General features: G+C 34.9%; 44 protein-coding genes and 4 pseudogenes (1 of these 48 running past the window's edge). 22 read left to right on the plus strand and 26 right to left on the minus strand.

All coding sequences use genetic code 11. The annotated features are described in order from the left end of the window. Positions 1-126: pseudogene (locus B9T35_RS18295) on the minus strand (IS5/IS1182 family transposase); the annotation flags it as partial. Between the two features lie 362 nt (positions 127-488). Here B9T35_RS18295 and B9T35_RS13360 point away from each other — a divergent pair. The 6 genes from B9T35_RS13360 to B9T35_RS13385 all read left to right on the plus strand — a co-directional run bounded on the left by B9T35_RS13360 (position 489) and on the right by B9T35_RS13385 (position 7,540). Next, positions 489-800, plus strand: a complete 312-nt coding sequence (locus B9T35_RS13360) for an ArsR/SmtB family transcription factor (RefSeq protein ID WP_086191607.1) — start codon at positions 489-491, stop codon at positions 798-800. Between the two features lie 116 nt (positions 801-916). Beyond that, complete coding sequence (locus B9T35_RS13365; protein WP_086191608.1) at positions 917-2,644, plus strand: SulP family inorganic anion transporter; 1,728 nt, start codon at positions 917-919, stop codon at positions 2,642-2,644. Positions 2,645-2,828: 184 nt separating this feature from the next. Further along, complete coding sequence (gene sstT, locus B9T35_RS13370; protein ID WP_086191609.1) at positions 2,829-4,025, plus strand: serine/threonine transporter SstT; 1,197 nt, start codon at positions 2,829-2,831, stop codon at positions 4,023-4,025. A gap of 38 nt (positions 4,026-4,063) precedes the next feature. After that, positions 4,064-4,738, plus strand: coding sequence for a YoaK family protein (locus B9T35_RS13375; RefSeq protein ID WP_086191610.1), 675 nt, complete (start codon positions 4,064-4,066; stop codon positions 4,736-4,738). A 15-nt stretch (positions 4,739-4,753) separates the two neighbouring features. Continuing rightward, on the plus strand, positions 4,754-5,290 hold the full coding sequence (locus tag B9T35_RS13380; RefSeq protein WP_086191611.1) for a DUF2058 domain-containing protein: 537 nt from the start codon (positions 4,754-4,756) through the stop codon (positions 5,288-5,290). Between the two features lie 180 nt (positions 5,291-5,470). Next, complete coding sequence (locus B9T35_RS13385; RefSeq protein ID WP_086191612.1) at positions 5,471-7,540, plus strand: TonB-dependent receptor plug domain-containing protein; 2,070 nt, start codon at positions 5,471-5,473, stop codon at positions 7,538-7,540. A gap of 140 nt (positions 7,541-7,680) precedes the next feature. On the opposite strand, the gene B9T35_RS13390 is transcribed toward B9T35_RS13385, so the two are convergent. From B9T35_RS13390 to B9T35_RS13400, 3 genes are read right to left on the minus strand one after another with little or no spacing between them, the layout of a single operon-like run. Further along, positions 7,681-9,168: a sulfite reductase subunit alpha gene (locus B9T35_RS13390; protein WP_086191613.1), complete on the minus strand. Its 1,488-nt coding sequence runs from the start codon at positions 9,166-9,168 to the stop codon at positions 7,681-7,683. Positions 9,169-9,178: 10 nt separating this feature from the next. Then, on the minus strand, positions 9,179-9,769 hold the full coding sequence (locus B9T35_RS13395; RefSeq protein WP_086191614.1) for a PepSY-associated TM helix domain-containing protein: 591 nt from the start codon (positions 9,767-9,769) through the stop codon (positions 9,179-9,181). A gap of 28 nt (positions 9,770-9,797) precedes the next feature. Then, positions 9,798-11,354 carry a DUF2271 domain-containing protein gene (locus B9T35_RS13400; RefSeq protein WP_228147150.1) on the minus strand — a complete coding sequence of 519 codons (1,557 nt, stop codon included), beginning with the start codon at positions 11,352-11,354 and terminating at the stop codon, positions 9,798-9,800. 104 nt (positions 11,355-11,458) lie between these two features. Between B9T35_RS13400 and B9T35_RS13405 the strand changes: the two genes are divergently transcribed. Beyond that, on the plus strand, positions 11,459-12,355 hold the full coding sequence (locus B9T35_RS13405; protein ID WP_086191615.1) for a DUF4198 domain-containing protein: 897 nt from the start codon (positions 11,459-11,461) through the stop codon (positions 12,353-12,355). Between the two features lie 174 nt (positions 12,356-12,529). Here the strand turns inward: B9T35_RS13405 and B9T35_RS13410 are convergent, their stop codons facing one another. Both B9T35_RS13410 and B9T35_RS13415 read right to left on the minus strand, forming a co-directional pair. Further along, positions 12,530-13,186: a hypothetical protein gene (locus B9T35_RS13410; protein ID WP_228147151.1), complete on the minus strand. Its 657-nt coding sequence runs from the start codon at positions 13,184-13,186 to the stop codon at positions 12,530-12,532. 208 nt (positions 13,187-13,394) lie between these two features. Next, positions 13,395-15,548, minus strand: a complete 2,154-nt coding sequence (locus B9T35_RS13415; protein WP_322853543.1) for a TonB-dependent siderophore receptor — start codon at positions 15,546-15,548, stop codon at positions 13,395-13,397. A gap of 269 nt (positions 15,549-15,817) precedes the next feature. Between B9T35_RS13415 and B9T35_RS13420 the strand changes: the two genes are divergently transcribed. From B9T35_RS13420 to gcvH, 5 genes are all read left to right on the plus strand, one after another. Then, entirely contained in the window at positions 15,818-17,059 is a 1,242-nt protein-coding gene (locus B9T35_RS13420; protein ID WP_086191617.1) for a mechanosensitive ion channel family protein, read from the plus strand. Positions 17,060-17,082: 23 nt separating this feature from the next. Then, a complete protein-coding gene (locus B9T35_RS13425; RefSeq protein ID WP_086191618.1) occupies positions 17,083-18,936 on the plus strand; it encodes an ABC transporter ATP-binding protein in 1,854 nt (617 codons plus the stop codon). Between the two features lies 1 nt (position 18,937). After that, on the plus strand, positions 18,938-19,381 hold the full coding sequence (locus B9T35_RS13430) for a MaoC family dehydratase (RefSeq protein WP_086191619.1): 444 nt from the start codon (positions 18,938-18,940) through the stop codon (positions 19,379-19,381). Positions 19,382-19,482: 101 nt separating this feature from the next. Further along, a complete protein-coding gene (locus B9T35_RS13435; protein WP_086191620.1) occupies positions 19,483-20,511 on the plus strand; it encodes a helix-turn-helix transcriptional regulator in 1,029 nt (342 codons plus the stop codon). A 69-nt stretch (positions 20,512-20,580) separates the two neighbouring features. Further along, the gene (gcvH, locus tag B9T35_RS13440) at positions 20,581-20,955 is read left to right on the plus strand and encodes a glycine cleavage system protein GcvH (RefSeq protein ID WP_086191621.1); all 375 of its coding nucleotides are present in this window, start codon (positions 20,581-20,583) and stop codon (positions 20,953-20,955) included. Positions 20,956-21,020: 65 nt separating this feature from the next. Here the strand turns inward: gcvH and B9T35_RS13445 are convergent, their stop codons facing one another. The 5 genes from B9T35_RS13445 to B9T35_RS13465 all read right to left on the minus strand — a co-directional run bounded on the left by B9T35_RS13445 (position 21,021) and on the right by B9T35_RS13465 (position 28,430). Continuing rightward, positions 21,021-22,184 carry a PilT/PilU family type 4a pilus ATPase gene (locus tag B9T35_RS13445; protein ID WP_213033369.1) on the minus strand — a complete coding sequence of 388 codons (1,164 nt, stop codon included), beginning with the start codon at positions 22,182-22,184 and terminating at the stop codon, positions 21,021-21,023. Between the two features lie 313 nt (positions 22,185-22,497). Next, the gene (locus B9T35_RS13450; protein ID WP_086191622.1) at positions 22,498-23,553 is read right to left on the minus strand and encodes a 3-deoxy-7-phosphoheptulonate synthase; all 1,056 of its coding nucleotides are present in this window, start codon (positions 23,551-23,553) and stop codon (positions 22,498-22,500) included. 458 nt (positions 23,554-24,011) lie between these two features. Continuing rightward, positions 24,012-26,120, minus strand: coding sequence for an EAL and GGDEF domain-containing protein (locus tag B9T35_RS13455; RefSeq protein WP_086191623.1), 2,109 nt, complete (start codon positions 26,118-26,120; stop codon positions 24,012-24,014). A 414-nt stretch (positions 26,121-26,534) separates the two neighbouring features. Next, a complete protein-coding gene (locus tag B9T35_RS13460) occupies positions 26,535-27,305 on the minus strand; it encodes an alpha/beta fold hydrolase (protein ID WP_086191624.1) in 771 nt (256 codons plus the stop codon). 129 nt (positions 27,306-27,434) lie between these two features. Next, positions 27,435-28,430, minus strand: a complete 996-nt coding sequence (locus B9T35_RS13465; protein WP_086191625.1) for a DUF6607 family protein — start codon at positions 28,428-28,430, stop codon at positions 27,435-27,437. Between the two features lie 155 nt (positions 28,431-28,585). Between B9T35_RS13465 and B9T35_RS13470 the strand changes: the two genes are divergently transcribed. The 3 genes from B9T35_RS13470 (at position 28,586) to B9T35_RS13480 (ending at position 33,402) form a co-directional block, all read left to right on the plus strand. After that, positions 28,586-30,625, plus strand: a complete 2,040-nt coding sequence (locus B9T35_RS13470) for a TonB-dependent receptor plug domain-containing protein (protein ID WP_086191626.1) — start codon at positions 28,586-28,588, stop codon at positions 30,623-30,625. A gap of 26 nt (positions 30,626-30,651) precedes the next feature. After that, positions 30,652-31,893 (plus strand): HmuY family protein, encoded by a 1,242-nt coding sequence (locus tag B9T35_RS13475; protein ID WP_086191627.1) that lies wholly within the window; start codon positions 30,652-30,654, stop codon positions 31,891-31,893. Positions 31,894-32,196: 303 nt separating this feature from the next. After that, a complete protein-coding gene (locus B9T35_RS13480) occupies positions 32,197-33,402 on the plus strand; it encodes an aromatic amino acid transaminase (protein ID WP_086191628.1) in 1,206 nt (401 codons plus the stop codon). Positions 33,403-33,502: 100 nt separating this feature from the next. On the opposite strand, the gene B9T35_RS13485 is transcribed toward B9T35_RS13480, so the two are convergent. Further along, on the minus strand, positions 33,503-33,919 hold the full coding sequence (locus B9T35_RS13485; RefSeq protein ID WP_086191629.1) for a hypothetical protein: 417 nt from the start codon (positions 33,917-33,919) through the stop codon (positions 33,503-33,505). Between the two features lie 136 nt (positions 33,920-34,055). Further along, entirely contained in the window at positions 34,056-35,165 is a 1,110-nt protein-coding gene (locus tag B9T35_RS13490) for an S-(hydroxymethyl)glutathione dehydrogenase/class III alcohol dehydrogenase (RefSeq protein WP_086191630.1), read from the minus strand. 191 nt (positions 35,166-35,356) lie between these two features. On the opposite strand from B9T35_RS13490, the gene B9T35_RS13495 reads away from it, so the two are divergent. Then, on the plus strand, positions 35,357-36,835 hold the full coding sequence (locus B9T35_RS13495) for a phospholipase D family protein (RefSeq protein WP_086191706.1): 1,479 nt from the start codon (positions 35,357-35,359) through the stop codon (positions 36,833-36,835). Between the two features lie 286 nt (positions 36,836-37,121). After that, the gene (locus B9T35_RS13500; protein ID WP_086191631.1) at positions 37,122-38,612 is read left to right on the plus strand and encodes a phospholipase D family protein; all 1,491 of its coding nucleotides are present in this window, start codon (positions 37,122-37,124) and stop codon (positions 38,610-38,612) included. A gap of 125 nt (positions 38,613-38,737) precedes the next feature. On the opposite strand, the gene B9T35_RS13505 is transcribed toward B9T35_RS13500, so the two are convergent. Continuing rightward, positions 38,738-39,361: a class I SAM-dependent methyltransferase gene (locus B9T35_RS13505; RefSeq protein ID WP_086191632.1), complete on the minus strand. Its 624-nt coding sequence runs from the start codon at positions 39,359-39,361 to the stop codon at positions 38,738-38,740. 65 nt (positions 39,362-39,426) lie between these two features. Next, a complete protein-coding gene (locus B9T35_RS13510; RefSeq protein WP_086191707.1) occupies positions 39,427-40,824 on the minus strand; it encodes a PLP-dependent aminotransferase family protein in 1,398 nt (465 codons plus the stop codon). Between the two features lie 196 nt (positions 40,825-41,020). On the opposite strand from B9T35_RS13510, the gene B9T35_RS13515 reads away from it, so the two are divergent. After that, complete coding sequence (locus B9T35_RS13515) at positions 41,021-41,884, plus strand: DMT family transporter (protein ID WP_086191633.1); 864 nt, start codon at positions 41,021-41,023, stop codon at positions 41,882-41,884. Between the two features lie 84 nt (positions 41,885-41,968). On the opposite strand, the gene B9T35_RS13520 is transcribed toward B9T35_RS13515, so the two are convergent. Next, positions 41,969-42,547: a uracil-DNA glycosylase family protein gene (locus tag B9T35_RS13520; RefSeq protein WP_086191634.1), complete on the minus strand. Its 579-nt coding sequence runs from the start codon at positions 42,545-42,547 to the stop codon at positions 41,969-41,971. A gap of 348 nt (positions 42,548-42,895) precedes the next feature. On the opposite strand from B9T35_RS13520, the gene B9T35_RS13525 reads away from it, so the two are divergent. After that, positions 42,896-45,946 (plus strand): thioester reductase domain-containing protein, encoded by a 3,051-nt coding sequence (locus B9T35_RS13525; protein WP_086191635.1) that lies wholly within the window; start codon positions 42,896-42,898, stop codon positions 45,944-45,946. 61 nt (positions 45,947-46,007) lie between these two features. On the opposite strand, the gene B9T35_RS13530 is transcribed toward B9T35_RS13525, so the two are convergent. The 5 genes from B9T35_RS13530 to B9T35_RS13550 form a co-directional block, all read right to left on the minus strand. After that, positions 46,008-46,730 (minus strand): SGNH/GDSL hydrolase family protein, encoded by a 723-nt coding sequence (locus B9T35_RS13530; RefSeq protein ID WP_086191636.1) that lies wholly within the window; start codon positions 46,728-46,730, stop codon positions 46,008-46,010. Between the two features lie 187 nt (positions 46,731-46,917). After that, a complete protein-coding gene (locus B9T35_RS13535; RefSeq protein WP_086191637.1) occupies positions 46,918-47,661 on the minus strand; it encodes an SDR family oxidoreductase in 744 nt (247 codons plus the stop codon). 18 nt (positions 47,662-47,679) lie between these two features. Next, complete coding sequence (locus B9T35_RS13540; RefSeq protein ID WP_086191638.1) at positions 47,680-48,378, minus strand: histidine phosphatase family protein; 699 nt, start codon at positions 48,376-48,378, stop codon at positions 47,680-47,682. Continuing rightward, positions 48,375-49,496: a phosphotransferase family protein gene (locus tag B9T35_RS13545; RefSeq protein ID WP_086191639.1), complete on the minus strand. Its 1,122-nt coding sequence runs from the start codon at positions 49,494-49,496 to the stop codon at positions 48,375-48,377. Before B9T35_RS13545 ends, B9T35_RS13540 begins: the two co-directional genes overlap by 4 nt. 95 nt (positions 49,497-49,591) lie before the next feature. Next, on the minus strand, positions 49,592-50,830 hold the full coding sequence (locus tag B9T35_RS13550; RefSeq protein WP_086191640.1) for an acyl-CoA dehydrogenase family protein: 1,239 nt from the start codon (positions 50,828-50,830) through the stop codon (positions 49,592-49,594). Positions 50,831-50,924: 94 nt separating this feature from the next. Between B9T35_RS13550 and B9T35_RS13555 the strand changes: the two genes are divergently transcribed. Then, a complete protein-coding gene (locus B9T35_RS13555; protein ID WP_086191641.1) occupies positions 50,925-51,842 on the plus strand; it encodes a LysR family transcriptional regulator in 918 nt (305 codons plus the stop codon). A gap of 118 nt (positions 51,843-51,960) precedes the next feature. Beyond that, entirely contained in the window at positions 51,961-52,692 is a 732-nt protein-coding gene (locus B9T35_RS13560) for a DUF805 domain-containing protein (RefSeq protein ID WP_086191642.1), read from the plus strand. Between the two features lie 132 nt (positions 52,693-52,824). Here the strand turns inward: B9T35_RS13560 and B9T35_RS13565 are convergent, their stop codons facing one another. The 3 genes and pseudogenes from B9T35_RS13565 to B9T35_RS13575 form a co-directional block, all read right to left on the minus strand. Beyond that, positions 52,825-54,288 (minus strand): PLP-dependent aminotransferase family protein, encoded by a 1,464-nt coding sequence (locus B9T35_RS13565; RefSeq protein ID WP_086191643.1) that lies wholly within the window; start codon positions 54,286-54,288, stop codon positions 52,825-52,827. A 94-nt stretch (positions 54,289-54,382) separates the two neighbouring features. Continuing rightward, positions 54,383-55,177 (minus strand): hypothetical protein, encoded by a 795-nt coding sequence (locus B9T35_RS13570; RefSeq protein WP_086191644.1) that lies wholly within the window; start codon positions 55,175-55,177, stop codon positions 54,383-54,385. A 173-nt stretch (positions 55,178-55,350) separates the two neighbouring features. After that, positions 55,351-55,743, minus strand: a pseudogene (locus B9T35_RS13575) (GlxA family transcriptional regulator); the annotation flags it as partial. A gap of 12 nt (positions 55,744-55,755) precedes the next feature. Here B9T35_RS13575 and B9T35_RS13580 point away from each other — a divergent pair. Then, a pseudogene (locus B9T35_RS13580) lies at positions 55,756-56,007 on the plus strand (acyl-CoA dehydrogenase family protein); the annotation flags it as partial. On the opposite strand, the pseudogene B9T35_RS13585 reads toward B9T35_RS13580, so the two are convergent. Then, positions 56,007-56,342, minus strand: a pseudogene (locus B9T35_RS13585) (DUF4145 domain-containing protein); the annotation flags it as partial. The pseudogenes B9T35_RS13580 and B9T35_RS13585 sit on opposite strands and share 1 nt — an antisense overlap. Positions 56,343-56,477: 135 nt before the next feature. After that, a protein-coding gene (locus B9T35_RS13590; protein WP_086191646.1) for a nuclease-related domain-containing DEAD/DEAH box helicase crosses the window boundary here: on the minus strand, positions 56,478-57,671 show its 3' portion. The gene runs 687 nt beyond the window's last position; the window shows 1,194 of its 1,881 coding nt (coding positions 688-1,881); its start codon lies off the right edge, out of view — the gene reads right to left on this strand; it ends in the stop codon at positions 56,478-56,480.

The following is a 57,671-nucleotide window of genomic DNA, read 5'->3' on the forward strand; positions in this document are numbered from 1 at the left end:
TTGTGGGTGAGCATACCATTGAGTCCTAGGATCAAACCAAATCGAGATATTTCCTCGATTTATTAATGCTCGGTTATAAGAGGACCAATTGGTCGTATGATAAGTTTTCGATGCTGGCTTCTTCATATTGAAATTATATTGCTAAAGAAGCCTTTAAGAACAGCTTTGTGCAACAAAGCCCACTAATTGTGCTAATTTTTTAGTATATTGCATATTAAATTTCTACTATTTTATTAAATTTTAATAAAAAATGAATGAATTTATAATTAACTTAAGATTCTAGCAATCATGCTCTTTTTTTAAAGTTTATTTTTGTTAAAAATTAAGTTTAAATTAATTTGGATGCGTACGTTGAAAGCCCCTCTTTTATATCAACTAAATTTATAAAAATAATTCAAAAAAACAATATAAAGCTCTACAATATTTGGAGATACCTCATCTTGCTAGAGCTATACTAATCAACGTTCAAACTAGGAAAATTTTTATTAATGGATAATGCTTTTGAAATAAATGTAATGCGCGATTCAGCTGAGTCTGTGGTCACCATTTTAAAATCTTTAGCGAATACGGATCGTTTGCTTATTCTTTGTCACCTTGTGCAAGAAGAGTTAAATGTCTCCCAAATTGAAGATAAAACCAAAATTACTCAACCTACACTCTCTCAACAATTGATGATGCTTCGCAAAAGTGATGTCGTGAATACACGACGTGATGGCAAACAGATTTTTTATTCCATCAAAGATCAAAAGTTAGCGACTGTGCTCAATACCTTATATGAACTCTACTGCCCTACACCTTAATATCTTGATTAAATATTGATGTAAATCAATTCATCATCATCTATTGAATAGTCATCGCTGTATTCTTTATCTTTTTTTATGCATAATATATATGTAAATATGATAATGAAGACAGTATGGCTCTCCCAAAATTTCGACTCAGCTCTATTTTACCTGTATGGTCATGGCTTCAGGATTATAATCTACCGAAATTTAGGGCAGATTTACTGTCGGCATTTATTGTAATTGCAATGCTGGTTCCACAAGGCATGGCATATGCGATGGTGGCAGGTTTGCCCCCAATAACAGGTTTATACGCCAGCATTTTACCCATGATTATTTATGCATTGGTTGGTGGAAGCCCTACGTTATCGATTGGACCAGTCGCACTCATCTCTATGATGACTTTTGCCACTTTAGAGCCGTTGTATGAAGTGGGGTCACCTGTATACATTCAGGCAGCATGCTTACTTGCTGTTTTAGTTGGTGTTCTTTCCTTACTTTTAGGTGTGTTCCGTTTTGGCTTTCTGATTCGTTTGATTAGCCATCCTGTGATTAAAAGCTTTATTATTGCTTCAGCTGTACTTATTGCACTCAGTCAATTTAAATTTCTGGTGGATCTTCCTTTAAAATCAGGCAATATCATTGAATTTGCAATTAGTTTTTGGCAATACTTTCGTTTTATTCATATCGAAACATTCATTTTTGGTCTACTCGCTATTTTATTCTTGGTTTATGCCCCTAAAATTTTAAATTCAGATTTCATTAAAAAAATTACAACATCTGCTCATTTCCTCGTTAAAGCACTGCCCTTAATTTTAGTCTTTGTATCCATCGGATTGGTTCATTTTTTACATATCGATCAACTCGGTATTAAAACCGTAGGTGAAATTCCATCAGGCTTCCCACCAATTAATATGCCATTTTGGACTTGGGAAATGGTGATTCAATTGCTACCCGGGGCAGCAATGATTGCAATGGTCAGTTTTGTTGAATCTATTTCTATTGCGCAAGCCACTGCATTTCAACAGCGTAGTGAACTGAATAGTAATCAGGAATTAATTGCTTTAGGTTTAGCCAATATTGGTGCAGGAATAACATCAGCCTTTCCAGTGACAGGCAGTTTATCTCGTACTGTTGTGAATGCGGATGCTGGTGCAAGAACACCGATGGCAGGTGTGATTTCCTCCTTCTTTATTATATTAGTCAGTCTATATTTTACGGGGCTATTTCGGGAACTTCCTTTAGCCATTTTAGCGGCCACCATTATTGTTTCAATTTGGAAACTCGTCGATTTTAAACCGTTCATAGAATCTTGGCATTATTCTAAAGCGGATGGGATTGCAATGTGGGTTACTTTTTTGGGTGTACTCTGCATTGATATTTCCACAGGTTTAATTATTGGTATTGTTTCAACGTTTATCCTTTTATTATGGCGGATCAGTCGTCCACATATTGCTGTGATTGGTTTGGTGGAAGGTACACAACATTTTAGAAATATTTCTCGGCATTCTGTTGTAACCAGTGCCAATATTGTGTCAATTCGTATAGATGAAAACTTAACTTTTTTGAATGCCAATACGCTCAAAGAATTTATCATCTACGAAGTCAGTCAAAATAATGATTTACATCATGTTGTCATCAATTGCTCAAGTATTAGTAATATTGATTTAAGTGCTTTAGAAACATTGGAAGAAATTAATGCTGAATTGGCTAAATTAGACATCAAACTACATTTGTCTGAAGTCAAAGGGCCAGTGATGGATCGATTAAAATCATCTAAACTACTGAAACAACTCAGTGGAAATATCTATTTAACGCACTATCAAGCAATGTATGAATTAGATTTAAAAACATTTTGTTAAACAATTATTTGATAAATAGTTTAAAATTCAAGCTGAAAAATAAGTTTGAATAAGAAAAACTTACATATTTTTTAATATCTTAATTTTTATGACAAAATAGTATTTTTTTTGTTACACAGTTTAGGTATAGAATAGTAAGTCTCGTTTATTGATTTTAGGCCAGTTTAGGCATTAAGGTTCAATTATGTTCGCTGCCCTAGCACGATTAAGTTTAGTTACACGTATTTTAATTGCCATCATCCTTGGTTTCATCGTTGCTTATTTGTTTCCAAATGTAGCACCTTATGTCAGCCTTTTGGGTGACTTATTTATTAAAGCACTAAAATCAGTGGCACCTATTTTGGTGTTTGTTCTGGTTCTGGCTTCAATTACCAACTTTAGAGTCGGTCAGGGTGCAGGCAACTTAAAGCCTATTTTAGGCATGTATGTCGTTGGCATGTTATTGGCTGCCTTGAGTGCTGTTGCTGCAAGTATTTTATTCCCAAGCACATTATTATTTACCAGTGGGACAGAAGCAACGTTACAACCACCTGGTAGCATCTCAGAAGTTTTAAAGAACTTATTGCTGAGCTTTATTACAAATCCAATTACAGCTTTAAATGAAGCAAATTTCATTGGGATTTTAGCTTGGGCTGTGGGCTTAGGTGTGGCATTACGTCATAGTTCTGATACAACGAAACACGTGATTACCGACATTTCAAATGCGGTAAATTCAATGATTCGTATTGTCATTAATTTTGCACCTTTGGGTATTTTTGGTTTGGTTGTGGCAACTTTTGCGCAAGCAGGTTTAGAAACATTAGAAAATTATGCACACTTAATTATCGTGCTTGTTGCGACCATGTGTTTTGTTGCCTTGGTGATTAATCCAATTCTTGTTGCAATTGTCATGCGCAAAAACCCATATCCTTTGGTACTCAAATGCTTAAGAGAAAGTGGTATTACTGCATTCTTCACACGTAGTTCAGCAGCAAATATTCCTGTGAATTTAGACTTAGCCAAACGTTTAGGTGTCAATGAAGCAACGGCTGGAGTTTCGATTCCATTAGGCGCAACCATTAATATGGCAGGGGCTGCTGTTACAATTACCATATTAACGCTAGCGGCTGTAAATACCTTACATATTCATGTCGATTTTGTGACGATGATGATTTTATCTGTTGTTGCAGTGGTTACGGCATGCGGTGCTTCTGGTGTTGCAGGTGGATCATTATTACTAATTCCTGTTGCATGTGGTCTATTCGGTATTCCAACTGAAATCGCAATGCAAGTGGTCGCAATTGGTATGGTGATTAGTGTATTGCAAGATTCGACTGAAACTGCACTCAACTCTTCGACTGATGTCTTATTCACTGCTGCTGTAGATCTTTCAAAAAAGTAATATACTGATTCTTTTATTATTTAGTATTTGATGGACTTATGCCTTTTCAGCATTTACCTGTCTGGATTCAACTTGGTGCTTTCATGCTCGCCATTAATGCGGGCATGATTAATGTACTGGGTTTAATTACTGTTTTACATCAATCTGTATCTCATATGACAGGGAATGCTAGCCTTCTCGCTCAAGCCTTAATTTATCAACAATATGATGTCGTGGTTTATCTATTTCTGATTATCTGTAGCTATGTTTTAGGTTCAAGCTATAGTGGTTTAATTCTTGGAAATAGTCACTTTGAACTTGGACGACGTTATGGAATACCACTGAGTTTAGTTGCTCTGTTTATTTTTCTATGTTGGCTTTTCCTGCCCTATTTCCCACGTTATGCTTTGCTTTGGGCAAGTGCGGCTATGGGTATACAAAATGCGATGGTCAGTCATTATAAAGGCGCTATCATTCGTACTACCCATTTATCAGGTGTACTGACAGATTTAGGTTTAGCATTGGGTTATCGTTTTAGAGGCTTAATTGTTGAAAAACGCAAAGTCATCTTACATTTATTAATATTGATTGGTTTTATTTTAGGTGGAGTAATTGCAACTCTTGCCTATCCTTATTTACAATTACATGCTTTCCTTATACCCGCAGGACTCAGTTTGATTCTCTGCGTTGTTTATTGGTTAATTTATTTACAGTATTCTTTTGCTCAAAAGTAATGGTTGGTATTTGATATGGTTAAAAATGCGTTGCAAGCACAGCTTTTAAAAGCAGGCTTGGTGGATAATAAAAAGGCAAAAAAATTGTCTAAACAGGCGCAACATGAGCATCGTACAGGTCAAAGCCTTGAAGCTGAAATGAAAGCAAAGATTGAACTAGACAAGCAAGAAAAAATTGCGAAAGATCAGTCTTTGAATATGGAAAAACAACGACTTTTAGAAGAAAAAGCGTTAAAAGCATCCATCATTCAAATGATCACGCAACATAAAATTAAAGATACGAATGGCGATGTTGTTTATCAATTTATTGATGACTCTAAAATCAAAAAAATGTATATCAATCAACAAATCTATAATGCCCTCGTTTCTGGGAGTTTAGTCGTTGCAAAAGATCATGAATCTTATGCTTTTTTACCAAAAGCATTGGCTGATCGTATTGATGAAAAACAACAAGGCTTTATTATTGTGAATAATTCTGAAAAGAATAATGAAACAACAGATGAAGAAGATCCATACGCAGCCTATGTGATTCCTGATGATTTGATGTGGTAAATATTTTTTATAAAAACCAGTGCTTGTCACTGGTTTTTTTATGGCTTACATTTGAAAAGTAAAAGTAACAATAAAAATCTAGAGAATACACAATATTTTTCTAAAAATGCTATTTCCTCAAAATTTCTACATAATTGTCAGTTATTCTTGCGAAAAATTACACAAATGGATTTGCGTCACATGAATCGCACCCGACCTTATTTAAAATTAAGCACCTTAAGTTTTGCAGTATTATGTGCATCATTTTCCGTATGTGCAGAAGAAAATAATAATGTTGCTGTAACACCACAGGGGGCAGATCCTGCTGTAAAAAATTTATCTACCCTAACCTTTCAGGCTCAGGCAGAAGCACCTAAAGATCCTGATATTAGCGCTGTTGCGAAAACGATTGTGACACGAGAGGAAATGCTTCAATTCGGTGACCAATCCGTCAATGATGCATTACGTCGTGCTGCTGGTTTTCAAATACCAACACCAGGTCAAGGTCCACGTGGCGGAGGTGGTGCATCAGGTATGCGCTTCCGTGGTGGCGGTGCACCTATTTTCTTAATCAATGGTGAACCCGTTCAAGGGGGTCCTCGTGGTGGTATGTCCATTGTAGATACATTAACACCCGATATGATTGAAAAAATTGAAATTACCAAACAACCCAGCGTGGCACAGGCTTCAGTTTCTTCATCGGCTGTGATTAATATTATCCTTAAAGTACCTTTAGATGATAAACGTTTAGGTGGCACAATTCGCGCGGGTTATGGTGTCGCTCAATCTGAGCGTAAAGAAGAAGAGCGCAAAAATCTAAGTGTCCAAATGGATGGTCGTGATAAAGCATGGTTATACAGCCTTTCTGCAAATCAAATGTGGAATGACACGACCTCCGTCACTAAAACACAGACAGCAAATCAAACCAGAGAACAAAAACGTGTTACTGAGCGTAATTCATTTATGTTTTCACCTCGCCTTGAATACGAATTAGATGATCAGCAAAAATTGGTGGGTGAAATCTTCTATCGTAATAATAAAAGTGATGGTTTAACTGGGGATCAAGTTCAAAAAGATAAAAATGACAGTATTCGTTTAAACACCCGTTATGAACGTAAAGATAAAGGTGACTCCGATAAAATTCGTTTATCTGTAGAAAAACAGAATGAAACTGAATCAACACGTTCAAGTCAGTTAAATACTTATACTGATGAAACGGTGAATGAGTATGGATTCGCGTATGATGGGGTTCGTAAGTTTGGTGAAACCAAGCAAATTAAGTTTGGGGTTGATACTCGTGCTAGTGAATTAGAAAGTAATATTACAGATACTTTAGATGAACAACGTTATGCGCTATATAGTGAAGGTAGTTTACGTTTTACCAAACGCCAAACAGTCACTCTTGGTGTGCGCCAAGAATGGGTTCAGCGATCTGGATTAGTCGATTATAGTGATCAGCACCTAAGTCCAGTTTTAGCACATCGTTTTGATTTTACTCAGAACTGGTCATTGCAAACTAATTTAAGTCAGGCATTCAAAAGCCCAAACAGCAATAGTCTTTCACCTACGATTTCAGTATCTACTGACTCAGATGCAGGTTCTCTAAATAATCCTGATCGTGGTGGTAATCCTAATCTTCGTCCTGAAAAAATATCTGCAATTGAATCAACACTTGGCTATAACACGGCTTCAGGCGGTGTAAATGTCACGGCTTTCCATCGTAAAATTGATGATTATATTGAAAAAGTGATTCAGCTTGAGGGTGATCGCTTTGTAGAGCGTCCACATAATCAAGATAATGCAACAACCTATGGGGTCGAAGTTTCAGGTCGTTATGCTTTAAAACAAACAGAGCATGGTCATTCATTTATGCTCAATGGACAACTTTCAACAGTCCGAGCTAAGGTTGAAGATGAAAATCATCAAGAACGCTTAGCCAGTGATGTTGCACCCTACACAGCAAGTGCAGGCGTCTCTTATAATTATCAACCATGGCAACTTGCAACCAGTATCAATGTGAGTTATGTACCAGAGTTCACTCGTGATTTAGATAATCAACCTTATACACGGACAATAAACGAACGTTTCAACGTTGATATTAGTATGACCAAACGCTTTAAACAAGGTTGGGCAACCACTCTCAGTGCACGTAATATTTTAAGCACAGACTACAAAGAACGTTTAAATAATCAAACCGATGGCAGTTTGTATCAAGCACGGATCAATGAAGCCATTCCGAGTGTTTTATTGAGTTTAGAGAAGAAATTTTAAGTTTAAAACTCGCTGACTTTAATAGTGTTTTGAATAGTTTTCTTGTATGAATCCTTCATCGTTTTTATACAGAATATTTATTGATAAAAAAACCGATGATCAATCATCGGTTTTTTAATTAAAATGAAGAAGAAAAGCTCTTAATAAACATCTCGTAAATAGCGATTTTGATCCATCAATTCCGAAACTTTATCTATACCTAAAATCTGAATCAATGCTTGATCAACACCTTGTGCCATGCCTTTTAAGCTACCGCAGACATAAATTGTCGCACCTCTTGCTATCCATTGCTTTAATTGCTCAGATTTTTCAATTAAACAATCTTGTACGTATCTTTTATGATTCAGTTGATTAACTGATTGATCTCGCGAAAAAGCATAGTCAACATCAGCCAATACACCTTGAGTTTGCCACAGTTGAATTTGTTCAGCGTATAAATAATCAAACTGCTGTTGGCGTTCCCCAAAAATCAGCCAATTTTGTGTATAACCCCATTCTACACGTTGCTGTAAATGTGACAATAAGCCTGCGATACCAGAACCATTCCCAATCAGGATAATTGGCTGATTATTTTTACTTAAATGGAAGGAAGCATTTGTGCGAATTCTCGCTTTAATTATTTCACCAAGCTTTAGACCTTGGGTCAGCCATCCTGAACTTAATCCTAAACCATATTTACTGATTTCTTGACGTACAACAAGTTCTAAATAACCTTGTTTAGGAATACTGGCAATTGAATAATCTCGAGGATTTAAATCCTCAAGTTGCATAGTCCAATCTGAAAAATATTGATGATTCTCTCGAACTGATTGCTGAGCCTGACGGAGGTTTTTATATTTCAAACTTTCAATGTTCGCATCAGAAATCATTTGCTGATGTTCAGATAAAAAAGCATGGATTCTATTGGTAGCATTTGCACAGTGAACTTCTAAAATATCACCAGATTCCCATGCTATTGCTTCACTATAATCAAGTCGGATACGATAAATTGGATGACCTTGACTCCCTTCATTCAATAAATCACGCTGTTTAATCTTAAAATCAATCCAACGCTGATCTTTCAGGGGAATAAGTGTCTTTTGAGTTATTTTCTCAAGCTGTTTTTTCCATATCGATAAATCATCAGCTTTCAACTGGTCAACACAGACCAAATCAAAATAAGCCTGTGCATTTTGTCTTTGTAGCCATTGATTTAAATTCTGACCAAACTGACAAAAGTAATGATAATAGCGATCACCCAAAGCCAAAACTGCATAATGTTGATGTGATAAATCAATAGATTGACTCATCACTTCTTTAATGAATTGACGTGCAGTATCTGGTGCATCACCTTCACCATAAGTACTGACAATCCAAAGTGTCTTTTGGGCTTGTTTTAAATGCTCAACTTTTATATTTTGAATATTGAAAACGTCGACAGAAGATCCAATATTTTGCAATTGCAGTGCCGTTTGTCGTGCTAAGTTTTCAGCATTTCCAGATTGGCTTGCATAAACAATTAAATAATCAGTATTTTTTTTCTGAATTGGCTTTGATTTCTTACACCAAATCAATATCACAAGAATGATGATATTCAATAAAAGAAGCAAAGCAAGTGCAATTAGAATGGTTATTACCGCATGTGTCATGACTCTGCCCTTAAACTGCTGACCAAATCAGAAACATCAGTACAATTAAACTGGTTGCGGTTAAAACTAGATGTGTTACTAGACGAGTTTTAATACTTAAAAATAAAATAAAACCTGCCAAAGATAAGGCAACGATTAAAATCGCGCTGATATCAATGAGTAAACTCCAAGCTGTACCTGAGTTTTTACCACGATGTAAGTCATTGATTAAAGAAATTGTAGATGCAGGTTTTTGCGTAATTTCAGCTTGACCATTATCTAAAGTAACCCAAATATCAGTTGCACCTGCTGGGCTTTCTAAATGAATCATGACTTCATTATCAATCACTTCACTACTTTGATAGCGCCCAACAACAGACTGATTTTGACGAACATAATCTAAAATCGTATTGCTTGGGTTTTCTTGCTGTTTAATGCTTTCTAGTATAGGAGTAGGCAAAGTAATTTTAGTACTTTCTTCTGTTTTAGCAGGTTCAAACCAATTAGGATGGTTGAGAAATAATCCTGTAATTGAAAAGAAAATAAGAACTAAAAAAGCAAATGCAGATAACCAGCCATGCACATAACGTGCATGGCGGTAAAAGTCTCGACGTTGATACACGATTTAAATCTCGATCTGTGAATAGTGCTTAATTCACTTTTTGGAAGTTAAGTTTAAGTGTACCAATTTCCTTTTGTGCAGCTAAAGTCTGATTTGCAGCCTTTGCTTTTACATCCAAATCAAATGTCTGATAAGAATGGTCGCCGTGTTCACGTGATGTTTCAACATGAATTTGATATTGCCCAGCTGCAACCGCTTTTCCTGCATCATCTTTACCATCCCAAGCCAATTTATATTGACCTGGTTGACGTGAAGGTTTTGCCACAGCATCTAAGTTCGGCATTTGGCGACCATAACGTCTCCACCACACATAGTTAGAATTAATCCATTTTTCATCTTGTCCCCACACAGCTAAAGTACGGACAATTTTTTTATCACTATCCGTGACCCAAACCGAAACGTAAGGCGCACGATATTTTTCAACACTTATCTTTGGGATATTCACATCTAAAATGGCTTGATAACCCGCTGGCCATTTTGCGGAAGCTGTACTAGCAACAGTCAACATTTCTGCATTTTGTGGCGTTTGGATTAAATTATTCCAACCACTACTTTGATACATTTGTCCATTACTCATGGTCATTTGAGCTTCATAGCCAACCAATGCTTCAATGAGTTCAATGCCTTCCGATGGTGTCATCGCAGTTAAAGCCGTTGCTAAGGCATCTGAATCAGCAGCACACGTACCGACAACCACACATTGCTCAACTTGATTTAAAGGCAGCCCTGTTTTTGGATTCAATAAATGAGTTTGACCTGCTAAATTTCGATAACCTTTACCACTAAAGGCAACAGCTTGATCATTTAAATTAAGAACTTGCTGTGGAGTTGCATTATCAAAGTGATTGAACGCATCTTGTACACCAATCGCCCAACCTGATTTCTGTGGCGCATTGCCCCACACACGCATATCACCACCAATATCAATCAATAAACCTTGAATAGAAGGAACTTGTTGACGTGCAACAGCTAAAGCTTTATCAATAATATAGCCTTTTGCATAAGCATCGGGTGCGAATTGAACCGATGAATCAATACTAATTTTCTGATTGTTATGATCTAAAACAACGCTATTGTCTTTTAGTTGCTTCAATACCTGTTGACGAGTCGTTTGATCTAACTCGACTACACCTTGTGATTTTTCCCAAAGTGCAATTAATTGACCTAAGCGTGCATCAAAAGCACCACAGGTTTGACCACGCATATTTTCGCAAGCTGCAATGACTTCAAAAAGCTCAGGTGAAGCTTGAATGCTTTTATTTTGATTCAGTGTGCTAATTTCACTGTCATCACGCCATGTTGATAAAGCTTGATCCAAATGTGCTATTTCTTTTTCAATAATTGATATTGCACGAGTTGCCTCTTGCTTCGATGTACCTGTAATCACGACATCTAATGATGTTCCTAGGACATGGTCACGGTGGAATCTGTGGCTCTGTAAGCTGGCTTGATCTAGTTGTTCTAAGGTTTGACCCGTATTTTCTGCATGAACACTTAGAGGAGAAATCAGTGCGATTGCCATAACCAGAGGGGTGAGTTTAAAAGCAGCGCGGATAGGATAAAAATTTCTTACAGATGTAGACACACTGATACTCCGAAATATTTTTACAAATAATATTGATAATGATATTTGTTATCAAGTACATTATTGCAAATTATTTAAAATATTCTCGAGTAGGTGGTTTTATTATGAATAAATGGTTGAAAATAGCTTTCCTTTCATCACTTCCTGTGATGAGTTCTGCACATACAATTAGTCCTTTTGTACTTCCTGAAGTATTTGATACAAAGGCAGCTCAGAATATTAGTTTCCAAAGTGCATTAACGATTGAGAAGTTTTTTGTACCAGGTATTAATTTTAAGACCAATTATGTCATTACAGAACCTGATGGCAAACAAACCACTATTAGCCCAGCAGCAACGCTGAAGCGCTTTAATGTTGCTGAATTTGATTTACCTAAAGATGGTACTTATCGTATTCGTACTCAAGATGCTTTAGGTAACAGTGGTAAATATGCTTTGGTTGATGGTCGTTGGTTACGTGTCCGCCCTGTTCGCCCACAAATGCAGAATGCAGAGCAAAAAGTTGAACCTAAACCAGTACAAGCTGAAAACACAAAGCCAGCAACTGCGAATCAACCACCCCGTATGATTTCAGCGGATCAAGTTCCTGCAAATGCTCCAACTTTAGAAGTTAAAAATAATATTATTGCAGAAAGCTTTGTGACAAAAGGCAAACCAAGCCCGTTGCCTGCTGTAAACAACAAAGGTTTTGAGTTTAAATTGCTGACACATCCAAACGAATTGTTTGCTGGTGAATCATTAAAAGCACAAGTTTTGAATAATGGTAAACCTGTTCCAAACCTTGAAATTGACGTTTTTAAAGGTGCTGGAAGCTATGAGACCAGTGCTCAACGTGAATTACCGCATGTAAAAACCAATGCAAAGGGTGAAGTTGAAATTAAATTGGAAAAAGCAGGCATTTATTTAATTTCTACAGCCTATCCAGAAGCAAATCCTGATAATACCAAGAAACCTGAAAGTGATATTTATAGCTATGGTTTAACAGTAGAAGTCACTGAATAACAGACACCTTGCAGAACTATTCACAACATTTTTATGTTTCTTCTCTACGAATGAAAAAGATTGTTTCATAGGGAAGTAAGCTGTAATTCGTTTAGTAAAATGTATAAAAATGGAGGATAAAATATCCTCCATTTTCATTTCACATTAAGTCAAAAGCTTTTTCAATAAATCCTTTTATTGCAGAAGCATCCATTCAATGGCTTGATCGAATAACTTAAGACCATCTGAATTCAAATTGGTAAAAGTATCATTATTCATAAAAAACATCATACGCTTTGCAGGAGCAAGTGTTTCATAATCCATTGTTGCGCCCTTCTCATAAGCCCAAATTGCAGGTTTTTCTGGTTGCCCATACACTGTCGCAATGATTGTCGCCCCTAAACCAGGTTTACCCCAACTCATAGGTGCCTGAGCTTGATAGACATTCAACGTACCCGCAGCTAAACCTGCTGATAAAGGATGTGGTGCATTCACCATCCATAAATATCGATCTTTTTCGACTTCACCAAAATCAATATCTGAACGCTTTCCCGTCATGGCTAAATCATCTAAATAATCATTTTCCCAAGTGAGCAAAGGAATAGCCAACTCTCGCCACCCTTTTTGCAAATTTTTTGAAGCAACCGTTGAGGAAAGAATAACAAGATCTATTTTTTGAATATCAGTAGGTTGCTGAATCTGATCTACTACTTGAACATGATAGCCTGAGCTTTGTAGATGCTTTTGAATTGCAAGATCAGTAACTGCTGATGAACTGTTGATTTGAGAAACAAGCATAATATTCAATGGTTTTGCAAATGTGGCGTTTGCAAGTAACAGAAAGATACTCATTACGACACTATGCATAAGAGTCTTTGATTTTAAAAATAATTTTATCAACATCAATACCTTTTAAGAGAGTAATCACAATTTGGTGATTACTCCGATCTCACGAATATAGATTTCTTTCACAAAGCCTTGTCATTTTTCTTTAAATAATAAATATAAAAAGCTTTTTAAATTACTTATGCAAGAAATCTATATTTCCATATTAAAGCCCTTAGAATTTTACAGTTGCACGTAACACAGCTTGACGAGAATCACCTTGTGAAACCGTAAGGTTATTCACACTGGCTGTGTAGTAAGTTGTATCGAACATATTATTTAAGTTCAGTTTGAAATTTACATCTTGCTTCGCAATTTTAGTGTCATAACTTACAAATGCATTGGCAACAGCATAATCAGGTAAATCAAATTTATTTTCTGTATCTCCTGCACGTTTGCCAACATAGTTTCCGCTTAAACCTAGACGTAACTGACCATTTAAGAAATCACCATAATTATAAGCAAATGCTAAAGAAGCCGTATTCTTTGCGACATTACCTAGACGATTATTGACTAAATTTTTATCATCATCTTCAGTAATTTTTGCATCTGTATAAGCATAAGTGAGTGTCGCATCTAATTGATCCGTTATACGTCCTGTTAGGTCAAATTCAGCACCTTTTGAGCGAACGCCACCTGCAGTATGTAATTGAGTTTCACCATTGACGGTAATGGTGTCTAAAACATTACGTTTTTTAATATCATAAAGCGCAAAATTAGCTTGTATACGGTCATTTAACTCGTATTTGGCACCGAATTCATAAGACTTAGATTGTTCAGGTTCAATATTAGAATCAATCACCGTACCATTCATTGGCGCAATAGATGATGAAGGCTTTAATGACTCGGTATAACTTGTATAAAGTGAAAGTTGGTCATTCCATTTATAAACTAAACCGACATGAGGTAGCCATGCACTATCATCTGTATTGGTATTTAAACCAAAAGGTCTCCCTCGGCCTGCTTTTTGTTGATATGCAATATAGCGTCCACCTAAGATCGCAATCCATTGATCATTTAAATGTAGTGCATCTTGTAAATAAAAACCGTAAGTGTGTAATTTATCGGTTTGATCACTATCTGATGCAACAATATTTTTTGAAGGTTCAACCTGACCAAAACTTGGATTTAAATAATCTAGAGTCGATGTATTACCACGTACCATATCGGGTCTAAAGTATTTGCGATATTCAATATCAGTCCCCAATTGAATATCATTTTTAAAGCCAAAAAGATTTAAATTACCATTGATGTAAGCTTGCGCATTACTATCAACACTTTCAGCATTGAGCGTTGCATCAGTTCGACGCGTCACTGTGTGTTTAACTGTATCGAGTTTGGTTATACGTAATTGGTTTGCATCATAGGTTTCATAGTTATAGCTATAACCTAAATGTGCGCTCCAATCATCATTAATTTTATGATCAACAGAAAGTTGCGCTAAATGGTCTTCACCTTGCATTTGATTAAATGCTTCGTCTAAACGTGTATATTTTGAAATGGGTAGCGCTTTACCTGTAGCTAAATCAAAAATGGTGCTTCGATCAAATGGCACATCAAAGTCACGATATTGATAACTTAAATTCACTTGAGTTTGACCATTATCCCAAGCAATAGATGGTGCAATTAAAGTTTGTTTGCTATTTCCAAAATTACGCCAATAGTCGGCATCTGAATGGTCGACAATCAATCGATAAGCAAAATTACTATTCTCTATCGCACCAGTGGTATCAAAACTTGCACCATAGCCATTTTTGCCTGCTTCATAGCTTGAACCATAAAGTGATACTTCTGTACTTTGTTCTTTTAATGGTTTCTTGGTAACAACATTAACAACACCACCAGGGTCCATAATTCCATATAACAATGATGCGGGACCTTTTAATACTTCCACTTGTTCAACGGCTGCATTCATGACTCGACCTTGAACAATCGGCATGCCGTTGACCATAATTGAGCCATCACGGTTATCACCAAAACCGCGTTTCATTACAGTATCTTGTGTCCCACCCAAGGTATTACCTTGAGTAACGCCACTCACTTGTGTTAATGCATTATCTAAATTAGCGGGATCATAATCTTGGATATATTGTTTAGATACAACATTTACCGTTTGTGAAGTTTCTAAATTTTTCGTATTTCCTCTTAAAGTACTTGCTGATTTCTGAGCCAGATAATGCTGTGATGAATCATTTTCAGCTGTTACTTGAATTGTTTCTAGCTGATTAATATTCGGTTGTGCATCAACGGCATGAGAGATGCTTGGTGTGATGAAACCAATTCCCAATAATAATTTTATACTGACACTTAAAGAATTTAATGTACGCACGAATATCTCAATCTGAACAAAGGGAGAGTAAATAAAGTGCACATTGTAATTCACATAAAAGATAATGAGAATTGTTTTTAACTTTATTTCTTCTAATTATTGAAGTCTATTTACCGTGTAAAACCTCAAAAAAGGTTGATATTCATTAAATTAAGTTAATAAGTTGCTCAGAATGCTTCATTTTTTAATGTAGTCAAAATGTTAAACTAAACGCATATTATTGATATTCATTCATAATGTATCATTTTAAATGATAAGAGACTGTTTCTTTGTATAAATTTGCTTTCCTTCAAGAAATTCAAGACTGGTCAGATCAATATCCATGGTTAGAAATGTTAAGTGCTTTAGCAGTGCTCCTCTTTTTTGCATTGGTGGCAAATCTAATTGCAAAAAAAATCATTGTAAAAGGTATCCGAAAACTTATTTCAAAAATGAAATTTGCCAATAACGAGATCTTTGCTCAGCATAGTGTTATTCGACGTATTTCTAATATTGTTCCCGCAATTGTTATTTTAAATGGAATCAAAACTGTTCCCTATCTGACAGAAAAAATTATTGTTTTGGTTCAGATGATGGCGCAAGCCTTTATTTTTCTGACGATCGCCTTGGCCATTAGTGAATTCTTAAATATTTTTAATTTAATCTATCAACGTAATCCAAAATCGCACAACAAACCAATTAAGGGTTATATACAACTGGTTAAGCTGATTTTATATATTGTCTGCGGATTAATGATTTTAGGTACTTTTTTAAATAAAGATATCTTTACTCTCATGGCAGGCTTTGGTGCTATGGCTGCCGTATTGATGCTGGTTTTTCAAAATACAATTTTATCTCTGGTCGCTTCTGTACAAATTTCATCTTATGATATGGTACGAATTGGTGATTGGATTGAAATGCCTTCACTGAATGCCGATGGTGATGTCATTGATATGTCATTACATACCATTACTGTTCAAAATTTTGATAAAACGTTAACCACCATTCCAACCAATCGCTTAGTCACAGACACCTTTAAAAACTGGCGAGGTATGCAGCAATTAGGTGCACGCCGTATTAAACGCTCCATTTTTATTGATCAAACAAGTATTCATTTTATGAGTGATCCCGAGCTAGAAAAGCTCAAAGCTTTCTTATTATTAAACCAATACTTAGATCATAAGCAAGCTGAGCTGACTGACTTTAATCAACAATTGGGAAATCAATCAGTATATAATTGTAGACGTCTAACGAATGTTGGTACATTTAGGGCATATGTCGAGTTGTATCTTAAACAACATAGCGATATTTCTCAAAATTTGTCGTTAATCGTACGCCAATTACAACCGACCAGTGAAGGTTTACCTTTAGAGATATATGCTTTTACCACCACCACTGTTTGGAATAGTTATGAAAAAATTCAATCGGATATATTCGATCATTTAATCGCAATTATTCCTGAATTTGGATTAAGTATTTATCAAGCGCCTTCAGGTGCAGATCTTCGGGCACTTTCTAGAAATAGTTTATAACATCAAACCAATAAGAGAATTTTATGCTGCAATGGTTCGAAAAATTAGTTGACCCCTATCCATCAAAAGGTTTAAACGAACCATTGCCAAAAACCTTCTTTCCCTTTGTATGGCAAGCTGCAAATGGAGTGAAACGCTATTTATTGGTACTTATTTTACTGACAGCAGCTACAGCAAGCTTTGAAGCCATTTTCTTCTCTCAGATCGGACATTTGGTTGATTGGCTAACTCAATCTAAACCCGAAGATTTCTTAAAAAATCATAAATCTAACCTCATCGTACTCAGTTTCTTTTTGTTTGGTAATATTATATTTGCCAGTATGCAATCGGTAGTACGTCATCAAATTTTATATAGTAGTTTTCCAATGCGCTTGCGTTGGAGGTTTCATAACTTATTACTATTACAAGGTTTTGATTTTTTTCACAATGATTTCGCAGGACGACTTTCTGCAAAAGTGATGCAAACCTCACTCGCGGTTCGTGAGTTTTGGGTTATTTTGGGCGATATGCTGACCTACGTCATAATTTACTTTATTACGATTAGTATCGTATTTGGCTCAATTTCTCCTATTCTGTTATTACCTTTATTTTTATGGCTAATTCTATTTGTAAGTTCTGCCTGTTTCTTCATTCCTAAATTAGGGAAAATTTCAAAAGAACAAGCAGATGCGCGCGCCGTAATGACAGGTCGTGTCACAGATGCTTATACCAATATTCAAACAGTTAAACTTTTTGCACATGCGGGTCGTGAAAGCCAATATGCCAAAGAATCTATGCAAGAATTCATGCGTACTGTGTTTAAGCAAATGCGTTTGGGTACACTTTATGAAATCAGTACTAATCTTTTGACTGCTGTTTTATTCTTTGGTGTTTTGGGAACTGCTGTTTGGTTGTGGATGCAAGGCCAAGCTGCGATTGGGGTGATTGCAGCAACCACTGCAATGATTCTTAAATTGAATAGTATGGCGACATTTATGATGTGGCAAACCTCTGCCCTATTTGAAAATGTTGGAACAATTCAAGATGGTATGATGACCTTAGGTAAACCGATTCATATTGAAGACAAAAAAGATGCTCAACCGCTAAAAATTATTGCAGGTGAAATTAAATTTGAAGATGTTACTTTTGCCTATAATGATAAGAATGTAATCGATCATTTTAATTTACATATTAAGCCAGGTGAAAAAATCGGTATTGTTGGACGCTCAGGTGCGGGTAAATCTACGCTGATTCAATTATTACTGCACTTTTACAGGCTCAACCAAGGTCGTATTTCTATTGACAACCAAAATATAGAAGATATCACCCAAGATAGTTTGCATAAAAATATTGCTTTGGTTACTCAAGATACTTCTTTATTGCATCGCTCAGTGTCCGAAAATATTAAATATGGACGACCTGAAGCCAGTGATGAAGAAATGTTTGCTGCTGTACGTAAAGCCAAAGCAGATGAGTTTATTCCTCATTTGACCGACTTACGTGGCAAAAAAGGTTACGAAGCTTATGTTGGTGAGCGTGGCGTAAAATTATCAGGTGGTCAACGTCAACGTATTGCAATCGCTCGTGTTTTCTTAAAAGATGCACCTATTCTTATTTTAGATGAAGCCACCAGTGCTTTAGATTCTGAAGTTGAAGCAGCCATTCAATCAAGTTTAGATGATCTTATGGCAGGAAAAACGGTGATTGCAATCGCACATCGTCTATCCACAATTGCACAAATGGATCGTTTAATTGTATTGGACCAAGGTAAAATTGTTGAGCAAGGAACACATGAAGAGCTGATTGCGCAACATGGCATATATGCACAATTATGGCAACGCCAAACAGGTGGATTTTTAATAGAACAACAACACGTGAAAAACAGGGAACAAGAGTAAGATGTTGTATTTAGAAGATTTAAAAATAGGTGATCATTTTCAAAGCCGTGAGTATGAAATGACTTTGGATGAGGTTTTAGAGTTCGCACAAAAGTATGATCCTCAGGTTTTTCATACTGATGCAGAGAAAGCAAAAGAACATCCTATTTTTCAAGGTCTTGCTGCGAGTGGTTGGCATACTTCAGCTGTTACCATGCGTTTATGGACAGAATGTTTTCCCATTGCAAAAGGTTTGATTGGTTCAGAATCTAGCCTTCGTTGGCCAAAACCGACTCGAGTTGGCGATAAAATACATGTTGATGTTGAAATTGTAGCTATTACACCTTCTAGAACCAAAGCGGATCGTGCAATTGTGACCTATATTACCCAAGCTAAAAATCAATCTGATGATGTTTTACTAATTTCTACGACTAAAATTGTTGTATTTAAAAGAGAGTTTCAATAAAGTCATGGGATGTCTGTCAGACAATTTTAATATCACATATTTAAATTTCATGACAATATGCAGTTAAGCCAACACTAATATGTGAGAGCAGCGGTTTGCAAATGAAAACAATGTCAGCTCGTCAAGATCAGGGGATTCCTGGCGTTTATGGTCTTTTGTTATTAGATGTCGTTTCGCGTTGGGGATATAGTGCTGAAACATTATTTGCACCTTTTCATTTTACCAGTGAAGAGCTTGCAGATCCTGAGTTTAGAATTCCGACACCCGTTGCAAATGAGTTAATTAAACACGCGCTAAGAATGACGGGTGAAAGTACACTCGGCTATCATATTGGTACGCAAATGCGGATATCCATTCATGGATTTATTGGCTATGCGATTATGACTGCGCACGATATAACAGATGCTTTAGTACTCGCCAATCGTTTCATTCAGCTACGTATGCCCTTTTTACAATTGTATTTTTCTACCTTTGGTGAAAAAGCGACCTTACAATTGCAATGTGATATCTCGATTGAACCATTACGCACAGAAATTGTGACCAGCTTAACCTTTGGCATTATGACAATGGCAAAAGCAATCACAGGGATTGATGAACTCGAAGCAGAGATTGATTTTGATTTTGCCAAGCCTGAAGGTTTTGATAAATATTTAGCTAAGCTTTCAACATATAATTTTAGATTTGAACAGCCTCATTTATTATCCAGTTTTGATAAGAAATACTTGGGCTTAAAAATGGTGAATGCTGACCCAATTGCAAGTCAGATTGCCATTAATCAATGTGAATCTGAACTATCAGCATTAGGTGAGCGTCGTCGTTTAGCAATGCGTGTACGTGATATTTTAACCCATTCAGAACAGCATTATTTAAGTATTGAAAACGTTGCTGAACGTTTGCATATGTCTGATCGAACATTGAAACGTCAACTTGCAGCGGAAGGTACCTCTTTCTCTACACTGGTAGATGAGGTTCGATATCGTCATGCAACATCATTATTATCACGCACAGATTATACACTTGAACAAATTGCAGATGAATTAGGTTATTCGGATGTGGCAAACTTTAGTCGTGCATTTAAGCGCTGGAGTGGGCGTAGTCCAAGCAGTTGGCGTAAAGATCCCTATTTATAATATTTGATATGCTTGATTAAAAAGCGTATATAACTTTAGTAAAAAATGGACAGCATTTAAGGAGTCATTATGAATCATCCTTCAGATTTGAAGTATGCCGCTACCCATGAGTGGGTTAAAATTGAAGGTGATCTCGTGATTACTGGTATTTCTGACCATGCTCAAGATGCTTTAGGCGACTTGGTGTATGTAGAAGCGCCAGAAGTAGGTCGTCATCTTACTGCAGGTGAACAAGCTGGTGTTGTTGAATCTGTGAAAACTGCATCTGATATTCATGCACCGATTTCAGGTGAAGTTGTCGAAGTGAATAGCGAATTAGAAGATGATCCAGATTTTGTGAATGATGCACCATATGGTAAAGGTTGGATTTACAAAATCAAACCTGACAATATGGCAGATGTAGAAAAACTGTTAAGTAATACTGAATACGAAGCAGGTCTATAAAAGACCGGATACAATAAAAAATCAGCTAAATAGCTGATTTTTTATTGGGTGTTCATAGCTAACTTTTAAACATCAGCTGCCTCAGCTTCTGCCATACCAAAGGATGATGGACGAGCCTCTTCATTTCGCTGACGTGAACTTTTTAATTTAATCTGCAAGCGTATTTCATTAATAGAATCTGCGTTACGCAGGGCTTCATCATAACCAATCGAACCATCATTATATAAATCAAAAAGTGCTTGGTCGAAAGTTTGCATGCCTAATTCACGGGATCTTGTCATGACTTCTTTAAGTTCATGAAAATTACCTTTTAAAATAATGTCTGAAACTAATGGTGTATTCAGCATAATTTCTACTGCAGCACGACGACCTTTGCCATCCTCAGTACGAATTAAGCGTTGTGAGATAATGGCTTTCATATTGGATGATAAATCCATGAGTAACTGATTTCGTCGTTCTTCTGGGAAAAAGTTAATAATACGATCTAAAGTTTGGTTGGCATTATTGGAATGTAGTGTTCCTAAACACAGATGACCCGTCTCAGCAAATGCAATTGCATGTTCCATCGTTTCAGTATCACGGATTTCACCAATTAAAATAACATCTGGAGCCTGACGCAAGGTGTTTTTTAAAGCATTATGCCAAGAGTGACAATCAACACCGACTTCACGATGGGTAATCATTGATTTTTTATGTTTATGCACATACTCAACAGGATCTTCCACTGTAATAATATGCCCTGCTGAATGTTCATTTCGATGATCAATCATGGCAGCCAATGAGGTCGATTTACCAGAACCAGTTCCACCCACCACTAAAATTAGACCACGCTTTTCCATAATCACATCTTTTAGTGACTCTGGTAATTTTAATTTTTCAAAATTTGGAATTTCAGCTGTAATCGCACGAATGACCATCCCAACTTGTAATTGTTGTTGGAAAACATTGACTCGGAAACGGGATACATTAGGCACTTGAATCGCAAAGTTACATTCTAATTCTGACTCGAACTCAGATCTTTGCTTTTGATTCATTAAACCATAAGCAAATAGTTTGGTTTTTTCAGCATCTAATACTTGTTGTCCAATCGGTTTCATCAAACCTTGATGCTTAATACTGGGCGGAAAATCTGCTGAAATAAATAAATCTGAACCTCCATATTCCACTACTTTAGTCAGCATATGGAACATAAATTTTCGAGCTTCATCTAATAATTCTTCGCTATACATTGTGCATCATTCCCTTTCATTCAAAAAATATTGAGTATCAATTTAGTTTTTAAAATGCATGGTTTAACAGTGATTTAACACTTGTTTTATCATTCGTTTTATCTGTTGCATATAATGAATAAACCTCAATATAAGCTCAAATTTATAAAATCAACTTTTTAAAAGAATTCAAGGAAAGTGTGTGCAATATCTTATTATTTTAGATGGATATTTAATCACTTGAATTAAATGCTCATTTATTTTATTTAAGCAAAAATATAGCCCCTTTAAAGGAGCTCTATTCTGAAATATGACATCATTTATGATGCTTAAATTAGGCACTGCGTTTTAAAGTATTTAACTGCAAATTTTTAGCAACATTCAATAAAAGCTGTTGTGTCTTATCCCATCCTAAACAACCATCTGTCACCGATTGTCCATAAGTCATATCACATGAAATCTTTTGCTGACCATCGACCAAATGGCTTTCCAACATTACACCACGAACGTTAGTGAAATGACGTTCAGCAATAATTTGCTCTAAAACTTCAGGTTGTAATAAAGGATTTTTTGAACTATTACCATGACTACAATCAATCACTAAAGCAGGCAATTGAATATTATATTTTTCCTGAATTTTTTGAATCGAATGTAAATCGTAATTTGAGCCTGTATTTGAACCACGTAAAATTAAATGTGCACATGGATTACCTTGGCTTTGTAATAAGCTTGGGAAACCAGATTGGCTCATGCCTAAGAATTGGTGCTCATTCGACGCAGATTGGATCGCATCCAAAGCAATTTGAATTGATCCATCTGTACCATTTTTAAAGCCAATACTGAATGGCATATGACTGGCAATTTCACGATGAATTTGTGATTCACTGGTGCGTGCGCCAATTGCGCCCCAAGCCAATAGATCATCAAAATAAGCTGTCGCCATTGGACTCAAAATTTCACTGGCAATGGGTAAACCTAATTCAATAATTTCAAGATATAACCCACGAGACTTTTCTAGCCCCATTTGTAAATTTGATGACCCATCTAACTGAGGATCATACATATAACCTTTCCAACCCACTGTTGTACGTGGTTTTTCAATATAAGCACGCATGACAAAGAAAATCTGATCTGAAACTTGTTGTTGTAATTGTATTAATTTATCAGCATATTCTCGGACAGCAATAGAATCATGAATTGAACAAGGACCTGTGATCACCAATAAACGAGGATCTTGTCCTGATAAAATATTTTGGATGGTTTGTCTCTGTTCAGCAATTTGTTTTGCTAAAGTGACATTGAGTGGATACTCAGCCTTTAATTGATGGGGCAAACTTAATTCTATTTCTTTTTTAATATTACTGTTCAGTGCATGGTTTAGCGCATTCATGGGTCTTTCCTTTGGACTTTATATTTCAGTCCGATCTTTTATTTGAGCTTCTGGGATCTATTCGATTGCAAGGCTTGAGTCATCACTTGACTAAAGTAAAACCAATAAGAGTTGCTAAAATATGAAAAGTTAAAGTTGTACATAATATTCTCCAAAAATGTTAAAAATAAAGCATAAAAAAACCTGACCGGTGTTGCCGATCAGGTATAAACTTTGATGGGCAACTTATATTTGCCCAAACATATTCGAGCAACTATCTAAAGAATTGCCAAAAATAATATGCGTTTGTAATCAAAGGTTGTTTTAACATCTTTATTTCAATATCTAAAATCTGTATATAAAACTACAATACGCGTAGTTATAGCCTTTGACAAGTACTTTTAACGAAAAAATTTTAATAAATCACATAACAAAATATAATCAATACGCTTTGATTTATTTGATTAAAAACTGAATATTCAACTTAACATTTTTAAAGCATGTTCAGCGCTAATTGCCTTACTAAATAAGAAACCTTGACCTAAATTACAGCCCACAGCTCTTAAACTTTCAAGTTGCTGATCCGTTTCAATCCCTTCTGCAATAATATCTAAGGAGAGAATTGGACCCAACTTAGCAATTCCTTCAACAATGGCATTGATTGACTTCTCTTCATTCATTCGATTCACAAAACCATAATCAATCTTTAAACAATCAACGGGATAATCACGTAAACGCGTTAAAGAAGAATGACCTGTACCAAAATCATCTAAAGCAATCCGTACACCGACATCCTTTAACTTTTTCAAAGCACGGATGACATATTCAGAGCCACGCTCTGCCAAAATATGTTCTGTAATTTCAATTTCAATCAAATGGTGCGGAATTTTAAAGCTGGTTAATCGTTTTAATAAAAGTTCTGCATAGTTATCACGCATAAATTCTACAGGTGATGCATTAATTGAAATTGGAACAACATTTATTCCTTGTGCGATCCAACTTGCCATATCTGTAAAAATTTTAGTTTGCATGGTTGTGCTAATTTTACTGGCCAACTCATAATCATTAAATGCTTCAACAATGGTAGCTGGTAAATGTATTTCATTGTTTTCATCACGCCAACGCAATAAAGCTTCAAAACCAATCAGCGATCGATCATCCAATTTCACTTTCGGTTGATAGAATGGCTCTATGGCATTATTTCTTAAAATTTGACGTGCTGTATCAAGTTGCAATGCTTTTTGTTCAGCCAATTCATACATCTCTTGGCCAAATACTCGTGCACCGCCACGTCCTCTTTCTTTTAAATCATTTAATGCCGTATCTGCACATTTCATTAAACCGACAACATCTTTAGCATCATCAGGATACATCGCACAGCCAATACTCATTCCACCATTGATTAATTTACCTGCATAGGTAATTGGTGCATCTAATTGTTTTAAGGCTTCTTGAGCAACAAGAGTCATTTCAGCAACACTATGGATTTGGTTGACGATGATTGCAAACTCATCTCCACCTAAGCGCGAAATATAGGCATTTGAATCCAAGCAGCCAGCTAAACGCTTCGATAAAACTTTCAGTAAATGATCACCTGCAGAATGACCAAGCGTATCATTAATATGTTTAAAGTGATCTAAATCAATCAACATCATACCAACATGGGTACGATTTTCTTTCGAACGAATTAAGGATTGTTTTAAGTGTCGTTTAAATGCGCGACGGTTCATTAAGCCTGTCAGTTCATCAAACTCACTTGAAACTCTTAACTTATCTTCCGCTTTTTTTTGTAATGTAACATCACGAGATACACATAGAATACTGGTGGTTTGACCTTCATCATTTACGACAGGTGTTAAAATATTATCCCAATATTGTCGACCTGCACCTAAACCACTCATTCCTGCAAAACGAGCATTTTTGCCTTTTATTGCATCATTAATCGCCTTTTGACCTTTATGACGAACTTCGGGTGGCAATAAATCTAGCCATTTCATACCAAAGTTTTTTTCACGTTCTTTACCCAATAAGGCAATACAACCTGATCGGTTCATGTGTGAAACATTGCCGTTTGGTCTGACAATTTTGATGCAATCTACACTGACATCGAGCATATCTGTATGTGCACGTAACATGTCAGTAGTTTCGCGAAGTAAAATGGCGCGCTCATGAATATTGGTACAACTAATGGTCCAATTATAAATGTTATTTTTTAAGGGCTTACTTTGTGCAATTAATAAAAACCATTGGTAATCACCTACTGAATTACGAATGCGACATTCTTTTTCAAATTTCTGCCCTGTTTTTTGTGCATTCGTCCATAAATTATAAATATGTTCGGCATCTTCAGAATGTATAAATTTAATCCAATCAGTATCACAGATATTATTAGTTTCAACACCGATGTATGTTTTTAAAGCAGTATTACAATAACCGATATTAGACTGAGTGATCCAAATCAAATGGGGTAATAAATCTAATGCGAATTTAATTTCATCACTTAATTGCACTGTTTTTATAGGAGTAGAATTTACAGATGCATCTGTCTGACTCAAATTTGAATCACTTTGTACATTAATGCGAGCCATAAATTATCCTTTTTAATATCAGCACAGTATTTAATATAAACCAAAAAAACAAATTGTATAGTTTTTCATCATTAATTTATTGAAATAACTAAATAAATTTTTAAAATAAGATAAATATTAAGATCTAATTAATATAAATACGACTTAAATCACACTTATCTGTATTTATGAAGAATTATATCTGTTTTAATTTTAAAAGTAATGATGCTTTGCATCCAACAGTATAAATTTTATGCTAAATCTTTATATTTAGATGTACGTCAATATGGATATATAGTTAAGTTTAATTAAATGAAGAAACATTTGAATTAAATAATTTAAAGGATATTTTAAATAAGCCTTTTAAAATAAAAATAAGCCATTGATGTATTTAAAATCATGGCTTAAATACTACACTTTGGTTAAAAATCATTCTTAAATTGAATGTAAATAAGCTTTAATCAGTGTAATGACTTGCTCTGGTTGTTCTGCATGTAACCAATGTCCTGCATTTTCCACGATTTGTATTTCAACATTGGAAAATTGCTGATGTATGGCTTCCAATTTATCAGGCTGAGCGACATAAGGTGAGTTTTCACCACGAATAAACAAGGTGGACTTACTCCATACTTGAAGATTATCCCAAGATAAAATATCTGCGTAATGTTGATACAAAGCATCCACATTAAAAAGCCACTGCCCCTTGTTAAAAGATTTGAGTAAGAATTGAATCACCATATTTTCTTGTAAATATTGCGCCATAATTTCAGTCGCTTGTTTACGACTTTCAATATTGGCACTTTTAACTGCAAATAATGCTTTAAAAATTTGATCATGATGATTTTCTTGGTAGGCAAAGGGTGCCATATCCAAAATGACAAGTTGTTGTAAGCGTGATGGAGCGACTTCTGTTAACTTCATCGCCAACTTTCCACCCATGGAATGCCCAATTGCAGAAAATTGCTCAATGTTCAGATAATCTAGAGTTTCCATGACATCTTGCGCCATGACTGCATAATTCATCTCATTTGTATGCGCTGATAGACCATGATTTCTGACATCAATTTGTACGATATCATATTGATCATTCAAAGCTCGAGCAAGAATGCCTAAATTAGACAAACTTCCAAATAAACCATGAATCAAGACAATTGGAATATTTTGATTGGGTTCAGTAGCAGGATGATATTGAAAATTGAGTAACATGAGAATATCCAAATTGAATTTCATACTTTATCAATCAGTATCATCTCAGGATCATGCTTATTGAACAATATTGAATTGATAAAAAAGGCATAATCAGAATTATGCCTTTTTAATAAAGTTCAATTGTCTTTATTTCATATGACCCGTTGTTAATTCTTCATTTAACAAGGTCTTGGTCGCTTCATTCAATTGCTTTTCAGGTACATTTTTACCTGCAAATTTTTCAGCCTGTTTCATGAAATGCATATAATGTGCATCTTTATCACTGTCTTTTTGGCGAGTAAAACGCAAACCTAAGACCTCATTTTCTTGAAATGCTTTATCCCAAGCTAAACGTACGGAACCCCAATAGGCTTTATTCTTCTCCCAATAGGTATAAGCAGGTTTGAAGTCGGTTTTGGTGACACGTACATAGGTATTGATACCTAATTCACGTGTTAAAGCAGATTTAGTTTTACTGTCATATTTAATATTGTCTTGTTCATGCACCCAACCTTCTGAGGTAATCGCTTGACGATTAGTTCCTGAAATCACGTCATAATCATCACGTGTAGTTAATTCACGACGTGGTAATGGGCGATAAGTGGCTTGAGATGACCAAGATTCAATACCATGGTCTTTAACCCAAACACCTAAACCTGCATAACGTGGTGAATCATCTACTTGCCAAACAGTTTGCAGCCATTTTCCTTTGCTTTGTTCAGGCGTTAATTGAACTTTTTTCCATTCATAATTACCAATGTATGACCACTTTGTGGTTGGCTCATAAGTCCAATCTTGACGCCAATGTTTGACAACATGCTCACCCACCATCAATAAATGTTGTAGTGAAATTTTATTTGGCGTGTTTTCTAAAACGATAACTGTTTCAAAGCCTTTAGAAATATCTGGTGGGTTAATATCGTAACCATTTTTTGCTGGGTAGATTTCTTCAAAACGGAAAGTGACTTGATATTCGCCTGCCATTTTTAAAATCGCTTGGCGTGCTTGTTCTGGGGTTAAATTTTCATGCAAAGATTGCTGTTGTGATGCATCAGTTAGACGGACTGATTTTTGTTCTGCATGCACTGCTGTTACCCCTAAAGCTAACATCGTTACTAAAATATAAGAAAGCTTAAATTTCATATTTACATTCCAAGATTGTATTAAAGCTGTGATTCATTCCGATTACATAGCAGAAGTGTTCGCTATTTGTTGTCTTATGAAATAAATCTAAAGGGTATTGTAAATTATTATGATAATGATTACCATTTACAGAAGTTAAATATTTCTATTTGTGAATGGTTGTTGTGAATAAACAGTCCCCGATTAAAGCTAAATTTAAGTCTAAGCCGAGTTTTTTATTATTCTCTCTCATTGCCTGTGGGCTTTTCTCAGTTCAACAGACATTTGCTGAACAAGTCGAAATTCAGAAATTACAAACTATTGTCGTGACAGGAACTCGTTCAGAAAAGATATTATTGGACAGCCCTATTCGTACAGAAATTATTAATGAAGATGAATTAAAACGAACCAATGCCACAACATTAAAAGATGCTTTAGAAAACGTTCCCGGCATTTTACTAAGAGAAATTCATGGTAAATCTGGTTATGAAATTTCCCTTCAAGGTCTAACCAGTGATCAAGTTCTGATTTTAATTGATGGTCTGCCCCTCGCTGCGAGCACAGGGTCAGTGGTTGATTTAAACCAGTATTTAGTTGCTGGAATTGACCATATTGAGGTGATTAAAGGTGCTGCATCTGCTCAGTACGGTTCCTCTGCAATGGGTGGTGTGATTAATATCATTACCAAGAAAGTACAAGAAGGCATTTCCGTTTCAGGGCAAGTTGATATTGGAAGCTATGGCAAACAGAATGCCAATGGAAAATCAGCATCTGTTAATAATCACCATGAAAAAATTAATATTGAAGCTTCACAAGGTGCATTTAAGGGCAGAATTACAGCAGACCAATTCAACAGTGATGGCTTTGCAGTTAATCCAGATCAATATCCTTTACAAGGTGATGAGCAAAATCGTCAGCAATATTCAATTTATGGTGCATGGCAACAGAGTGATCAATTTTCTATTTGGGCTGACTTCAATGACTATCAAGAAAAAGATCATCAGCGTAGTTTAATTTTTATTTCTCCATCTAATCGTGAAGAATACAAAGTTGAAGACATTGAACGCCAACGAATCAGTGCAGGTTCAAAATTTACGTTATTGAGCAATATCAATGTTGATGTAAAAGGTGTGCATGAAACTTATGACACAACGTCTACTCAAATGACGGATCATTATTTATCAGCTTCTCGGGTTTCAAATCAGGAAAATAATCATTTCAGTTCACAAGTTTCATTACCGACTTGGTACAAGCAAAATTGGCAATTTGGCTATGATTGGCATGAAGAAAAGCTAGAACAAAGCAATAACGGTAAATTTGAATTGCAAGGCGGATCGGTCTCTCGTGATCGCCATGAAGTATATGTACAAAATGATGCACAACTGACATCTAAATTAGATGCGGTATTCGGTTGGCGTTTTCAAAATGATGATGATTTTGGTGATCATAATGCCTTTAAACTCAGCACTAAATATCGTTTTCTTGAACAAAATGATCTATTGGCTGATTTAAGATTCAGTTATGGACAAGGTTATCGTGTTCCAAATTTAAAAGAACGCTTCTACTCTTTTGATCATAGTCATTTGGGCTATATCGTGATTGGTAATCCCAATTTAAAACCTGAATCATCTGACAGTTATCAACTGGGTATCAGTCTGGTTAACAATAATATTTGGAATGCTGATATCAATTTATTCTGGAATGATATCAAAGACCTCATCCAAACTGATTATGACAGTGCTGTGGTTATCAATGGTATTACTCAATATTCATACAGCAACGTTGCTGAAGCATCAACCAAAGGAGTTGAAACTACAGCTCAGTGGAATGTTAATCCTTATTTAACCCTTTCAGGTGGCTATACCTATACCGAAGCCAAAGACAAAACCACAGACAAATGGCTGACACGTAGACCGAAGCACATCGCACGATTAGGTGCAGATTATGCCTTAAATGATCAACTCGATTTCACGGTACGTGCTCGCTATCAAAGTGATGAATATGGTGATAGTGCCAATTTACATCAATCACCCGACTGGTTCAGCTTCGATACGCAAATCGATTATCAAATTTCACCTTACATCAGTGCCTTTGTGGGTATTGACAATATCTTTAACGAACAACGTGACTTTAATGCCTCGTTTGATTATCGCCCGATTGAAGGACGTTATACCTATACAGGGCTTCGTTTTAATTGGAATAAAAACCTTAAATAACTTTTTGAATTTCTTGGATGAATAACATGCTCAATACTCAATCAAACTTTGCAAAGCTATTTGCTTTATCGTCACTAAGTTTACTTTTAGCTGCCTGCGGTGGTGGCGGTGGAAGCGATAATTCAACAAGTGGTGGTACCACGACTCCTCCTGTCACCAATACTGATTTATTTACAGTCAAAGCCAAAGAATGGAAAATTGAACCTACTGTTAATACTTCATATTGCTATGATATTGATACTCAAACCGCAATTTCATGCGAAGGCTCAGATTGGGATGTAAAATTTGCAATGGGTACAAGAACTCCAGCACTATTTACCAATAGTGGCGTGAGCGGTTCAGGCACGGGTGGTGCTTTATATTCACCATTTAATGCAACATGGGAAAATCTGATTAAAGAAAAAGATGCAACGCAAGGTGGAAGTTTACCTGCTGCTGTTTGGATTGCCGATTCATATAGTAATGCCTTTATGGACAGTCAGAATGGCTTTAATAGCTTCTTTGAATATGATTTATTTGGTGATCACCGTATGTCACCTAACTTTAAAACGTTCTTAGTGACAACCGATACCACAAAAACAGCAACTATCGGAACAGCGGAAAAACCTATATTTGCCTTACAAATTTCAGACTACTATAAAGGTACAGCTTCTGGAAATATCACTGTTCGTTATATCAATACTTTAACTCCAGATGCTGATGCAAAAGTACTTTCAGTAGATGCAACGCAAGGTTGGGCGTATGTTGATTTAAAAACAGGCACAGTGAGCAATAGTAAAGATAGTAATTGGCAAATTGCATTTAATCGTTATAGCGTTCAATTAAACACAGGAATTGGCTCGCAAGTTGCTTCACAACCTGCTGGATTCTACACAACTGAAGGAAAAGCAATTGTTGAAAAATTTAAAGATGTCAATGCTGTAACAGCAACACTTGCAGATCTAAAAACGGCATCATCTGCAAAAGTCACCAAATGGGGCTCAAATACGATTACCTCAGTATTAAATCCTGTTTATCAAGGGGCATATCCAAATAAATTGTCTTATGGATGGTATAGCTATTATCCAACCATTGAATCTGCACAAGCAGATGGTTTACAAGCGGCCCATTCACTTGGGGCAAATCAAAATGCAGCAACGATGCTTCGTGGTAATAAAGGCAATAGCTATGCACGTATGCATTTAAAAACCATTGCTTATGCTGATCCAAGTAATTCTGGAAGTGCGACGAATTGGACATTTGAATTTGATGTTCAACCTGCTCAATAATAAATCATTGGCATAGAACCTTTTCAATTATTTCTTTTACAAGAAAATGAACAGATTCAGTTTATGCAAAATGATCCTTAAATTCCATCGTATTAGACGGAGCACTTGCTCCGTTTTTTATTGATAAAGCATCTTTAAATTAAAAACTAAGATTTTAAAACGATGATTTAAGAAAAGCCGATTGTATATAATCTAAAGTCGAAGCAATAATTAGAAATAATCCCTCATCAACTGTTGAGTCTGCCTTACTATTGGCTATATGATCTAGTTCAAATATTTTCGTTTAATTTAGGACTTTGAGCCATGTTTCAACATGTAGATCCTTATGCAGGTGACCCGATTCTTTCTCTTATGGAAGAGTTTAGTAAGGATGAACGGACACAGAAAGTCAATTTGAGTATTGGTCTATATTATAATGAGGACAATGTTGTTCCTCAGTTAGAAGCGGTGAAAGCGGCTTTTAAAAATATTGAACCAACCAATGATAAAGTTAAACTTTATTTACCAATGGATGGGTCTAAATCTTATAATCAAGCGACTCAAACCTTGGTTTTAGGAAAAGACAGTCAAGCACGTAAAGACGGACGTGCTGTCACTATCCAAACGCTTGGTGGTTCAGGTGCATTAAAAGTAGGCGCAGATTTCCTTAAAAAATACTTCCCAGAATCTGACGTTTGGGTCAGCCAACCGACATGGGAAAATCACATCGCGATTTTTAATGGTGCTGGTATTCAGTCACATTTTTATCCGTATTTCGATGCTGAAACCAATGGTGTCAACGTAGCTGCTATGCTTGCAGAGCTGAATAAGCTTTCTGCAAAAAGCATCGTATTGCTTCACCCATGTTGCCATAACCCAACAGGTGCAGACTTAACCCCTGCTGAATGGGATCAAGTGATTGAAGTTCTTAAAGCAAAAGACCTCATTCCTTTCTTAGACATTGCTTATCAAGGCTTTGGTCAAGGTTTAGAAGAAGATGCTTATGCAATTCGTGCTTTAGACCAATCTGGTATGAGCTTTATCGTCAGTAATTCATTCTCTAAAATATTTTCACTCTATGGTGAACGTGTGGGTGGCTTAACATTTATTTGTGATGATGCTGCAACTGCACAAAAAGTATTGGGGCAATTAAAAGCAACAGTACGCCGTATTTATTCAAGCCCACCAACAACAGGTGCGTTATTGGTTGATAATGTATTGAACAGTGCTGAATTAACTGCTCAGTGGCAAGTTGAACTACAAGAAATGCGCGAACGTATTATTCAAATGCGTGTATTACTACAGTCTAAACTTAATGCTGCTCTGCCTGATCGTGACTTTAGCTACTTAGTGAAACAACAAGGTATGTTTAGCTACACAGGCTTAACTGCGCAACAAGTTGATATTTTAAAAGATACATACGGTATTTATCTGCTTCGTAGTGGTCGTATGTGTGCTGCTGGTTTAAATTTGAATAACATTGATTATGTTTCAAATTCAATTGTAGATGTTTTAAAAGCAACAGCTTAATTTAAGCATTAAACTTTTTTCACCAATATTCAAAAAAAATCTAATAAAAAACGGGCGCATTGTCCGTTTTTTATTTTTGAACTAAAACCAGTTAATTTACTCATTCATAATTCGCATGTTCATAAGTGACTTTAAATGGATTACGCTTCACATTGACATAAAAAATCTTTTGGCTCACTGAATCTACAAATGCATAACTCGATTTATCATTGGTTTGGGCTAGATCCGTAAAAAATCGTTTTGCATACGCCACATTCGGCGGATAAGTTAAATCATATTGCGTCACGCCAATAAAGATGGGATAGGTATCCTTATTACACAATTGAATTTGTTGAACTTTAAACTGATTTTTCTCAAGAAGCTCTTTGTTTGGATGGCTCCACTTCGTAATATCAACCGTTTTGCACCCCTTCGCCACTTTTTGATAAAGCTTAGTTGATGATGGCGGTAATTTTGCATATATATTGCTACATATCAGTAGCATAGAAAGTAATCCAAGATATTTTATAGTTTTCATCATTCTTCCTTTTTTATCTTCACTTATGAATAACTATTTTTGTTTTTAAAAATATAAAGCGTTGTTAATTTATCATTATTTTGTGACTAGTTATACACTAATATATAACCAGTCTGTATTAATTTTAATTTTCTGGCTAAAAATTAATCACCGTTCGAATAGATTTACCTTCATGCATTAAATCAAAAGCTTCATTGATTTTATCTAATGTCATGGTATGTGTAACAAATGGCGCAAGTTGAATGTCGCCTTTCATTGCATCTTCAACCATACCAGGTAGTTGTGAACGACCTTTTACACCACCAAAGGCAGTTCCTCTCCAACTACGACCTGTCACCAATTGGAATGGACGCGTTGAAATTTCTTGACCTGCGCCTGCAACACCAATAATGATGGATTGTCCCCATCCACGATGTGCACATTCCAGTGCAGAACGCATCACATTAGTATTGCCAATACATTCAAATGAATGATCCACACCCCAACCTGTCATTTCAACAATTACTTGTTGAATCGGCTGATCATAATCTTTTGGATTTAAAAAGTCTGTCGCACCAAACTCTTTAGCAAGTTCAAACTTATCGGGATTGGTATCAATCACGATAATACGACCCGCTTTCGCTTGATGTGCACCTTGTACAACCGCAAGTCCAATTCCACCTAAGCCAAAGACTGCAACACTGTCACCTTCCTGAACTTTTGCCGTATTGTGTACAGCACCAATTCCTGTAGTAACACCACAGCCTAGTAAACAAACTTGCTCTGGGTTTGCTTCAGGATTGATTTTAGCGAGAGAGACTTCAGCAACGACAGTATATTCACTAAAAGTTGAACAACCCATATAGTGGTAAATCGGCTCACCCTTATAAGAAAAACGTGTTGTACCATCAGGCATTACGCCTTTGCCTTGTGTTGCACGTACAGCAACGCAAAGATTGGTTTTATCCGATTTACAGAAGAGGCATTCACCGCACTCAGCGGTATAAAGTGGAATAACGTGATCACCGACTTGAACGGAGGTTACGCCCTCGCCGACTTCAACTACAATTCCTGCGCCTTCATGTCCTAAAACGGCAGGAAAAACACCTTCTGGATCATCGCCTGAAAGTGTGAAAGCATCGGTATGACATACACCCGTATGGGTAATTTTAACCAGAACTTCACCTTTTTGTGGTGGAGCAACATCAATTTCAACAATTTCTAAAGGCTTACCTGGACCAAATGCAACAGCTGCACGTGATTTCATTTCACTTTCATCCTTTTCGGTTCAGTACTTGAATAGATGAGCTACAGTAACCTTTTTCACTTTACAGATTCAAGCAGTAACTCATATTATGCTTGGGTGAAGATTGAGTTTTTAAACTATAAATGAAATATCAACCAGCTACGATAGCCATCTTACTTTCTGTTTTTACTATTACGGGATGTTCTTTGCCGATGAATCAATCAAAACAAGAAAATGCCATTATTGCGCACCCTGAACATTGGATTAACAATTCAGAAACTGCATCAAAGCTACAACAAGGTCTGACCGCTTATTTGGCAATGAATGATGCTTTTCAAAGCATTGCAGCACGGGTTCATCTGATTAGAGAAGCTAAATATAGCCTTGATTTGCAATATTATATTTGGGCTGATGATTTTATTGGCAGATTGATGTTGCATGAGCTATTAAAAGCGGCTGATCGTGGTGTGAAAATTCGCTTATTACTGGATGATCAAAATGGAACGAAAATAGACCCACAATTAAAAGCCTTGTCTGTACATCCTAATATTTCAATTAAAATTTATAATCCTTATAAATACCGAAAGTTTAGAATCATGGATTATTTATTAAGAACCATGAAAATTAATTATCGAATGCATAATAAACTGATTATTGCGGACGGCATTATTGCAGTAACAGGTGGTCGAAATATCAGTAGTGAATATTTTGATGCCAGTGATTCTTTCCAATTTACAGATATGGATATTTTATTTTTTGGTACTGCCGTTAAACATGCCAATGAAGTCTTTCATGATTTTTGGAATTTTGAATTAAGCTATCCAGTTCAACAGTTGATTGCTCAAGGAAATCAAGATGATCTTAAAAAATTACGTGTTGAATATCAAAAATTAGAACGTAATGATGTTCCGACGGATGAAAAAGTCAATGAAGAGCAAAAAGAACTTGCCAATGAATTGAATCAAAATCGTATCAATTGGGCACATGCTGACTTTTTAGCAGATTCGCCGAAAAAAACCTTGGGTCATGCGCAAGGCAATGAACTTATTTCCCATCAAATTAGAAACCACATGGGCGACCCCAAACAGGAAATGGATTTAATTGCAGCTTATTTTGTTCCAACGCAAAGTGGTACAAACTACCTTACTCAATTTCCAGCGAAAAATGTCAAAGTTAGAGTACTTACCAATTCATTTGTCGCAAATGATGTTGCGCTCGTACATGCTTTTTATCAGAAATATCGTGTGGATTTACTCAAAGGTGGGGTTAAACTGTATGAGTTTAAACCCTATATTGAACGTAAACGTCGTACATGGTATGAAGTTGTAACAGGTAACGTGATTCCTAAAAAGGGAAAAAATACTTCTAGTTTGCATGCCAAATTTATTGATATTGATGACAAAGTTTTTATTGGCTCATTTAATTTAGACCCACGCTCATTCAATTTAAATACTGAAGTCGGTTTAGTGGTTAAATCTGATCTATTACAAGAACAAGTATCCAGTTTATTAGATCGTACTTTACTGACTGTTTCCTATGAACTTAAGCTAAACAATAAAGGTGAAATCATTTGGCTTGATCATCAACAAGATGGTAAAACCATTGAATATACAACAGATCCTAAAACCTCAAAATTTCAAAGATTTGTGATGCATTCAGTCTCATATCTACCGATTGAATGGTTAATGTGATCGATCATTAAAGTATATCTATACGAAATACATCCATCTTTAAGTTTTGAGTAGCTATATAAACTAAAAATGTATTTAACAGTTTTACTACATATTGATGTTTTTTAAATAGCGTACTCAACCTCTCAACTGTTAAGCTAAAACGAGAATAATGATCGATTTTTTACGCATTATATAAAATCATGAGCTTTCCTAGTCTCTTTTAAAAAGCTTTAGATCAAAAGTTTATTCATGATTTTTATCTTTATAATTTAAGAAAATACAAAAAATAGGATGGTAGACATTTATGAATCAAGACCAACAAAATCAAATAAATTCGAAGCATAAAAATATTTTAGAAAATGGACAGTGGATTAATGATCCGCAAATTAGGGAAAAATTAGCACAAAATTTAACGGCTTATTTGGCAATGAATGAAGCTTTTCAAAGTATTGCAGCACGTGTACATCTTATTCGAAATGCCCAGAATACTCTTGATTTGAAATACTATATTTGGAGTAATGATTTCATTGGGAATTTATTACTGGATGAATTATTACAAGCGGCTGATCGCGGAATTAAAATTAGATTATTGATTGATGATCAAAATGGCGTATCACTGGATGAACATTTAAAGCACATCAGTGGCCATCCCAATATTCAAATCAAAATTTATAATCCTTACAAATTTAGAAATTTTAGAGCCATTGATTATGTGATTCGGGGTAAACAAATTAACCATCGTATGCACAATAAATTGACCATTGCTGATGATGTCATTGCAGTTACAGGCGGACGGAATATTGGCAGTGAGTACTTTGAAGCAAGTGATCATTTCCAATTTACAGATATGGATATTTTGTTTTTTGGTCATGTGGTACGTGATGCGAAAGCTGCGTATTTACAATTTTGGGAACATCCATTAAGCGTCCCTGTGATTGATATTATGGGCACGGGTACAGCTGAACAATTACAACAGTTAAGAGACGAATATATTGAACTAGCAAAGAAGAATATCCAGATCGATTATAAGGTCGATACTGAGCAAAAAAAGCTAGAAAATCTTTTACAAAAAACGATTTTGAATTGGGCCCCTGCCTTTTTTCTTGCGGATTCTCCTAAAAAGACCTTGGGACAAGCCAAAGGTCATGAGTTGATTTATGAGCAAATCATGCAAGAAATGGGCACCCCAAAACATCAATTGGATTTAATTTCAGCTTACTTTGTGCCTACCAAAGAAATTGATTATTTATCAAAACTTCCTGCTCAAAATGTCAAAGTTCGTGTATTGACCAATTCTTTTCTTGCCAATAATGTGGCTATGGTTCATGCCTTTTATCAAAAATATCGTCATCGACTATTAAAAAGTGGCGTAAAACTTTATGAGTTTAAATCCTTGATTGAACGTGAAGATTTAACTTGGTATGAGCGTATGACAGGCAATATTATTCCGAAAAAAGGCAAAGATCGCTCTTGCTTACATGCCAAATTCATTCATGTCGATAACAAAGTTTTTATTGGTTCTTTTAATTTTGATCCGCGTTCTTTTGAACTGAATACTGAAGTGGGTTTACTGATTGAATCGGAACAATTGAAAAAGCAAATTACAGATTTACTCGATCAACATCTGCATAAAATTGCCTATGAATTAAAACTGAATCAACAAGGTAAAATCATTTGGCTTGAGCATACAGATAACGGGGAAATTAAAGAGTTTAACAAAGACCCTAAAACTTCAAGATTCCAAAGATTTATGATGAAATCGACTTCATTACTTCCTATTGAATGGATGATGTAATGACATTCACCATATATTTAAGCTGATTCTTAAAATTTTAAGTGCTATAGACCTCTTGCATAAACATTTTTATTTCCCATTCGAAGAGTAAAATAAATAGCCTTTGAAGATTTATGCAAGATGTCTTATACAGCAGATTCAAACAAACATAGCCCACTCTTTTGCATCACGACTTTTACCTGACTAAAACTAGCTTGGTTTAATGCAACTAAATGTTCTTGCTGTGACATATATAATTGATTATTTTGCATCGCATTTTCAGCAAATAAATGGTCACAGACTAAATAGATAGCATTGGGTTTAAGTAACATTTTAACTTTTTGATGAAATTTTTCTGCATATGCTTTATGACGTAATTCGTGTAAAGCCTGATGAATAATCACAACATCATACTGCCCTACATCTTGGTTCCAATGTTCTGTTTTAAAATCACCTAAGTAAAATTTTGACCTATCTAGATCATCAGAAAGTAGCTTACTTTTAGATAGTTTATGCATAGCATCTGAAAAATCAAAAGCGCTATATTCAATCTTTTGGCAATGGCTGAGCAAATGCTTGGCTAAAAAGCCAGGACCAGAACCAAGTTCCAAAACTTCAACTTTAGATTGCTTTAAATTTTGAATGCGTTGTACATAACGATCAAAAAATTCATAACGCCAAGGGCGTTTGGTATTGGCTTCACTCGCCCATTTTTCTGCATCTTTTTCATTGCGCAAATCAATTGGGCTTGGAACTTCTCTTATATTCATTGTTCTCTCTTTGACCGGTAGGAATGGAATGTTTTATACAATTCTTAAATCTATATGTTTCATAATTACTCAAATTTATTATTGTTTACCATGTCATCCATAACAAGTTTTAATACATCAAATACTCGTTTATCAATACATTGAGCCACATTAAATCGCATAAAACGGTGCGCATCTTGTGACTGGCTAAAGGAATTTCCCGGAGCTAAAATAACACCTTGGTTTAGACATAATTTGGATAATATTGAAGCATCGATATGTTCAGGTAATTTACACCACAAAAAAATTCCTGCTTTAGGAACCATCCATGGATGAATATCTAAAAGCGCTAATTTTTTAATGGTTTCATTCATTTGCTTAATTAGCGTTTTTCTTAACCAATCTAAATGTTTAGGATAGCTACTATCCATTAAAGCTTGATAAATAATTTCAGTATTTAAATTACCACCACTAAAATGTGTTGCAATGTTTAAATCAATCAGTTGATCTATTCGGTTTAAATTTGAAATAATGTAACCACAACGAATTGACGCTGAAAGGGTTTTAGAAAAACTTCCGATTTGAATCACATGTTCAAACCCTGAAAGTGAGGCATATCTTGGCGCAGGTATAAACTCAAAATCAGCAAAAATATCATCTTCAACAATAAGTAAATTTTCTTTTTCAGCGAGTTTAGCAACTTGGTATGCCGTTTGGATTGAAAGACTTGCTCCTGTCGGATTATGAATACCCGAATTGGTTAAATAAATTTTAGGTTTTAAATTTAAAGTGCGTTCAAAATATTCAATATCAGGACCTTTCTCTGTAAAAGGAATTGCAACTGCTTGTAATTTATGTGCTTTGATTAAAGCTTGAAAATTAAAATAGCAAGGATCATCAATTAAAATGACATCCCCAGCTTGTAGTAATAATCTAAAAATCAAATCGATAGATTGTGTGGCTGAATCAGTAATTAAAATTTGTGATGTATTAATTTTTAAATCATAACGCTCTTTTTTCCTTGCAATATACTGCCTTAAACCTAAATGTCCATTAGGTTCAGCGTAGTCTAAAAGTACTGTCGCATTTGAACGTGATACAACTTTTAATGCTTTTCGAATACTTTGCTCAGGCATCCATTCTGTGGGTAACCATCCACACCCAGATTTTAAAACCTCTGGTTTTGCTTCCAAAGACTGCCTTGAAATCCATAATGGATCGACTTCGCGATCCAATTTCATCGGAGCTTCATGAAATTGAGTGAATGATGATTTTCCTAGTACGAAATAGCCTGCACCAAGTCTTGGCTCAATAATTCCTTCCGCCACTAAGCGAGAATAGGCTTCTACGACAGTAGATACAGAACAATTTAATTGTTTCGAAAACTGACGTACTGATGGTAAACGAGTACCTGCAATCAAACTTTTGTTGGCGATTTGATCTTGGATGAATTGTATCGTCTGATCAATCTTGGTTTTTTTCATCATAATTTCATCATCTGAATTTAACAGACATCTCAAAATAATTAAATTGTACTGGTTAAATAAGCATTACAGTTTGTTTTAATCGTACTGTATTGTGCATATTCATTTTTATCTTATCGCAGTTTAATCATCCTATTCAACGCATAAATGCAATGTGCTTTTTTTTAGATAAATGATTTAAGATGAGTAATACCGAATGGATAAAATAAATCAGGGTTGGTTAAATGGTTTAATCGGGGTCATAATTTTTGCAGGATCAATGCCTGCGACACGAATTGCTGTGACAGGTTTTAATCCTGAGTTTTTAACGGGAATTCGTGCGGTGATTGCAGGCGTACTTGGGCTGATTTGTCTTATAGCCTTACATCAAACTAAACCTAATAAACCACAAACCCACTCATTGATCATTGTCGCAGTTGGTGTGGTTATTGGCTTTCCATTATTTACAGCTTTAGCATTACAAACCATTAGTTCTGCTCGCGCACTGGTATTTGTAGGATTACTCCCTCTTTCTACGGCTATTTTTAGTGTATTACGTACAGGTGAGAGACCTAATTTAAAATTTTGGTTCTTTGCCATTTTAGGCAGTAGTTTTGTTATAGGTTTTATGTTGCTTCATGGTCAAGATCAAATATTGGCGATAGGTGATCTGTATATGCTCGCTTCGATTATTCTCTGCGGATTAGGCTATGCGGAAGGTGGTAAACTTTCTCGTGAATTGGGTGGATGGCAAGTGATTTGTTGGGCATTGGTGATTGCTTTGCCTTTTATGATTTTATTCAGTTTATATTCTTTGCCTGAAAATTTTGACCAAGTCACCAGCTCATCTTTCATGGGGCTATTATATGTCTCTACTTTCAGTATGTTGATTGGATTTTTCTTTTGGTACAAAGGTTTAGCTTTAGGTGGCATTGCTAAAGTTGGACAAATTCAATTGGTTCAACCATTTATAGGACTGATACTCTCTGCATTTTTATTGGGAGAACATGTCAGTTTATCAATGATCTTGGTCTCTTGTGCAGTTGTGCTTTGTGTCGCATTGGCAAAGAAGTTTGCTTAACCTTTATAGATTTTTATTTCACTTATAGGGTAAAAAAGAAAGTAATTTTAAGTATTTATAGAAAATGTCTTTTTTATAATTCAGTTAAATTAAGCCTATTTCTAAAAATAACTCTCGGTATACATCTGCCTTCTTCTCTAAAGCCAAAGGATAAGCTCTGGATGAAGATGGCATTCGGTACAATGTTATTTCACGCTTAGCAAAATAAACCTGTGAAGATTCGCCAATCATTGGTTTTACAGACCCTTCGGGCATAGATAACATCAAAGTATCTGTGGCTTTATCGCCAGTCGTCATCATGTTGTGACACAAAGGAATTTGAGCTAACAGTTTATTCAAATCAGTGGGTGTTTCAATTTGTAGGAACTTATCAGCAGCATTGGCTTTTAAACGAATCACTTGATAAGCCGTGTCAAAGATCGCAATCCCCTTTTCGGTTAGAAAATTTCGAATCAAATCTTCTTTAAAATTTTTATTGAATAAATCTAAAAAATAATCTTTATCTTGAAAAAATATAATACCAAATATTCGCCACATATCATTTTGATAATTCGGATAATAGAAATCCATTTTCCAACGTGTTTGAGGTGGTGGAAAACTTCCAAGCATGAGTAACTTGGCATTTATCGGTAAAAAAGGTTTAAGCGGATGGGTTTCAATCATGTAATTAACTTAATCAATTAAAACTAATATTTATAATTTATTTACTATAATAAGTATACTAAAATAGTATGAATAATAAAATTTGTATCAATATATTTATTAAAAATTAAAAAAGTTATAAAAAACAACATTAAAAAATTTTGCATAACGTTTATTAAAATTCTTAATTTTGTAAAAATAAGTCACAAATATTTATTAAATTGCATATTTATTAAAATAAGAATTGTTAAAAAAATCACAATAATTAAATAAAATAATAAAAATAACTATAAATCTTATTATCTTAAAAGTAATGATAAAAATATAATTACTGATATTATTATTTCGCCATTATCAGGATAATTAGAAATGAATATAAATGTGAATTTAGAAAAATTAAGCGTACTACTTGGGGAAAGTTTAAAATTTGATTTAGATGATCTAAATAAAATACTTAATATTAATTTTGATAAGTATAGTCATAAAAAAGCGATAATATTTGGTTTGCAAGAAATTAATTATCTTGATTTAAAAAATAAGGTTTTAAGTCTTTCTAAAAAACTACTTAAATTTGAATTAAGTATTGAAGAGCCCATCGCTATTTTATTAGAACCATCTATAGAAAATATTATTGCTCAGCTTGCTATATTAAATATAGGCGCAACTTGCGTGCCATTGGATATTAATCAGCCTAATTTAAGATTAGGAAAAATGATAGAAAGTTTAGATATTAAAGTAATTATCAAAAAAGAAAATTGTAAAAATAAACTAGTGGCTGAAAATCATGTCTATATTGACAATGTTGATGAATTTGTAGGAATTAATAATGGACTAGTAGAACTTAAGTCAGATCACCGTACACATATATTACATACTTCAGGAACAACTGGAACACCTAAAGCAGTGCAAATACAAGCCAATGGTCTATTAAGACTGGCTTTTAATACTGAGTTTTCACCTATCTATGAATCAGATGTAGTCGCACATATTAGTAATACTACCTTTGATGCATCATTATTTGAAATCTATGGTGCATTGCTAAATGGTGCAACATTATGCATATTACCAAAACAAATAATATTAGACAGTTATTCATTTAAAGACTCCATACAAAAATATAAAATTGATGTAATGGCTATTACAACAGCGTTATTTAATCTAATTGGTACGGCAGACCCAGCGACATTTACTGGATTAAGAACTGTTATTGTCGGCGGAGAAGCTGCAAATGCTTATATTATGCGTGATGTTCTTCTTCATTCAGGGATATTAAATTTAAGAAATGGATATGGACCTACTGAGTGTACAACTTATGCATCTTCACGCCATGTAACACTAGAATATTTAGATAACAAGTCAATTGTTGATATTGGCTCCCCAATTAGTAATACACATATTTATATTTTAAATGAACATCAACAGGTCGTTCCTGTAGGTGAAACAGGTGAAATATATATTTCAGGAAATGGTGTAGCTCGATCATATTTTAACAATGATGAGGAAAATTTTAAAAAATTTATAACAATCGATATTTTTGGTCATCAAATTAATATGTATAGAACAGGTGATATTGGTTATATCACGCAAGACCAACATGTAGAATATCTAGGTAGAAAGGATAATCAAATTAAAATACGAGGACATCGTATTAATTTAGAAGAAATTGAAAACGAAATTTTAAATACCCAATTAATAAAATCAGTTGTTATTGATTTTATTAAACCTGAAGATATAAATAAAGAAGCCTACTTAAAAGCTTTTATTGTTCCAAGTAATGAAAATTTCAATATGGATCAATTTAAAAATAATTTAGAGCAGATTCTTCCTATATATATGCTACCACGTATATCTATCGTACCCTATATTCCACTAAACCCTAATGGTAAGGCAGATAAAAAACAACTGCATGAATTTGAAAAAATTAATAATATATTTCAAGATCAAAACGAATCTGAAATATTAGTGAGTTTAAAAGGAATATGGAAAGATCTGTTAGATTACAATCATATTAAAAATGAAGATAATTTCTTTGACTTAGGTGGTAGTTCTCTACAGGTTGCCACACTTGTCATGGAAATAGAAAAAAAATATCAGATTAAATTACCTATAATCACACTTTATGATTATGCAACAGTTGCTCAATTAGCAAAATTGATAGAAGGAAAACAAGCAAAAATTGATAGCCAATACATTGATAATACTATTGATATTCTAAAAAAAGATAGTGAAATAGAACTGCCTTCTTTCGATCAAAATTTTAAAAAAATTGATTGGCTATCATCAGATGAAGGTCAAGTATTTGTTACAGGCGTTACAGGCTTTTTAGGTGCTTTTTTTCTTGCAGATTTATGTGAACTAGAACATGTTAAAAAAGTATATTGCCTCGTTCGTGCAAAAAATCATGATGATGGATTTCAAAGAATTCGAGAAAACTTAGTTAAATACGATATGTGGCATGAAAATTATATTGATAAAATTGTCGTGCTTACAGGCTACTTAGATCAAGTTAAATTTGGATTAACAGATTCTATCTATCAAAATTTATGTACGCATATTAGTGTTATTTTTCATTTAGGTGCGCACGTAAACTACATTCAACCTTATTCTATTCATAAACCAGCTAATGTCATTGGTACATTGAATATTCTTCAATTTTCTATTGAAGGACGAGTGAAACCATTGCATTACATATCAAGTATTGCTGCATATGGACCGACTGGCTTCTTTAATGGAACAAAGATCCTTTTAGAAAATGATGACTTAGACTTACATTTAAATTGTTTGAAATATGATACTGGTTATTCTCAGAGCCAATGGGTCGCAGAAAAAATCATTACTCGTGCCCAAAACTTAGGTCTGCCTATAAATATTTTTAGACCTGGATTTATTATGGGCGATAGTCATAAAGGCATAGGTAATGAAAAAGACTTTGTTGCTCGATTTATAAAAGGTTGTTTATTGATATCTGCATTTCCTAAATTAGAAAATCAGAAAAAAGAATTTATTGCTGTTGATTATGTAAGTTCTACTTTGTTAAATATTTCAAGTCAAATGAATCACTATGGGGAAGCTTATAATTTAGTTCCATTAGATCATCAGTCTTCTATTTCATTAATTGATTTATATCATTATCTTGATGATTTAGATTATCCACTTGATCTATTGGATTATTCTTCATGGATTAATAAATTGGAAACGTCTGAAAATTTAGACAGTAATCCTTTATTACCTCTTTTACCCATGTTAAAAGAATCTGTATATGGTTCTTTATCGCGTTGGGAGGTTTATGAAAATATGCCTATTTATAGTACAGATAACGTTAAAGCTAAACTAGGTCAAGATATTGAATCGCCGACTTTAAATAAGAGTATTTTAGATAAATATTTATCTTATTGGAAAGCAAGTGGTTTTTTATCCTAAATTCTTATATTTAATTAATTATTAATTAATTAATAGTTATCCTAAGTTAAACCTCTTTAGCTTAGGATGCTTTATTTAAATTGTATTTAATTAAACTTGCCACTTCTTTCGCCCAAATTTGATAAATTTCCTTACTAGGATGAAAGCCATCTTCTGCCATTTCGAGATTTAAAGCTTGAAACTTCTTTAAGTCATATTTAATCAACTCATAATTCGATTTTTTCTCTACAAATTGAATTAAAGCTTGATTCATTTTTTTCGTATATTGTCCAAAGAGCCAAGCCAATGGATTGGGTAATGCAGGAAACATATTCATGGGTGGAACGCCTGAGACTAAAACTAAATTTGGACTAAAGCGCTGTTCAATTTCACAATAAAGCTGAGTTTGTTGTTTGATCCATTTTTGTGGCGAAGTTAGTTTTGTTACATCATTTACACCCACAGAACTAATCACAACATCAAAATGCTGAGGTATTAATTGCTTGGCATTTTGAATGACTTGAAGTGTTGTATCACCCGTCTTGGCTTGCAAATGATAGCTAATTTCAAACTGATTTTTCAATTCAGATAATACACAACCAAGTAAAGCATGTTCTTGCGATTGAACCCCAACACCCGCTGCTGCGGAGTCACCTAGAATTAAAATTGATAAACTTTTACCCTGCCCAATTACACCACAGCGCTCACCCTCTGGTTCAAGTAAACGAGGTGTATTTTTCTTTACTTGATAGCCTTGAATAATCAGTGCTGGAATCAATACAAATGTAAAAGCTTTAAGTAGCATAAAAGTTAAATATGGTGACAAACAATCAATGTATTTTATCTGTATTCTTTGGTCAATATCGGCTTATCTAATTCTTTATTGATCTAGATTACATGATATAAGCTTATTACATAAAGCCTTTTATAGAAAAAACCCTAAACTAAGAAATTGAGCAAAACTTTTAAGAGCTTTGCTCAATAAATGGATATTAACCTAACTTATTTACAATTCTCAAAGGTAATACTTTCATTGCTAAACCGAGAGGTAACCACGGCCATTGTGGCACATAGGCTTTTACGGGTTCTTTCTCTATCGCTTTCACCAATAAATGTGAACCTGTTTTTTCATCCACTTCAAAAGGTAGTTTTTTAGCACCTTCATTAATTTCTGTACGAATATAACCAGGGAAAATAGTGGATACTTTAATTTTTGTATCAATCAATTCTGCACGTATACCTTCAGCTAAATGCGCAACGGCTGCTTTACTTGCACCATAAGCGGTTAAATGTTTTGGCATGCCACGAATCGCACTCATTGATGAAATCATCACTAAATGACCAAATTTCTGTTCACGGAATATTTCTACAGCCGCTTCTGCTTGTGCTAAGGCTGAAATAAAATTGGTTTCTACCGTAGTACGGTTTATTTCAAATTTACCATTTCCAATACGACGACCATCACCCACACCAGCATTCACAATAACACGGTCTATTGTGCCAAACTCCGCTTTAAACTCACGAAAGACTTGGAAAACTTGATCATAATTGGTCACATCTAAAACTTTAGCGATCACTTTAACGCCATATTTACTTTCTAACTCTTTCTTTAAAGTTTCAAGCCGTTCTAAACGACGTGCGCAAACTGCAAGGTTATAGCCTTTTTGAGCAAATTCACGTGCCATGCCTGCGCCAATACCTGAACTTGCACCTGTAATCAAAATTGTTTTAGCCATATTTATTGTCCTTTTTCTTTAAATCCAAGTCAGTAATTGTGAGTTTTCAGCTTTTATAAAGTGATGTTCATTTAAACTCAGTAATTGTGGTTCATTCCCAACCAATCGCAAAGTGGTCATACTCGCATTAGCAATTGCCCAATTCAGCGCAAATGTTTTATTTGGGCTCAATTCTAAAAGCTTTCCTGCTGCCACGGAAATCACACCGCCCGAAGTAAACACCACTGCATAACGAGGTTGAGTTTTTGCCAGTTCATCACATAAATTTTGCAATGCTGTTTCCACTCTTAATTTAAACACTGGCCAAGATTCATCATATTCATGGTGAAATTCACCGCCTGTCCAACGACCAATTGCACTTTCAAAAATTTTAGCTAAATAAGCACGTGGATTACTTTCTTTAGATACATCTTCTTTGAGTAAATGCGGCTCATTAAAGCGAGGTTCGTACTGTGCAAAGACTTGCTGATGATTAAATTCATTCCAAGCAGAATTTGTATGTACGTGAGCATTAGGAAAACATTCAGCTAAAGCAATATTGGTGGTCTGTTGATGTCGTTGCATTGAACCAGAAACAACATAAGGTTCTTCTTTCAAAATTTTCTTAAAATATTGACCCAATATTTGAGCTTGTAATTCACCATTGGCTGAAAGCTTGTCATAACTTTCAGCACCAAATGAAGCTTGCCCATGACGAATTAAATAAATTGTGGTCATTTTCCTAAAATTTCCTTCATTTTTTCCATATACTTTTGTGCAAGTTCATTTGCTTCTAATTTTTGCAAACCAATCAATTTTAATGCACGGATATGCAACGCATGAATGACAATCCAAAAATCCTTAAATGCAGGATTATCAGTTTGCTTGTGGTAATAACGATAGTAAATTTGCTGTGCAATAACAGCTAAACGAAAAATACCAAATACTTCGTAAAATGCCCAGTTTTCAGGTTTTAATCCTGTTTTTTCTAAATAATAGTCAACCACTTCTTTTCGAGTAAACATGCCTTTTAAATGTGTAGGTTGACGACGCGTGGCTTTAAAAATTTGACTATCAGTATCTTCAACCCAATAGGCCAAAGCAGAACCTAAATCCATCAAAGGATCACCAATGGTTGCCATTTCCCAATCCAAGACACCAATCACTTCAGTCGGATTTTTAGGATCTAAAATCACATTATCAAAACGCCAATCATTATGAATGACACAACTTTTCGAATCTGCTGGAATATGATCATTTAACCATTTTCGTACGAATTTGAATGACGGTACATTAATGGTATGGGCTTTTTCGTAACGTGCATCCCAACCTTCAACTTGGCGACGACAATATCCGTCGCCTTTACCTAGTGTTTCAAGTTTAGTGCCTAAATATGGTACTTGGTGTAACTCAATGAATTTGTCTAAAACATTGGTACAAAGTTGATGAACTTGTTCTTCATTGAACTGTAATTCTGCTGGTAATTTCGCACGCGGGATAATACCTTCAATTCGTTTCATGACATAGAAGTCGCAACCAATGACAGATTCATCCTGACATAAAGCCACCATTTCTGGGACAACAGGATAAAAATCAGCAAGATATCTTTGTACATTATATTCACGTACCATGTCATGTGCAGACTTGGCTTTAGTACCTTTCGGTGGACGACGTAAAATTAAATCGGCATTGTTATATTTTAAGCGATATGTCCAATTCGATGCTCCACCTGAATATTGAGTAACTTCAACAGGCCCTTCAATTTCACTACCATTTTCAACAAGCCAGTTACTCACTGCGCGAGTATCAAGTTCTTCGCCTTCCCGAATATTTCCGCCAAGATCAATCACCGACATTTTTTATTCCCTAATCCATCATCTTTAAAATTCAAAAGAGGTTTCACCACAGCGATGAAACCTGATTTAAACTATTTTATTCATTCAAAATAGTATTACTTTTTACTTGAACCATAACCACGTTTTTTAAGTTCTAATTTTGCAATCATCCCTTTATGTACTTCATCTGGACCATCAGCTAAACGAAGGCTTCGTGCCTGCGCAAAAAATCCAGTTAAAGGTGTATCACGAGAAACGCCCATACCACCATGAATTTGAATGGCCATATCCACGACTTTTTCAAGTACATTCGGTGCGACCACTTTAATCGCTGAAATTTCAGTTAACGCAGCCATATTCCCTAAAGTATCCATTTTATAAGCAGCATACAAGGTTAAAAGTCGAGCTTGGTCAATGGCCACTCGCGCTTCAGCAATTCGTTCTAAATTTCCACCTAATTTTAAAATTTCTTTACCAAATGCTTTACGGCTCATACCTCGGTCTATCATCAATTCCAATGATTTTTCAGCAGCACCAATACAACGCATACAATGGTGAATCCGACCAGGGCCTAAACGACCTTGTGCAATTTCAAAACCTTGTCCTGCGCCACCAATAAAGTTTGCAACGGGAACACGTACATTTTCAAAGCTAATTTCGCCGTGACCATGTGGTGCATCATAATCACCAAACACAGGTAGCATTCGTTCAATTTTGACGCCTGCTGTATCTACAGGAACCAAAACCATAGAATGTTGATGATGACGATCTTTGCTTTCATCTGGCGTATGTGCCATAAAAATAATGATCTTTGCATTTGGATCACCTAAACCTGAAGACCACCATTTACGACCGTTTAATACAATTTCATCACCAACGACCACCGCAGTCGCTTGCATATTGGTCGCATCACTTGAGGCAACCGCAGGTTCAGTCATACAAAAGACTGAACGAATTTTTCCTTCTAATAATGGCGTTAACCATTGTTCTTTTTGTGCTGTACTGCCATAACGCCAAATCACTTCCATATTGCCAGAATCAGGTGCATTACAATTAAAAACTGTCGGTGCGATTAAACTGCGTCCAGACAATTCCGCAATATGCGCATATTCTTGTACAGAAAGCCCTTGCCCTAAAATTGGATCAGGCAAGAACATATTCCACAGTCCTGCTTGTTTGGCTTTATTTTTGAGTAGTTCTAGTTGTTCTGGCCATTGCCATTTGGTCCAATCACCACCTTGATTCAGCTCATGAACTTCATTCCAAAATGCTGTTTCAATTGGTTCAATTTCATTCTTAATAAAGGCTTTGGTGCGTTCAACATAGTCTTGTGCACGTGCTGATAATTCAAACATGGCAACTTCCTTCTAAATATTATCATCATTGATCTTTACAACAACATAACCTGAAAACTATTATGAACAAAATGATTTAATTCAATACTAATTTATGAATACTATACATAGTAAACCCATTATTGATCTGGCCGTTTTTCACCGTATTGATATAAATTTATATCCGCTTTTTATTGCGATTTATGAGCAAAATAGTATTTCTAAAGCGGCTCAAATTTTATCGATTACACAATCTGCTGCAAGTCATGCCTTACAACGACTAAGACAACAACTACAAGATGATTTATTTGTTCGTGCAGGCAGTAAAATGTTACCAACACCCTTTGCTGAACAAATTTATCAACCTATTCAAAATGCCTTATATGCCATACAAAATATTGCCATTCAAAAACAGCAATTTGACCCTACTTTGGTGAAAAGCTTAAAAATTGCGATACATGATGAAATTGAACCGATTATTTTCCCTAAACTGATTCAGCACTTTCAAAAGCTGAATTTAGAGATTGAATTTTTAAGCAGTAAATTAGACCGTAAAAATGTTGTAGCTGATCTTGCTGCACAACAAATTGATTTTATTATTGATCTTGAACAAAGTTATGGAGATAAAGTGCAATATAAAAACTTAGTCCAAGATCATTTTGTGGTGTGTTCTCAGCAAAAAAAAATTGAGTTAGATGATTATTTTTCAGCACCACATATAGGTGTTTCATCACGACGTACAGGGGTTTTATTAGAGGATATTTATCTGAATAAGAAAAAATTGACACGTCATATTTTTTTACGTTGCCAGCATTATTCCACAGCTTTACAAATTCTTGAACAATATCCTACTGTTATGCTAACAATCCCTCGTGGAATTTTATCGCATTTAAAAATCTCAAATTCGATTCAAATTTTTAAATCGCCTGTTGATTTACCGATTGTGAATATTGGAATGTATTGGCATAAGGATCTAGAGCAAAATTTGAGATATGTGTTTTTAAGAAATGAAATATTAAAAATTTTTGCTTAGGCTATTTTAGTTGTATTTAATTGAATGAATTTTTATAAAAACATTGTTCGTTTGATTTTTAATCGTTTAGAATATATAGGCTTTATTCTGCACAAAAAAAATTAAATGAGATATAAACATGACTTTTGAAAACCCATTAGCTCAACAAAATACACCACTACCTTTTAAGCAAGATAATCCATTTTCACCAAAAGGTCGTTTTGGTCGTTTATCCTATATTGCGTGGCTATTCATCACGAGTATGCTGTATTCGTGCGCTCTCTTTATTGTTTTTGGGGTTGCTGCTGTTGCATTATTAAAATCAGGTGCTGGCTTTGACCCAACCTTGTTGATGACAACTGGCTTAGGCATCTTTACAATTATTTTATTTATTGCCGTTATCATCATTTTTACAGTGGTTTCAGTTTGCCTCTGTATTCGTCGTTTACACGATTTGAATAAAAGTGGTTGGTTGTGGTTACTCTTCCTCATCCCTATTGTGAATATTATTTTTGGTATTTATATTTTTGTTGCTAAAGGTACAGATGGTCCAAATAATTATGGCCCTAAACGACCAACAGAACAAACTGAAAAATTACTCGGTATTGTTTATAGCGTATTTTTAGCCATTTTTATTGTGGCGTACGGCGGTATAATTGCATGGGCTTATTCAATGCAAGGACAACTTCCTTATAGTCAAATGCAAAGCTATGAGCATGATATGGAAGAAATGAGCGAAGCTTCTCCTGTACAAAGTGAGGAAATTCCTGCTGAAGCAAATACAGAAGAAACAACTCAAGAAGAGCATGCCACTGAAGAGTCACATGATACGGTAGAAATAAATACTGAAAGACCTGCAACAGCGCAATAAAATTATGTTTTAGACTCTTTTTCTTATTAAAAACGGCTTTTAGGGCACAGTGTATATGTGCCCTTTTTAATTTTGATTTTTTGATCTTATTTTATTATTTTGAATTGTCATAAAAATTTAAATCTGCTTAGGCTATTTTATAATTCTTGCTAATTCACTCTGAATCAATTGTCTGAGCTGAGTCATACATAGTTTAATTTCTGTATCATTGAGTGAGGAAAAGCCAAGTACAAAGCCATATTCGAGATCAAAGTCATAGAACTGGCTTAAACGAGTGATATAAATCTTTTGAACTTCCGCAGCTTTGACCAAAGCATCTTCAAGTGAGCTTGGAATTATTTTTTTGAAATAACAAGCAATCTGCATCGACGGATGATGTTCTTTAATAAAACAAAAATCACTTAGGTATATTTCAAAATATTGTTTAAATGCTAAATAACGCGTTAGGTAAATCTTTTGCATCTCTGCTAAATATTCAGCGTAATAGCCTTTTTGCATAAAGCTCGCCAGAATCGCTTGATAATATTGAGACGGCGCACTACCCTCAATATAATTCCGATAACGTTTAAAAGGTTCAATCAGTTGATTGGGTAAAATAAGATAAGAAAGCTTTAGACTAGGTAAAATATACTTGCTGAAAGATCCTAAATAAATTGTTCGCTGATAGGGATCAAGACCTAAAATTGCTGAATTTTCAGCCTTATTCAGCATAAAAGCATCATAGTCATCTTCAATAATATAGGCCTCATGTTTTTGAGCATAATCAATCACCTGCTTTTTCCTTGCTAGGCTCATTTGAATCCCACTCGGATATTGATTTGCAGGTGTTATATACATTGCTTTAACACATTCAAGCTGTTCGCACTGCTCTATTTGTAGGCCTTGTTCATCTAAGACAATGCATTGGACATCTAAATTCATCATTTTAAATAAGTGATAGGCATTTGAGTAATAAGGATTTTCTAAAATAATACGATCATTTTCTTGAAATAACACTCGACCACATAAATATAAAGCCTGTTGTGTACTATTTACGATCAGTACATTTTCTGCATTAATATGGCAATCTCGATTTAAATTAACCAAATGTGCAATTTCATGGCGGAGTTGCTCATTCCCAGCACTATTATCTTTCAGGAAAATTGATAATCCATTTTGGGTCAGCACATCCTTTTCAGTGTCATACCATTTACGAAAGGGAAAGTTTCGAATTTCAGGCATACCATCTGCGAAAAAATTTAAATTTTGATCAAAAAAAAGGGCTTCAAGTCGTTCACTATTTTCAGGTAAAGAGTAATGTGTGTTCTGTTGATCTATGACTGTTTTTGTAGGGGTTGCCTTTGCAAAACTTCCTTTACCTTTAATACGATAAAGCATACCTTCTTGTTCTAATTGATCATACGTCTTTTCAACGGTATCGCGTGATACACCAATGGTTTCAGATAAAAATCGACTTGAAGGACATTTAAAATCTTGTTGTAATTGCAATTGAATCAAACTTTCTTTAATCGCCAAATAGACCTTTGTTTTTAATTTTTTCTGCTTAGAATTTGATAAATTCCCCTGAAGTATCTGAATAAACTCATTCTGTTTCATTTCATATCCAATTTGAAATTAATAAGTGTTTACTTGAACCTGCACTCAATTTACATCTCACATAATGATCTTAAAATTGATTAAGAAAATATTGCTATTTGGCATCTGTGTGATGTTTAAAAATCGTTTCTGTAAACTCACCAAAAACTGATAATTTTTCAAAAATATGTTCGCCATAGAGTAAATCATCAATTAGATGTTGTGCTTTATCAAGCTGAATATTAAATTGCTGGCTCACCAATGGCGCATTGGCTTTTGCTATTCCTCGGCACACATCCGCGATATCATCTGATTTTTTCTTCCAAAAAAGTTTTTTTAAATCAATTTTATGAAAATCAAAGCTATCTTCTATAGGTGCTATTTCAGTGAATGAAATATGGGTAATCTGTGTAAATGCTTCCCTTTTAATACCTTCTAAGCCAGCATCTCCAACTAGCATAATATGCTGACAATGGGAATCTAGTAATGCACGACATAATGCATAAATAAGGAATTCTTTCGCATCTAATTCATCAGCGACGAGATCTAAACTTAAGTGCATTTCTTGCATAGATCGTTGCTTTTCTAAATGAACCGCATCTAATGTAAAGTAATGTGGATAGACCTCTTCAAGCGTACTTTCTTTTTGAGCAATATAAACGGTCGTTTGATTTAAAACGGCACCAATAAAGGGTGAAAATAAATAGCTTAGGCTATTTCCTATAGAAGATGCTTGAAGAATATATTGATGTGAATTTGTTTCATGTTGTCGGAGAATTAAACTTTGTTGAAGTGATTGATTTAATTGCTCGATCGAATGAAAACCTAATAATTGCAAGAGCTTATGAATATCGAATTCAAGAACATCAAATAAATTTAAAATATATTGTAAATCTAAGCTTTGTTGCATAACGCTCTCATTTGAAATCCGATCTCTGTCCAAATACTATATTTTATATTCATTACTAAATGGGTCTGAAACACAACAACAAAGTGGTCTGAAATAATCAGACCACTTTAACAGATTCATTTAATGACTGAGGACATTAAACTAAATATCTTAAAAACTAAGATACATTTAACTTACAGCCGTCGACTAAAACGGCGACGATATTCTAATGGGGTCAGCCCTGTTTTCTTTCGGAATAATCGTCTAAATGAACTCGGATCTTGATAACCCACTGCCTGCATAATCACATCAATTGAATGTTCTGTTTCTTCTAAGCGCTTTTGTGCTGCTTCTATACGTATCGCTTGAAGATAACGATTTGGTGGTAAATTCAAAGCCGAATTAAAATGTCGAATCAATGTTCTGAGTGTCACATTAAACTGTTGTGCCAAATCTTCTATGCTAAATTGTTCATGAAAATGCAGTTCTAACCATTTTTGGACTTTTTGTACCAATTCATCTTGATGAGGTTTCGCAATTCGCATTAAAGAATAAGACAATTGGCTATCACGGCGATAATCAATAATGACGAATGATAAGGTTCTTTAGCTCTGTGTTTATTTGCAGCACGTTTAATTGATGAGCACAAAGCCAATGCAGATGAAGACAGTGCAATTCTGCTCGACTTAATTACACCTGTGGTTAAATCATTCCCATCGGCTTATGGACCTAAAGCCAATGACCTTGCCATTCAAGTGCTTGGTGGTGCCGGTTATACCCGTGAATATCCTGTTGAGCAGTATTACCGAGATAACCGCCTCAACCCTATTCATGAAGGAACCGATGGCATGCTGATGTGTTTGACGGTTTCTTCTGTGGTGAGTTGTTTGAACTTCTTCCCATGTACGGCACTGTTGCCGACCATGCGGATGTTGTCCATTTTGTCCCCAATATAGGGCGGTATCAGGTCTTTGAATTTGTTATCGTTGAGTAAGTTTTGCAGTTTTGCATCGTAGGGTTGGGTGAGTTTTTTATCATATTGATACAGCCACAGCACTAGGTTTTCGAGTGAGGTACGAGCTGCAGCAAGGGAAAATTGTGGAGAAATATACACAAGCTTTTCGGATTCTTTAGCAATCGCGGCCAAACTTGAAAAATCAGGTTCTAGAAACTGAAAGTTGCTCATTATTCCCTCAAAATATATTTTTAAATCTTCATTATTTACATACTATATCTCAATTAAGTTATTGAATTAAGGTCTAATTATCTAAAGTCTAAATAAATTTAATTAGCTTCATATCTAGAAAAAATTATTTCAAATTTACACAATATTTTTCCATAGCTTACTGTATTCAATAAGAGATGGCTCTGTATTTGCTACATATAGAATACTACTTTTCCCAGATTTTAAGCGGGTAATAGCGGTATACAATAATGCATACTCTTTATGTAAATGCATTTTGTCCCAAACCACTAGCAGTGCTTTAGCTTCCCAACCTTTAAAACTGTGTACTGTGCAAACTTTTATTTTTGTATCGCCCTTAAAAAACCACATTTTTTTTTGTCTAGATTCGGCAGGATCATTTGAAAAAATATCAATATGTTTCAAATTGAGACTATCTAAAGCTTGGCAAACATTCATGCCTATTTCATGAGTTTGAACTAAAATTGTGATATCAGAATTACTTAACTGCAGTTTTGTAATTTCATTTCTAAATTTTTTAAAAATATCAAAAAAAGAAGAAGAGTCTAGAAATTTAAGGTTTTCCCAAATCAATGTTGATTCTTCAATAATTCCAAAGTCAAATGAGTCTTGATGTGTATTTTTAGACTCAGACTTTATAACCTTTTCTTGTGGTAAAAACATTTCAGCAAACTTGTTTGCTAAAGGAATTAAGTTATCTGGTAATCTATACGTTTGCTTTAGTTCAGCCCAAGCCCCCTTAAACCCAGCATTTTTCATAACATCATCAGTCCATAAATCTGCAGATGAATAAATATCTTGTGTTGTGTCTGCGCATAGTAGCATTTCACCACCATCAGCTAATAATTTTTTTAAGATATCCCACCACTTCGGATTAAAATCTTGTCCTTCATCTACTAATATTGCATCATATTTTTCAGGCTCACTTATTTCTATCGCCTGATTAATTAAAGAACAAAATTTATCATTTTCAGGAAAGGAGAGACCTTGCTTTTTGGCAGTATGAAAAAGATCTGCATATTCTTTATCCAAACTGGCGTCATAGCATAATCTTCTGCATTGGTAATGAAAATTAAGCCATCTCGCATCAGTTCTTATTTTTGAGTATTCTCTTACAGCTAGATCTTGTAAGTAATTCAATAGTGTAATGTTAAATGTAACGATCAATACAGATTTTTGTTCTCTTAATAAAGTTGCTGCACGGCCTGCAATAACAACAGATTTACCTGACCCAGCAGGTCCTTTTAAACGACGAAAACCTGATTCTGTACGTTCTTTTATAAGTTTTTGCTGTTGAGGGTTGTATTTTAT

The organism is Acinetobacter sp. ANC 3832, from assembly GCF_002135415.1.
Classification (GTDB): domain Bacteria; phylum Pseudomonadota; class Gammaproteobacteria; order Pseudomonadales; family Moraxellaceae; genus Acinetobacter.

What these genes read in the sequence shown, in the direction of transcription:
- B9T35_RS13360 (WP_086191607.1), top strand. Translation starts at nt 489, where the DNA reads ATGGATAATGCTTTTGAAATAAATGTAATGCGCGATTCAGCTGAGTCT.
- B9T35_RS13365 (WP_086191608.1), top strand. Translation starts at nt 917, where the DNA reads ATGGCTCTCCCAAAATTTCGACTCAGCTCTATTTTACCTGTATGGTCA.
- sstT (WP_086191609.1), top strand. Translation starts at nt 2,829, where the DNA reads ATGTTCGCTGCCCTAGCACGATTAAGTTTAGTTACACGTATTTTAATT.
- B9T35_RS13375 (WP_086191610.1), top strand. Translation starts at nt 4,064, where the DNA reads ATGCCTTTTCAGCATTTACCTGTCTGGATTCAACTTGGTGCTTTCATG.
- B9T35_RS13380 (WP_086191611.1), top strand. Translation starts at nt 4,754, where the DNA reads ATGGTTAAAAATGCGTTGCAAGCACAGCTTTTAAAAGCAGGCTTGGTG.
- B9T35_RS13385 (WP_086191612.1), top strand. Translation starts at nt 5,471, where the DNA reads ATGAATCGCACCCGACCTTATTTAAAATTAAGCACCTTAAGTTTTGCA.
- B9T35_RS13390 (WP_086191613.1), bottom strand. Translation starts at nt 9,168, where the DNA reads ATGACACATGCGGTAATAACCATTCTAATTGCACTTGCTTTGCTTCTT.
- B9T35_RS13405 (WP_086191615.1), top strand. Translation starts at nt 11,459, where the DNA reads ATGAATAAATGGTTGAAAATAGCTTTCCTTTCATCACTTCCTGTGATG.
- B9T35_RS13410 (WP_228147151.1), bottom strand. Translation starts at nt 13,186, where the DNA reads ATGAGTATCTTTCTGTTACTTGCAAACGCCACATTTGCAAAACCATTG.
- B9T35_RS13425 (WP_086191618.1), top strand. Translation starts at nt 17,083, where the DNA reads ATGCTGCAATGGTTCGAAAAATTAGTTGACCCCTATCCATCAAAAGGT.
- B9T35_RS13430 (WP_086191619.1), top strand. Translation starts at nt 18,938, where the DNA reads ATGTTGTATTTAGAAGATTTAAAAATAGGTGATCATTTTCAAAGCCGT.
- B9T35_RS13435 (WP_086191620.1), top strand. Translation starts at nt 19,483, where the DNA reads ATGAAAACAATGTCAGCTCGTCAAGATCAGGGGATTCCTGGCGTTTAT.
- gcvH (WP_086191621.1), top strand. Translation starts at nt 20,581, where the DNA reads ATGAATCATCCTTCAGATTTGAAGTATGCCGCTACCCATGAGTGGGTT.
- B9T35_RS13445 (WP_213033369.1), bottom strand. Translation starts at nt 22,184, where the DNA reads ATGTATAGCGAAGAATTATTAGATGAAGCTCGAAAATTTATGTTCCAT.
- B9T35_RS13450 (WP_086191622.1), bottom strand. Translation starts at nt 23,553, where the DNA reads ATGAATGCGCTAAACCATGCACTGAACAGTAATATTAAAAAAGAAATA.
- B9T35_RS13455 (WP_086191623.1), bottom strand. Translation starts at nt 26,120, where the DNA reads ATGGCTCGCATTAATGTACAAAGTGATTCAAATTTGAGTCAGACAGAT.
- B9T35_RS13460 (WP_086191624.1), bottom strand. Translation starts at nt 27,305, where the DNA reads ATGTTACTCAATTTTCAATATCATCCTGCTACTGAACCCAATCAAAAT.
- B9T35_RS13465 (WP_086191625.1), bottom strand. Translation starts at nt 28,430, where the DNA reads ATGAAATTTAAGCTTTCTTATATTTTAGTAACGATGTTAGCTTTAGGG.
- B9T35_RS13470 (WP_086191626.1), top strand. Translation starts at nt 28,586, where the DNA reads ATGGTTGTTGTGAATAAACAGTCCCCGATTAAAGCTAAATTTAAGTCT.
- B9T35_RS13475 (WP_086191627.1), top strand. Translation starts at nt 30,652, where the DNA reads ATGCTCAATACTCAATCAAACTTTGCAAAGCTATTTGCTTTATCGTCA.
- B9T35_RS13480 (WP_086191628.1), top strand. Translation starts at nt 32,197, where the DNA reads ATGTTTCAACATGTAGATCCTTATGCAGGTGACCCGATTCTTTCTCTT.
- B9T35_RS13485 (WP_086191629.1), bottom strand. Translation starts at nt 33,919, where the DNA reads ATGAAAACTATAAAATATCTTGGATTACTTTCTATGCTACTGATATGT.
- B9T35_RS13490 (WP_086191630.1), bottom strand. Translation starts at nt 35,165, where the DNA reads ATGAAATCACGTGCAGCTGTTGCATTTGGTCCAGGTAAGCCTTTAGAA.
- B9T35_RS13495 (WP_086191706.1), top strand. Translation starts at nt 35,357, where the DNA reads ATGAATCAATCAAAACAAGAAAATGCCATTATTGCGCACCCTGAACAT.
- B9T35_RS13500 (WP_086191631.1), top strand. Translation starts at nt 37,122, where the DNA reads ATGAATCAAGACCAACAAAATCAAATAAATTCGAAGCATAAAAATATT.
- B9T35_RS13505 (WP_086191632.1), bottom strand. Translation starts at nt 39,361, where the DNA reads ATGAATATAAGAGAAGTTCCAAGCCCAATTGATTTGCGCAATGAAAAA.
- B9T35_RS13510 (WP_086191707.1), bottom strand. Translation starts at nt 40,824, where the DNA reads ATGAAAAAAACCAAGATTGATCAGACGATACAATTCATCCAAGATCAA.
- B9T35_RS13515 (WP_086191633.1), top strand. Translation starts at nt 41,021, where the DNA reads ATGGATAAAATAAATCAGGGTTGGTTAAATGGTTTAATCGGGGTCATA.
- B9T35_RS13520 (WP_086191634.1), bottom strand. Translation starts at nt 42,547, where the DNA reads ATGATTGAAACCCATCCGCTTAAACCTTTTTTACCGATAAATGCCAAG.
- B9T35_RS13525 (WP_086191635.1), top strand. Translation starts at nt 42,896, where the DNA reads ATGAATATAAATGTGAATTTAGAAAAATTAAGCGTACTACTTGGGGAA.
- B9T35_RS13530 (WP_086191636.1), bottom strand. Translation starts at nt 46,730, where the DNA reads ATGCTACTTAAAGCTTTTACATTTGTATTGATTCCAGCACTGATTATT.
- B9T35_RS13535 (WP_086191637.1), bottom strand. Translation starts at nt 47,661, where the DNA reads ATGGCTAAAACAATTTTGATTACAGGTGCAAGTTCAGGTATTGGCGCA.
- B9T35_RS13540 (WP_086191638.1), bottom strand. Translation starts at nt 48,378, where the DNA reads ATGACCACAATTTATTTAATTCGTCATGGGCAAGCTTCATTTGGTGCT.
- B9T35_RS13545 (WP_086191639.1), bottom strand. Translation starts at nt 49,496, where the DNA reads ATGTCGGTGATTGATCTTGGCGGAAATATTCGGGAAGGCGAAGAACTT.
- B9T35_RS13550 (WP_086191640.1), bottom strand. Translation starts at nt 50,830, where the DNA reads ATGTTTGAATTATCAGCACGTGCACAAGACTATGTTGAACGCACCAAA.
- B9T35_RS13555 (WP_086191641.1), top strand. Translation starts at nt 50,925, where the DNA reads ATGAATACTATACATAGTAAACCCATTATTGATCTGGCCGTTTTTCAC.
- B9T35_RS13560 (WP_086191642.1), top strand. Translation starts at nt 51,961, where the DNA reads ATGACTTTTGAAAACCCATTAGCTCAACAAAATACACCACTACCTTTT.
- B9T35_RS13565 (WP_086191643.1), bottom strand. Translation starts at nt 54,288, where the DNA reads ATGAAACAGAATGAGTTTATTCAGATACTTCAGGGGAATTTATCAAAT.
- B9T35_RS13570 (WP_086191644.1), bottom strand. Translation starts at nt 55,177, where the DNA reads ATGCAACAAAGCTTAGATTTACAATATATTTTAAATTTATTTGATGTT.